At 50.6% G+C, this 57,671-nt stretch carries 47 protein-coding genes and 1 riboswitch (2 of these 48 running past the window's edge); of the genes, 36 read left to right on the top strand and 11 right to left on the bottom strand.

The window, feature by feature from the left end; genetic code table 11:
* The 5 genes from ACFVU8_RS15090 to ACFVU8_RS15070 form a co-directional block, all read left to right on the top strand.
* A protein-coding gene (locus tag ACFVU8_RS15090; protein ID WP_387428193.1) for a helix-turn-helix domain-containing protein crosses the window boundary here: on the top strand, positions 1-954 show its 3' end. It extends 1,407 nt beyond the left edge of the window; the window shows 954 of its 2,361 coding nt (coding positions 1,408-2,361); its start codon lies beyond the left edge, outside the window; it ends in the stop codon at positions 952-954.
* A 27-nt stretch (positions 955-981) separates the two neighbouring features.
* Positions 982-2,730 carry an extracellular solute-binding protein gene (locus tag ACFVU8_RS15085; RefSeq protein WP_387428192.1) on the top strand — a complete coding sequence of 583 codons (1,749 nt, stop codon included), beginning with the start codon at positions 982-984 and terminating at the stop codon, positions 2,728-2,730.
* 205 nt (positions 2,731-2,935) lie between these two features.
* Positions 2,936-3,916 carry an ABC transporter substrate-binding protein gene (locus tag ACFVU8_RS15080; RefSeq protein WP_175374068.1) on the top strand — a complete coding sequence of 327 codons (981 nt, stop codon included), beginning with the start codon at positions 2,936-2,938 and terminating at the stop codon, positions 3,914-3,916.
* A 13-nt stretch (positions 3,917-3,929) separates the two neighbouring features.
* Positions 3,930-4,952, top strand: coding sequence for a FecCD family ABC transporter permease (locus tag ACFVU8_RS15075; RefSeq protein WP_387428190.1), 1,023 nt, complete (start codon positions 3,930-3,932; stop codon positions 4,950-4,952).
* Positions 4,952-5,956, top strand: coding sequence for a FecCD family ABC transporter permease (locus ACFVU8_RS15070; RefSeq protein ID WP_387428188.1), 1,005 nt, complete (start codon positions 4,952-4,954; stop codon positions 5,954-5,956). Before ACFVU8_RS15075 ends, ACFVU8_RS15070 begins: the two co-directional genes overlap by 1 nt.
* Positions 5,957-5,993: 37 nt before the next feature.
* On the opposite strand, the gene pdxR is transcribed toward ACFVU8_RS15070, so the two are convergent.
* A complete protein-coding gene (pdxR, locus tag ACFVU8_RS15065; protein WP_387428187.1) occupies positions 5,994-7,433 on the bottom strand; it encodes a MocR-like pyridoxine biosynthesis transcription factor PdxR in 1,440 nt (479 codons plus the stop codon).
* A 245-nt stretch (positions 7,434-7,678) separates the two neighbouring features.
* Between pdxR and ACFVU8_RS15060 the strand changes: the two genes are divergently transcribed.
* The 4 genes from ACFVU8_RS15060 to ACFVU8_RS15045 all read left to right on the top strand — a co-directional run bounded on the left by ACFVU8_RS15060 (position 7,679) and on the right by ACFVU8_RS15045 (position 11,183).
* Positions 7,679-9,070 (top strand): MATE family efflux transporter, encoded by a 1,392-nt coding sequence (locus ACFVU8_RS15060; protein ID WP_379465528.1) that lies wholly within the window; start codon positions 7,679-7,681, stop codon positions 9,068-9,070.
* A gap of 175 nt (positions 9,071-9,245) precedes the next feature.
* Positions 9,246-9,878 (top strand): LysE family translocator, encoded by a 633-nt coding sequence (locus tag ACFVU8_RS15055; protein ID WP_379465104.1) that lies wholly within the window; start codon positions 9,246-9,248, stop codon positions 9,876-9,878.
* 324 nt (positions 9,879-10,202) lie between these two features.
* A complete protein-coding gene (locus tag ACFVU8_RS15050) occupies positions 10,203-10,802 on the top strand; it encodes a YjgB family protein (RefSeq protein WP_387428185.1) in 600 nt (199 codons plus the stop codon).
* A 129-nt stretch (positions 10,803-10,931) separates the two neighbouring features.
* Positions 10,932-11,183: a DUF3977 family protein gene (locus ACFVU8_RS15045; protein ID WP_387428769.1), complete on the top strand. Its 252-nt coding sequence runs from the start codon at positions 10,932-10,934 to the stop codon at positions 11,181-11,183.
* Between the two features lie 291 nt (positions 11,184-11,474).
* On the opposite strand, the gene thiH is transcribed toward ACFVU8_RS15045, so the two are convergent.
* From thiH to ACFVU8_RS15020, 5 genes are read right to left on the bottom strand one after another with little or no spacing between them, the layout of a single operon-like run.
* A complete protein-coding gene (gene thiH, locus ACFVU8_RS15040; protein WP_387428184.1) occupies positions 11,475-12,578 on the bottom strand; it encodes a 2-iminoacetate synthase ThiH in 1,104 nt (367 codons plus the stop codon).
* An 11-nt stretch (positions 12,579-12,589) separates the two neighbouring features.
* A complete protein-coding gene (locus ACFVU8_RS15035; RefSeq protein ID WP_387428183.1) occupies positions 12,590-13,360 on the bottom strand; it encodes a thiazole synthase in 771 nt (256 codons plus the stop codon).
* A 34-nt stretch (positions 13,361-13,394) separates the two neighbouring features.
* Entirely contained in the window at positions 13,395-14,429 is a 1,035-nt protein-coding gene (locus ACFVU8_RS15030) for a ThiF family adenylyltransferase (protein WP_387428181.1), read from the bottom strand.
* 4 nt (positions 14,430-14,433) lie between these two features.
* Complete coding sequence (gene thiS, locus ACFVU8_RS15025; RefSeq protein ID WP_387428180.1) at positions 14,434-14,637, bottom strand: sulfur carrier protein ThiS; 204 nt, start codon at positions 14,635-14,637, stop codon at positions 14,434-14,436.
* 4 nt (positions 14,638-14,641) lie between these two features.
* Positions 14,642-15,286, bottom strand: a complete 645-nt coding sequence (locus ACFVU8_RS15020; RefSeq protein ID WP_387428178.1) for a thiamine phosphate synthase — start codon at positions 15,284-15,286, stop codon at positions 14,642-14,644.
* A gap of 128 nt (positions 15,287-15,414) precedes the next feature.
* Positions 15,415-15,516: riboswitch (TPP riboswitch) on the bottom strand.
* 574 nt (positions 15,517-16,090) lie between these two features.
* Between ACFVU8_RS15020 and alaS the strand changes: the two genes are divergently transcribed.
* The 11 genes from alaS (at position 16,091) to ACFVU8_RS14965 (ending at position 30,896) form a co-directional block, all read left to right on the top strand.
* Positions 16,091-18,724, top strand: coding sequence for an alanine--tRNA ligase (gene alaS / locus ACFVU8_RS15015; RefSeq protein WP_175374080.1), 2,634 nt, complete (start codon positions 16,091-16,093; stop codon positions 18,722-18,724).
* Between the two features lie 321 nt (positions 18,725-19,045).
* Positions 19,046-19,321, top strand: a complete 276-nt coding sequence (locus tag ACFVU8_RS15010) for an IreB family regulatory phosphoprotein (RefSeq protein ID WP_066373638.1) — start codon at positions 19,046-19,048, stop codon at positions 19,319-19,321.
* Positions 19,318-19,734: a Holliday junction resolvase RuvX gene (gene ruvX, locus ACFVU8_RS15005; protein ID WP_387428177.1), complete on the top strand. Its 417-nt coding sequence runs from the start codon at positions 19,318-19,320 to the stop codon at positions 19,732-19,734. The genes ACFVU8_RS15010 and ruvX overlap by 4 nt, the downstream gene beginning before the upstream one ends.
* A gap of 11 nt (positions 19,735-19,745) precedes the next feature.
* The gene (locus ACFVU8_RS15000; protein ID WP_066373645.1) at positions 19,746-20,054 is read left to right on the top strand and encodes a DUF1292 domain-containing protein; all 309 of its coding nucleotides are present in this window, start codon (positions 19,746-19,748) and stop codon (positions 20,052-20,054) included.
* Positions 20,047-20,355: a DUF1292 domain-containing protein gene (locus ACFVU8_RS14995; protein ID WP_175374081.1), complete on the top strand. Its 309-nt coding sequence runs from the start codon at positions 20,047-20,049 to the stop codon at positions 20,353-20,355. Before ACFVU8_RS15000 ends, ACFVU8_RS14995 begins: the two co-directional genes overlap by 8 nt.
* A gap of 372 nt (positions 20,356-20,727) precedes the next feature.
* Positions 20,728-21,777, top strand: a complete 1,050-nt coding sequence (gene mltG, locus ACFVU8_RS14990; protein ID WP_387428175.1) for an endolytic transglycosylase MltG — start codon at positions 20,728-20,730, stop codon at positions 21,775-21,777.
* Positions 21,778-21,875: 98 nt separating this feature from the next.
* The gene (locus ACFVU8_RS14985) at positions 21,876-22,808 is read left to right on the top strand and encodes a peptidase U32 family protein (protein WP_175374082.1); all 933 of its coding nucleotides are present in this window, start codon (positions 21,876-21,878) and stop codon (positions 22,806-22,808) included.
* A gap of 44 nt (positions 22,809-22,852) precedes the next feature.
* Complete coding sequence (locus ACFVU8_RS14980) at positions 22,853-24,184, top strand: peptidase U32 family protein (protein ID WP_387428174.1); 1,332 nt, start codon at positions 22,853-22,855, stop codon at positions 24,182-24,184.
* 193 nt (positions 24,185-24,377) lie between these two features.
* The gene (locus ACFVU8_RS14975) at positions 24,378-26,639 is read left to right on the top strand and encodes a methyl-accepting chemotaxis protein (protein ID WP_387428172.1); all 2,262 of its coding nucleotides are present in this window, start codon (positions 24,378-24,380) and stop codon (positions 26,637-26,639) included.
* A gap of 236 nt (positions 26,640-26,875) precedes the next feature.
* Positions 26,876-28,930, top strand: a complete 2,055-nt coding sequence (locus ACFVU8_RS14970) for a methyl-accepting chemotaxis protein (protein ID WP_387428171.1) — start codon at positions 26,876-26,878, stop codon at positions 28,928-28,930.
* A 151-nt stretch (positions 28,931-29,081) separates the two neighbouring features.
* Positions 29,082-30,896: a peptidoglycan D,D-transpeptidase FtsI family protein gene (locus tag ACFVU8_RS14965; protein WP_387428170.1), complete on the top strand. Its 1,815-nt coding sequence runs from the start codon at positions 29,082-29,084 to the stop codon at positions 30,894-30,896.
* On the opposite strand, the gene ACFVU8_RS14960 is transcribed toward ACFVU8_RS14965, so the two are convergent.
* Complete coding sequence (locus tag ACFVU8_RS14960) at positions 30,857-32,065, bottom strand: AI-2E family transporter (protein ID WP_379465082.1); 1,209 nt, start codon at positions 32,063-32,065, stop codon at positions 30,857-30,859. The genes ACFVU8_RS14965 and ACFVU8_RS14960 overlap by 40 nt on opposite strands.
* A gap of 248 nt (positions 32,066-32,313) precedes the next feature.
* On the opposite strand from ACFVU8_RS14960, the gene ACFVU8_RS14955 reads away from it, so the two are divergent.
* Positions 32,314-33,708 carry a polysaccharide deacetylase family protein gene (locus ACFVU8_RS14955; RefSeq protein WP_379465080.1) on the top strand — a complete coding sequence of 465 codons (1,395 nt, stop codon included), beginning with the start codon at positions 32,314-32,316 and terminating at the stop codon, positions 33,706-33,708.
* Between the two features lie 177 nt (positions 33,709-33,885).
* Here the strand turns inward: ACFVU8_RS14955 and ilvD are convergent, their stop codons facing one another.
* Both ilvD and ACFVU8_RS14945 read right to left on the bottom strand, forming a co-directional pair.
* A complete protein-coding gene (gene ilvD, locus ACFVU8_RS14950; protein WP_066373669.1) occupies positions 33,886-35,571 on the bottom strand; it encodes a dihydroxy-acid dehydratase in 1,686 nt (561 codons plus the stop codon).
* A 385-nt stretch (positions 35,572-35,956) separates the two neighbouring features.
* On the bottom strand, positions 35,957-36,994 hold the full coding sequence (locus ACFVU8_RS14945) for an acyltransferase family protein (RefSeq protein WP_387428169.1): 1,038 nt from the start codon (positions 36,992-36,994) through the stop codon (positions 35,957-35,959).
* A gap of 207 nt (positions 36,995-37,201) precedes the next feature.
* Here ACFVU8_RS14945 and ACFVU8_RS14940 point away from each other — a divergent pair, with 207 nt between their 5' ends.
* Genes ACFVU8_RS14940 through ACFVU8_RS14930 form a run of 3 tightly spaced genes read left to right on the top strand, consistent with a single transcriptional unit; the run spans position 37,202 to position 39,514 of the window.
* Positions 37,202-37,942, top strand: a complete 741-nt coding sequence (locus ACFVU8_RS14940; protein ID WP_379465077.1) for an alpha/beta hydrolase — start codon at positions 37,202-37,204, stop codon at positions 37,940-37,942.
* A gap of 26 nt (positions 37,943-37,968) precedes the next feature.
* Positions 37,969-38,736, top strand: coding sequence for an HAD family hydrolase (locus ACFVU8_RS14935; protein ID WP_387428168.1), 768 nt, complete (start codon positions 37,969-37,971; stop codon positions 38,734-38,736).
* 31 nt (positions 38,737-38,767) lie between these two features.
* A complete protein-coding gene (locus ACFVU8_RS14930; RefSeq protein WP_387428166.1) occupies positions 38,768-39,514 on the top strand; it encodes an NAD-dependent protein deacylase in 747 nt (248 codons plus the stop codon).
* A 601-nt stretch (positions 39,515-40,115) separates the two neighbouring features.
* Here the strand turns inward: ACFVU8_RS14930 and ACFVU8_RS14925 are convergent.
* Positions 40,116-41,000 (bottom strand): AraC family transcriptional regulator, encoded by an 885-nt coding sequence (locus tag ACFVU8_RS14925; RefSeq protein ID WP_387428164.1) that lies wholly within the window; start codon positions 40,998-41,000, stop codon positions 40,116-40,118.
* Positions 41,001-41,214: 214 nt separating this feature from the next.
* Between ACFVU8_RS14925 and ACFVU8_RS14920 the strand changes: the two genes are divergently transcribed.
* The 4 genes from ACFVU8_RS14920 to ACFVU8_RS14905 all read left to right on the top strand — a co-directional run bounded on the left by ACFVU8_RS14920 (position 41,215) and on the right by ACFVU8_RS14905 (position 46,450).
* Positions 41,215-42,393 (top strand): galactokinase, encoded by a 1,179-nt coding sequence (locus tag ACFVU8_RS14920; protein ID WP_387428163.1) that lies wholly within the window; start codon positions 41,215-41,217, stop codon positions 42,391-42,393.
* Positions 42,394-42,395: 2 nt separating this feature from the next.
* Positions 42,396-43,382 (top strand): UDP-glucose 4-epimerase GalE, encoded by a 987-nt coding sequence (galE, locus tag ACFVU8_RS14915; protein WP_387428161.1) that lies wholly within the window; start codon positions 42,396-42,398, stop codon positions 43,380-43,382.
* Between the two features lie 77 nt (positions 43,383-43,459).
* Positions 43,460-45,040 carry a UDP-glucose--hexose-1-phosphate uridylyltransferase gene (locus tag ACFVU8_RS14910; protein ID WP_387428159.1) on the top strand — a complete coding sequence of 527 codons (1,581 nt, stop codon included), beginning with the start codon at positions 43,460-43,462 and terminating at the stop codon, positions 45,038-45,040.
* A gap of 246 nt (positions 45,041-45,286) precedes the next feature.
* Entirely contained in the window at positions 45,287-46,450 is a 1,164-nt protein-coding gene (locus ACFVU8_RS14905; RefSeq protein ID WP_387428158.1) for an iron-containing alcohol dehydrogenase, read from the top strand.
* Positions 46,451-46,546: 96 nt separating this feature from the next.
* Here ACFVU8_RS14905 and ACFVU8_RS14900 read toward each other — a convergent pair whose 3' ends face one another.
* Positions 46,547-47,152 carry a DJ-1/PfpI family protein gene (locus tag ACFVU8_RS14900; RefSeq protein WP_387428157.1) on the bottom strand — a complete coding sequence of 202 codons (606 nt, stop codon included), beginning with the start codon at positions 47,150-47,152 and terminating at the stop codon, positions 46,547-46,549.
* 483 nt (positions 47,153-47,635) lie between these two features.
* Between ACFVU8_RS14900 and ACFVU8_RS14895 the strand changes: the two genes are divergently transcribed.
* The 8 genes from ACFVU8_RS14895 to pulA form a co-directional block, all read left to right on the top strand.
* Positions 47,636-48,172, top strand: a complete 537-nt coding sequence (locus ACFVU8_RS14895) for an NfeD family membrane protein (RefSeq protein ID WP_387428156.1) — start codon at positions 47,636-47,638, stop codon at positions 48,170-48,172.
* Positions 48,172-49,746 (top strand): flotillin lipid rafts scaffold protein FloT, encoded by a 1,575-nt coding sequence (locus ACFVU8_RS14890; RefSeq protein ID WP_175374100.1) that lies wholly within the window; start codon positions 48,172-48,174, stop codon positions 49,744-49,746. The genes ACFVU8_RS14895 and ACFVU8_RS14890 overlap by 1 nt, the downstream gene beginning before the upstream one ends.
* Positions 49,747-49,880: 134 nt before the next feature.
* Positions 49,881-50,534, top strand: a complete 654-nt coding sequence (locus ACFVU8_RS14885; RefSeq protein WP_379465067.1) for a Yip1 family protein — start codon at positions 49,881-49,883, stop codon at positions 50,532-50,534.
* A gap of 119 nt (positions 50,535-50,653) precedes the next feature.
* Complete coding sequence (glcT, locus tag ACFVU8_RS14880; RefSeq protein WP_175374102.1) at positions 50,654-51,532, top strand: glucose PTS transporter transcription antiterminator GlcT; 879 nt, start codon at positions 50,654-50,656, stop codon at positions 51,530-51,532.
* A gap of 257 nt (positions 51,533-51,789) precedes the next feature.
* A complete protein-coding gene (gene ptsG / locus ACFVU8_RS14875) occupies positions 51,790-53,844 on the top strand; it encodes a glucose-specific PTS transporter subunit IIBC (RefSeq protein WP_379465066.1) in 2,055 nt (684 codons plus the stop codon).
* Between the two features lie 93 nt (positions 53,845-53,937).
* Positions 53,938-54,213 (top strand): HPr family phosphocarrier protein, encoded by a 276-nt coding sequence (locus ACFVU8_RS14870; RefSeq protein ID WP_175374104.1) that lies wholly within the window; start codon positions 53,938-53,940, stop codon positions 54,211-54,213.
* Complete coding sequence (ptsP, locus tag ACFVU8_RS14865; protein WP_387428155.1) at positions 54,206-55,918, top strand: phosphoenolpyruvate--protein phosphotransferase; 1,713 nt, start codon at positions 54,206-54,208, stop codon at positions 55,916-55,918. Before ACFVU8_RS14870 ends, ptsP begins: the two co-directional genes overlap by 8 nt.
* 473 nt (positions 55,919-56,391) lie before the next feature.
* Positions 56,392-57,671 carry the 5' portion of a type I pullulanase gene (gene pulA / locus ACFVU8_RS14860; RefSeq protein WP_387428153.1) on the top strand. Its footprint extends 1,117 nt past the window's final position, so 1,280 of the gene's 2,397 nt are visible here — the first part of the coding sequence; the start codon lies at positions 56,392-56,394; its stop codon lies beyond the right edge, outside the window.

The raw sequence follows: 57,671 nt of genomic DNA, 5'->3' as shown, positions 1-57,671 counted from the left end.
ATGATGGTGTGTTTGGTGAATTGTGAAGAGCCTGAGTCCACTGTGTTCAAAGACGACCTGAAAGCTATTGCTGCGGAAGCGCAGCGCTTTCTGGCCAGCTATCAGATGGTACTGACGCTGTCCATCGGCGGCATTCATTCCTCCCTGTCAGGTATTGCTGAAGCGTACCGGGAGGCAGTAGACGCCATGGCCTACAAAATGGTGCTGGGCAAACAGGAGATCATTGCCTATGACGAAATTCGCAGAGAGACAACGGATCATTCACAGACCGGATATTATTATCCGTTACAGGTGGAGCAACAGATTATCAATCTGATCAAGGTGGGTGACATGGAGCAGGTCACCAAAATCATCGACGAAGTGACAGATCGTAACTTCAATCAGCCGGTTATTTCACTAACGCTTGCAAGGTGTCTGATCTTTAATCTTGCTGGAACTATGGTGAAGGCGATGAACGAACTTGGCGACGGGGACAGTAGCATATTGGGCGATAACCCTTTATGGCTGGATCAAATCATTGCTTGTGACACCATTCTGGAGATGAAGGCGGAGCTCCAGACATTGGTTGCCGAAGTCTGTACGTTTGCCGCAGCCAAGTTGGAGCAGAACGTCTCACATGAACGGGCAGAATCGCTGCGTGATCTGGTTCTGAAGGTTACAGCGCATATAGAGGACCAATATAGTAATTCCAATCTGAGCGTCAATATGATCGGTGAGCATTTTAACATGAAGGGCAGTTATTTATCGAAGTTGTTTAAGAGCCAGACCGGGGAAGGCGTGCTGGATTATATCAACAAATACCGGATCGGGCAGGCTAAGGAGATGCTGAAGACGAGGCAGGCTTCAATTTCCGATATTGCTAAGCAGGCCGGGTACAACGAGGTGGCGACCTTTATTCGTGTATTCAAGAAATATGAGGGGATTACCCCGGGCAAATTCAAGGAAATGAAATGACACATCCGGAAGAAAGGAGGACGTTTCATGAGAGAACAAAGAACGGAGAGCAATGGTGTAGAGAGAGTTGCTAGAGAACAATATACAGGAATTCTGGATGATCAGAACGAATCAACCAAGGATGGCAAGCGGGGGATAGTCGGTCAATCCCGGCACATCCTGTGGCTGCTGCTGTTGCTTGCGGTGTTGGGATCCTCCTGCAAGGCACAGGAAGCAAGGCAGCAGGAGGCCTCATTGCCATCTTTCGCACAAAATAGTATAGAGGCGGATATTCCCCAAGAGGACGGTTATCCGATCCATACGAATAAGACGCTCACGTATTGGGCTGAGCTGAATGGCAACGCCGGCAATATCAAACCTACTTTTCAGGATGTCCCCTTCTTTCAGGAATGGCAGCGCCGGACCGGGGTAAAGCTGGATTTCATTCAGCCTCCGGCCAATCAGGCCAGAGAGGCCATTAATGTGTTACTGGCTTCGGGGGATCTACCGGATATGCTGGAATACGAATGGGCCGGTTTTCCTGGGGGGCCGGAGAAGGCGATCAGCGACGGGTACATTTTGCGCTTGAATGAAGTCATGGACAAGTATGCACCTCATCTGAAGCAATATCTACGTGAGCATCCCGAGATCGATAAGCAGATTAAGACGGATAGCGGCAGCTATTACGTATTCCCCTTCATCCAGGGAGAAGAACAACTGCTTACTTACCAGGGGCCGATTATCCGCAAGGATTGGCTGGATGAGCTGGGGCTTCAGGTGCCTGTCACCATTGACGATTGGCATACCGTCCTGAAGGCCTTTAAGGAGAAGAAGGGGATTGCGGCACCCCTTAGTTTCCTGGGCGTCCCCAGCCCGCTATTCGGTATTGAGAGCGGGGCCTTTGTCGGGGCCTACGGGATTAAGAAAGGCTTTTATCTGGATCAGGGTCAAGTGAAGTACGGGGCAATGGAGCCTGGATACAAGTCCTTTCTGGCTTTGTTCCGAGAGTGGTATGCTGAAGGATTGATCGACAAAAATATGTCCTCCGTCGACACCAAGACGCTCGATGCCAATATGATCTCCGGCCGAAGCGGGGCCAGCATTTGGAATGCTGGTGCAGGCATTGGGATGTGGCAACCTGCTGTGAAGGACAAATGGCCGCAGGCCAAGTTCGTCCCGGCGCCTTATCCGGTGCTTCATGCCGGAGAGAAGCCCAAATTCGGGCAGCGGGCCAATGCCTACATGGGTAGTGGCGGCGTAGCGATTTCCAGCAGTAGCAAGAATGTAGAGGAAGCGGTTCGTATGCTGGATTACGGCTACAGTCCCGCAGGACATCTGCTCTTCAACTTTGGTATTGAAGGAATTAGCTATGAGATGAAGAACGGGTATCCGCTTTATACCGATCTTATCATGCAGAACAAGGATAGGCTGGCACCGGCTCAATCACTTGCCATGTATACGCGGGCCAGTTATTTTGGCCCTTTTGTACAGGATGCCCGTTATCTGGAGCAGTATTACTTCCTGACTGAGCAGAAGGATGCTGTAAGCATCTGGTCAGACACCGATGCCAAGCACACTATGCTGCCGCAAATCTCTAAAACCGAGAAGGAGAGTACTGAGTTCTCCGCAATCATGGCGGATGTTACGACACTGGTGGATGAAATGTCCCTGAAGATTATTTTTGGCATCGAGCCGCTAGAGAACTTCGACGATTACGTAGCCCAGATTAAAGCCCTGAAGATCGACCAGGCGATCGAGATTCAGACTGCGGCGCTGAAGCGCTATGTGAAACGGTGAGAGGGAATCAGTGAACGTCGATATAACAGAGAGATATAAAGATATAAGAGCTCTGCCGAAAAGTGGCAGGGTTTTTTCTTGTTTATTTGAGCCAAACTGGATGAGGTCCTGTTTGAAAAACCGGATGGTGTAAAAGTGGCGGTCTTGTCTTAAACTAATCATTGATAATAATTATCATTTTCATAAGAGGGGAAGAAAAACAGAGATGCGTAAAAGAAAGCTACATATGGGAATTGTTTTTACTATTCTGCTAAGCCTTGCTTTGGCTGGCTGCGGCAATAAAGATCAAGCGTCGGTTTCCGGCTCTAACACAACAAAAGGGGAGGCCGCTCCCACTGAGCAAGCTTCCAAGGCTGTCTCCATTAAGCACGCATGGGGCGAAACGGAGTTTGCACAAACGCCGCAAAAAATCGTTACACTGGATTTTTCCTTTATTGATACGTTGACTGCCCTTGGAGTGACGCCGGTAGGGAATGCAGGCGTAGGCAAGACCAAGGTTCCTGAATACTTGGCGGATAAAGTGACTGGAGTGGCCGATGTGGGAGAGCGCAAGGCTCCCAATCTGGAGGTCATCCAGTCCCTGAAGCCAGATCTGATCATTGCCAGTGTGGACCGTCATGCCATGATTCGGAAGGAACTGGAGGGTATTACGCAGACGGTTGCTTTTGATGATGCGAGTATTGATCAAATCATGAGCAATGTAACCACTATTGGAGAAATGCTGGGCAAGAGTGAAGAAGCCGACAAGGTGAACAATGGACTGAAAGCGAAGATTGCAGAAGTGAAGAGTAGTATGCAAGGATCCCCTTCGGTTCTGGTAGTCGGCTACTTCGACGATCATTTCACGGTGTGGATCAAGGATTCCTTTATCGGAACGCTCTTGACGCAAAGCGGCCTGAACTATGCTTTCAATGGAGAGATTACTAGTACGGAAGGCAAGGGCGAGGGGACGCGTATGGCACTGGAACGTTTGCATGAGCTGAACCCGGATTATATCATGATGTATGGCGACAGCACAGATAAGCTGAAGTCCAACCCGCTATATCAAGATATGAAGGCTGTGAAGGAAGGCCATCTTGTGAATGTTGACCGTGATCTATGGGCGCGTGCCCGCGGACCGATTGCAGCGGATAAGATTTTGACTCAGGTTCAGGATATCCTGAAGGAAAAAAGTGCATCCAAGTAGGGAGAGATCTCTTTTGAGTGATATCGGTTTGAAAAAAGAAGGGGAGGCGCGTAAAGCGCCCCCCTTGTGGTTGGTTTTCAGCATTTTCGGAGTGATTCTGCTTGCTATAGCCGCTGTCACCCTCAGCTACCGGGTAAAGGGATTGACCTGGTCAACGTTGTTCTCCACCACAAACGATGAAGTCTTGACTTACACATTGTGGTCTATTCGCGCGCCCCGGCTTCTCCTGTCCATCATTTTGGGCGCCGGACTTGCGGTTGCGGGCTGTCTGCTGCAGAGTATGACCCGCAATCCGCTGTCTGATCCCGAGATTCTGGGGATTAACCAAGGTGCTTCCTGCTTCGCAGTTATTGCCATCGTCGGATTTGGCGAGCGGGACAGCTCGGCTGTGATTCTGCTGGCTTCTTTATGCGGTGCCGGAGCTATCGGTCTCTTAATTTCCTGGTTATCCCGTTACAGTGGAAATGATGCCTCCCGGCTAATGCTGGCGGGTGTTGCGATAAGTGCATTCATGGGTGCTTTAACAACCGGATTTATTTTGCTCTTTGAGACGCAGCTTATCGAGATTTTGTACTGGATGGCCGGAAAATTGACAGGGACTACATGGAGTGACAACAAACTGGTCTGGGCACTGGATATTCCCGCCCTAATCGTGGCTTTTTTGCTGGCCAGAACGTTGAATTTGCTGGGGCAAGGGGAAGAGCTGGCCACCGGGCTTGGGGTAAATGTGCCCCGTGTCCGGCAACTGATCGGTGTACTGATCGTTGTTCTGACAGGCAGTGCTGTCGCCGTAGCGGGACCAATCGGTTTTATCGGACTCATGGTACCGCATATGGCGAAACGGCTCGGCGGTTTAGATCACAAGGTTATTTTACCGCTGTCCGCGATTATGGGAGCGGTGCTGCTGTCTGCTGCTGATTTTTTGTCGCAATGGCTGACTTATCCTGCTGATCTGCCAGTAGGTATTATTACGGCATTCATGGGGGTACCCTTCTTTTTGTACCTGCTGCGCCGTCAGCGGGAGGGCCATAGATAATGAAACTGAGAAAATGGACCCGTTTTGGGCAGATCGTTGCGTTATTGTTATTGCTGCTGATTATAGCGGCGGTCTTGAGTCTCCGTTTTGGAGCGGTGAATACACCGCTGCGGGAGATTTTGGCCGAACTGGCCGGCGGAGAACCGCTGGTGCTTAAATATCGCCTGCCGCGGCTGATTATCGCAGTCCTGACCGGGATCAATATGGCTGTCTCCGGGGCCATCCTGCAGAGCATCACCCGGAACCCGCTGGCTGCACCCGATATTGTCGGTGTCACCGCCGGCGGCGGTTTTGGTGCAGTGGTTGTGCTACTTGTTTTTCCGACATGGAGCGCGGCGGGACTCCCGATAGCAGCTTTTGCCGGAGCAGTGACAGCTGCTGTGATCGTCTACTTGTTCGCTTACCAGCGCGGCGGAATCCGGCCTACCCGGCTTGCATTAACTGGTGTATCCGTGTCTCTGGGCTTTCATTCGCTGATTACGTTCTTGATTGTCAAATATGCACTGGATTCTTCCCAGGCACTTGTCTGGCTAAAAGGTAGTCTCTATGCCCGCTCATGGCAGCATGTGGAGATGCTCTGGCCCTGGACACTGGGTGGAGTGATTCTCGCACTGCTCAGTCACCGGCAGATCAATACGCTGCAATTAGACGAAGATACGGTAACCGGTCTTGGGCTGCGTATCCAGTTGGTACGCGTGCTGCTGCTGCTTACAGCAGTAGGACTGTCCGCAAGTTCGGTGGCTGTCTCCGGCACGATCGGCTTTGTTGGCCTGGTCATCCCGCCGTTGTCCAAATGGCTTGTCGGTCCTGATAGCCGATTGTACTTGCCTGTATCAGCTCTGCTGGGCGCTTTGCTGGTTACGCTGGCAGATCTGGCCGGCCGCGTGGTTCTGCCTCCCCTGGAAATTCCGGCGGGAATCTTCACTGCCCTGATCGGTGCGCCTTACTTTATCTATCTGCTGCTCATTCGCAGAGCACAGCCAAACAAGAGCCGGTCCCGTTAAGGGCTGGCTCTTGTTTGGTTTGTTTGGTGTCATTTTTCTAGTATTTCTGCAATTCGGCGCGCACAGCGTCCGCTAGGCCAGTTACGCCAGGTACAATGTCCTGATCTGGCGGTCTGCTATAGGCCAGCCGCAGATAACCTGACTCAGCGCCGTATACCCCGCCCGGCACAAACGCTATACCTCTTTGCAGTGCTGCTTCCAGCAGCCTGCTTTCGTTGATCTCGCCCGGCAGCTTGCACCATAGATAGATTCCACCCTCAGGCTTGTTGAAGCTGACTATCCCAGGCAGCTCTCGCTCCAAGGCACTGATGGTTAAATTCCGCTTGTACAGAAGCCTTTGCCGCAAAAGCTCCAGGTGGGACACAAAGGCAGGCGAAGACATAAACTCTGCCGCAATATGCTGAGGGATGATGCTGAAGCCAAGATCCATCTGCCGTCTGGCATCGGCAAGTCGACTGAGGATAGACTTCGGGGCAACAATCCAGCCAATGTGCAGGCCTGGTGCAGCAATTCTGGAGAAGGAGCCTGTATAGAGCATACCGGAGGCTGTATCCTCAGATTTCAGCGGGAAGGCCTGTTCCCCGTTGTATCCGGTCAAGCCCAGCGGATCATCCTCTACAACCGGAAGCCGCAGCTCGCTGGCTGTCTCCAGCAGTAGCTTACGTCTTTCCCTGCTCAGCAGCGTTCCAGTAGGATTCTGGAAATTAGGGTTGATGAACAGCATCTTGATCCGATGCTTCCTGTGCAGTGTGCGCAGACTATCCGGGCAAATGCCCTCATCATCCACTGGCAGCCTGAATAACCGTAGTCCTGCTGACTGGAACATCGACAATGAACGGAAAAAAGAAGGCGACTCGACCCCAATGGCATCACCCGGTGACAGCAGGCATTGGGTAATTAAGTGCAGTGATTGCTGTGAGCCCGAAGTGACCATTATAGAATCCGGAGTCGTCTGGATGCCCCTATAGCGTGCAAGAAATTCTGCCAAGGCCTGACGTAGAGGAAGATACCCTTGCGGAAGATCGGGCCCTTCATGCGGAGAATAACGGTATTCGCTAATAATACGATTGATCTCGTCTGTCGGCACCAATTCTAGCGAAAGCTTTCCACTGGCAAAATCAATCAGCCCGGGATCATGCTCCAGTGCTTCGCGGACGCGGCGGAGCAGGGGGAGATTGGGCAGAAAGTTGCCGCTATCCGCGTAAGCCTGCCAACTCGGCGTAGGGGGCACACTTCTTTGTCTGAACGGGCTGACAAGCGTCCCGCTGCCTGGCCGGGTCTCGATCACACCCTGTGAGCGCAGCTCTGAATAAGCGAGCACTACCGTGCTGCGATTGACCTTGTACTGCTCCGCCAGCTTCCGTTCCGAGGGTAGCTTACTGCCAGGAGGGTACTCTCCTTGTGCTATTTTTTCTCCCAGAAGATCAGCGATTTGAAGATACACCGGTCTGTTGCTTTGCCGATTCGGTTTCCACATATATTTATCACCTGCCATTGCTAATCCTGATTAGGGTAGTTTTTTTCATTCTACACTATTTCGGTGGGGACTACCCAGTCGATCCATATTCCAGCTTTTGAGATAAATATGTTGCCCTGGAGTACAGACTTAACATCGTATTTAGTGTAAACTGAATGTAAAGTGGTTACGGAACAGTTAGTGTTTTTCTGAAAAGGCTCTTCATGTGAAGAGTTTTTTCCAATTTTACAGAAAAGAATGTGATGATGGTTATGCAGCTTCGCGCTCGTCTTCCGAAGAAACGTTTTCTAGAAAAGTACCTCTCAGGGGAGAGCATGGATTACCGGCAAATTATAGCGTTGTTTATTCCGGTTTTGATTGATCAGGCTTTCATTATCGGGCTCAACCTGGTGAATACCGCGATGATCAGCTCGTCGGGAGTAGCGGCGGTCAGTGCGGTCAATATGGTGGATGCGCTGAATATTTTCCTGATCAACGTCTTTGTCGCGGTTGCCACCGGGGGAACGGTAGTAGTTGCACAGTATAAGGGAAGCGGCAATGACCGAATGGTCTCTCAGGCGACAGCAGGCTCTGTCACTTCGGTGTCACTGATCGCGGTTGGCATTGGCCTTCTGCTGATGGGGTTCCACACGCCTATACTTAATCTTCTGTTCGGGTCAGCTTCGGCTGACGTACTGGATAGCGCGCGGGTTTATCTGATCGGCAGCAGCATCTCTTATCTGGGTATCGCTACGGTTCAGGCGGTGTGCGGAGCCTTACGGGGTGTCGGTAGAACCCGGGCGTCCCTGGTACTGTCGTTGATCATGAACTTGCTGTACGTTGTCCTCAACGTAGTTTTTATTAACCTGCTGCATATGGGTGTACTGGGAATGACACTTGCGATTAATATCGCCCGTTATGTGGGAATGGCCTGTGCCTTGTACTATCTGTTCAAAGTAGACACTGCACTACGAGTCCGCGTGCGCGACTTGTTCCATATTCCAATGACTATGCTTCGAAAAATCATGTTCATCGGCCTGCCATTCGCAGCAGAGCAGATGTTCTTCAATGGCGGTAAGCTGTTGACCCAAGTATTCATTGTCAGCCTGGGTACCTACGCCATTGCGACCAATGCTATCGCGGGTTCGCTCGCTATGGTGTTTCAGATTCCGGTCAGCGCGTTGTCACTAACCATTGTGACGGTGGTCGGTCAATGTATTGGACGGGGGAATGTCGCTGATGCCAGAAAGTTCATCAAGGCCTTTCTCTGGATCGGTTCCGGGTCGCTGGCGCTGATTGCCTTAATTCTGATGCCGCTGTTCCACCCGCTGGTATCGATCTTCTCGCCGCCACCGGAGATTATTCATGATCTGTTTGTGGTGTTGCTGGTCAATTCCATCGCACAGGTGCCGCTGTGGGCCATCAGCTTTGTCCTGCCGTCCGCGTTACGGGCTGCGGGGGACTCCAAATTCACTTCCATCACTTCAATGCTGACCATGTGGCTGTTCCGGGTAATTCTTGGCTATATTCTGGGGATCGTGCTCGGCTACGGCATTCTGGGGGTATGGCTGGCGATGAACAGCGAATGGGCCGTCCGCGGGGGTATTTTCCTGTGGCGGTTCCGCGGCAAGAAGTGGTATGCGCATAAGCTGATTTAAGAATCTGCCATAAGCTAAATAAGAGACAGGACAGAGATGGGTATAGCGGGGAGCTGCATAAAATATGTGGCTCTCTTTTTTGTATAGTAAATTGAAGAAAAAGGGATTGATCCTAATGATTTCATCGTGTAAAATAAATAATTACGCATAAATATACAGAGGTGATTTTAAAGAAATGGCACTATTACTTACCTACGTTCTATTAGGATTCTCTATCGCTCTTCCAGTTGGTACGATTACAATTGAAATGACGAAGCAGGGACTCAAGAATGGATTCATGCACGGATGGATTGTCGGACTGGGCGGAATGACCGTGGACATGTTGTTAATCATCGGGCTCTATTTGGGCCTGGCTTCGGTACTATCTCTTCCAATCATACAAGTGATTATGTGGCTGGTTGGTGCGCTGTTCTTATGTTACGTGGGCTATGACAGCATCAAGAATGCGAATCATGATATTTCACTAGCCGGAGAGAAGAACACCAAATCGCTATTTTCATCTTATAAAAATGGATTGCTCGTTGCCGTTTCGCCAGGTAATCTTGTGTTCTGGGTGAGCGTCTTCGGCACCGTGCTCGCGGATTCATTCGACCAATCCAATAAAGGAAGCTTCCTGATCGTCGGTTTGGGGATCATGCTCGGCATTCTGATCCATGACTTGGGCCTAATGACGATTGTAGCGACTACGCGGAGAGCGTTGAACCACACGGCCATCAAATGGGTGACAATTGCAGCGGGCGTAGTCCTGATCGGTTTTGCAGGTTATTTCTTCTATCAGTTTGTGATCAGTGTGAGACAATATTTCTAAGTGAGCGAAGCCCTAAAGGTAAATTCTTTGCAAACTAAAATGAATTTTCTGTAACGAAGATCGCAATAATAGCCGTGATTATGGGCCGGTTACTGTCAGCAAAGAGAGGGAGCGGCTTTTTCCCGGCTTCACCCGTGTCATCATCGGAATTAGAACTAACCTGTTATTGGAATTGGAGTGGAAGGCATCCAGTTCAGGATGTATATTAGTACTCGTGAAGTTACAAAGCAGTAAGGTTTCTTTCATAGGATCGTTACTTACCGCCACATCCTCCGTGCTAAGATGGTCCTAACATAAGCGCTATACACAAGGAGGAAGTTCACGATGACTTTGAAACAACCCATTCTAAAAATAACCCTTGCTGCTGCATTGACGACCGTAGTTGGTGTAGGGGCCGTTATAGCGAATCCAGGCCTTCTGCCTGTAAGCCATGCTGCATCCGCGAAAGCAACCGTACCTGCGGCGAGCTCGGCGTCAGAACAAGCCCTGAAAACCTTGAACAGCTTCTATAAGCCAGCGCTTAAAGGCCAATTCCCTGGCTCTGTCAGCGGACTGGCCGTGGGCAAGAGCACTCGTCAGGATGTTTATAAATTGATCGGCAAGCCTGAGCAAAAGGCTCCAGATGCAGATGCATTTGAAGTCTATCACGCAGAAATGGGCCATCCGGGGTATGCAATTGCCTATAAACTGGACAAGATTCGCGAAATTCGCTACCTGGGCACAAATGTTGAACGCCAGACCAACATCGGCGGCATCACGATGAGTATGCTGAAGAAAAATTGGTTTGCTCCGACCTCTACAACTACCATTAAAAATGGCAAGCTCAAACAAACAAAACTAACCTATGTTCGCGGTGATTATAAACTGGAGTTTATTTTCAACAGCAGCACGGATTTAGATCATATTAATTTGCTGCATTCTTAATGCACAAATAAGCAGGTTTTACCCCGGCTTAAAATACTATTAAAAGCAGAACAGCGCTTCCCTGGGGGCGCTGTTCTGTTGTTTTTTGAGAAGTTGTTTACTATTATTTGGGTGGTGAAGAAAAATGAGGTGAGTCCATTAAAATACATAGAATTTGGGATCGGCAATAAATGGCTGATTCGAACAGAGACCGAATTAAGTGATGGCACTGAAGTGGAGGAAAAAGGAATCGCCGGCCCCATCCGTTTCCAATCGGTGTACCTCAGAATCTGGATAAGGAAAACTGTCCTTATTCTCGATTTGAAGCAAGGGTTCAAAGTGTCAAGGAAACAGAGAAACGCATTTAAAGTGATCTTTGGGATTGTAAGCAAGATAGAATAGACCTATTTACTCTTCATAGGATAATATGAAGTGATCAAGAGCAGATAGGGGTTATTGGAAATTGAAGAAATTAATTGTTTCTATACGTCATCATCAATAAAGATAATGATGCTGTAGAATCTGAAAACTGGCCGAACTCGCCTGCGTACATAAATCGGTTATTTGTGCCTTTTGATATTTTTGAGATTAACTACGCTCAGGATGCGGAGTTAATCTATCAATATGGCAGTAAAAAAGATACTGTTCGTTATAAAGTAGATTTCTCGAAAATCAAGTAGTGTCTGCGCTCTATCACACCAGAATATCCCAATCCTTGAACACCGGCTGCAATCCGTTCTGATACAGCATCTCCCTGATTTCAGACACACTTCGACCGTCGGAGATCTCAAACTGAGGGGTGCCTCCGTCGCTAACGTGTCCGCCTACTGCGGTTGATACACCTGCCGACATTTTGGTTACGCCAAGATGGATGAGCCGTTCGCGCAGATGTGCTGGTTCGCGGGTGGAGAGGGTAATTCCGGCCCGGGGCAGAAAAAGGCGATACGCGAGTATAACCTGCACCAGCGCACTGTCGGTGACATCCGAATCGGGATGATAGTCTCCCAGAAACGGGCGGAACCTCGGGATCGACAGGCTGATTTCGCAGTCGGGATACTTGCTCTGCAAATAATTAGCATGTAGTGCTGTAATAAAAGCCTCTTGCCGCCAATCATGCAGGCCGAGCAGCGCGCCTATCGTGACGGAGCGATAGCCAGCCGCACAGCCTCGTTCAGGAGCATCCAGACGAGCCCTGAAATTACGTTTAGGGCCTTTTATATGTAGTTTTCTGTATGTCTCCTGATGATAGACTTCCTGAAAGAGTGTCAAGCTGTCCACGCCCGCCTCTCCAAGCTCATGGTACTCCTGAACGGACAATGGGTTAACTTCGATGCCAATGGATGAGAAGTGCTTCCGCAGTACCTGAACACATTCCTTCATATAACTGACAGGGGAGTCTTTAGGGGATTCGCCTGTCAGCAGCAGGATATGCCGAATGCCGGTCCCGGCAATCGCGGTTGCTTCTTTTTCGACTTCGTCCATGTCCAACTTCTTACGCGGAAAATCATAAATATAGCTGAAACTGCAATATTCGCAATGATTCACACAGTAATCCGATACATAGATCGGCGTAAAGAGCTGCATGACCTGACCGAATTGACTGCGGGTGACCTGCTGCGCTTTCTGAGCGATAGCCTCCAGATGTCTCCCGGCGGCAGGAGAGAGGAGGGCAAGCAGATCGTCTTCATTCATTTTAGGCTTAGTCAAAATGCGCTGGATATCCAGGTCCGTATATTCCGGGAACCGCTCTCTAAACGGGAAGCGTTCTAATTCTAGCAGTCTATCGTAGAAGCTCATGTTTTACCCTCCTATTGGCTTAGAAATCCGGTCAATGGCGAAGAAGCGGCGGCTTCCTGCTGTACCGGACCCAGCCCTGACAGATAAGCGAGTCGGCCTGCTGTTACCGCATTCCGGAAGGCAGCCGCCATACCTAGCGGATCACGTGCAGTGGCGATGGCCGTATTCAGCAGCACAGCGGCGGCGCCCATTTCCATGGCTTCCGCTGCTTCTGAAGGGCGGCCGATCCCTGCATCCACGATGACAGGCAGATCTACTTCCTCAATCATGATACCGACGAGCTCTTTGGTCCGCAGACCCCGGTTGCTGCCGATGGGCGATCCAAGCGGCATAACTGCCGCCGCCCCGGCATCCCGCAACCGCAGAGCAGCGCCGAGATCGGGGGTCATGTATGGGAGCACGACAAACCCTTCTGCGGCCAATACTTCTGTCGCGCGGATGGTCTCTATATTGTCGGGCAGCAAATAGCGCTGATCCTTAATGACCTCAAGCTTGATCCAGTTGCCCATGTCAGCCGCTTTGGCGAGCCGGGCGATGCGAATGGCTTCTTCTGCACTCCGGGCACCGGAGGTGTTGGGAAGTAGTGTCATACTGCCAGGGATATGCTGCAAAATATTTTCCTCACCCCACTCGGGATTGACTCTTCTTAACGCGACAGTAATGACTTCAGCGCCTGATGCTGCAATCACCTCGGGAATTAGTGTGTTGCGGTTATACTTGCCGGTACCAATGAACAAACGGCTGGTCAGTGCTTTGCCGCCAATCTGAAAGATGTCGTTCATACGTAGAACTCCTCTCTTAAAGCCAAGTTATTTTTTAGCCAAAATATCGATGATAGAGCGTACGGGCCACGGCGGTATCCGACGTGCCGTGAATGAGTACCCGGCCATCCGGGAACAATGCAATCCGGTGCTTTTCCAGTTCCAACGAAAGCATGTATGGATTTCTCCTAACTTCACCGTGTACTGCCAGCAGCTCTTCCCATAGTTCCAGATTCAGGAGAACCGCCCGGGCCGGCCGGATCTGTACGGTATCTCTGCCGCATAATACAGCGGTCTTGGACAGATTGGTCGCAGACAGGAAGGGATAGACCGCTTTCTCGCCGCAGCTCGGACAGTCGGCACGTTTAAGCTGCTCCGTAGCGACCGAGACATGCCGATTCTCCCACAGATCAAAGGAAACCAGCGTGCCGCGCAGAGAATCCTTCTGTCCGGCGAGCCATTTTAACGCCTCGGTCGTTTGGTAAGCGGCAGTCATCTGAACAGCTGGTTGAATAATGCCTACTGTGTCGCAGGTATCACCTTCCGCATGAAGCTCGTCAATCAGGCAGTGGAGGCAGGCGCTCTCTCCGGGGAGGATTGTCATAGAAATACCGCTGCTTCCTGTGCAAGCGCCGTAAATCCAAGGGATGCCTGCTTTGGCCGAGATATCGTTAATAATCATTCTGATTTCAAAATTGTCGGAAGCGTCGAGAATCAAATCGACTCCGACTGTATACTCCCCAATCTCTTCGGCGGCAGCATCGGCTACTATCCCTTCCACGGTCACAGACGAGTTCACGCTTCGTAATCTTTGTGCGGCTGCGATTGCTTTAGGTAGTCTCTGCTCCGCATCGGCTTCACTGTACAAATTCTGGCGCTGCAAATTGCTCCATTCCACATAATCCCGGTCGACGATTCGTATTCGGCCTACCCCGGCACGGACCAGCGTCTCGGCAATGGCAGACCCCAGTGCGCCTGCACCCAGAACAAGCACACTGGAGCGGGCCAATCTGTCCTGACCTTCCGAACCTATGCCATGAAAACGTACCTGACGGCTGTACCGCTCTTGTTCTTCCGCAGTCAAAGCCATTCTCTCAGCCTCCTCCTACAAAATGTACAAACTCTATCTGGTCACCTTCAGAGAGTGAGGTACGGCCATAAGCTTCTCTCGGCACGACTTCACCGTTAATTTCCACAAGAATTCGCCGTCCGCTCCAGGGCGATTCTGCCAAAACATCGGCAATAGTAATGCAATGCTCGCTTAGGCGAGTCGTTTTTCCGTTAAGTTGGACCTGCATATTTTCACCTCCTCTCAAGCCATGCAGTCTGAATGGCTGCGCGGTAAGCTTCTGCTTGTGCCGCTGGATCTGCTGCACTGCTAATTCCTGATAGTATGGCAATTCCTTCTGCACCGTGCCTGATGACTGCTCCGGCATTGCCCGGATGAATTCCTCCGATGGCAATGACCGGAACAGGGCACCTGGCTGCAGTTACTTCGAGGATGTCCAGCCCACGGGGGGGGAAATCAGGCTTACTAGTAGATTCATAGACATGGCCGAAAAGGCAGTAATCTGCTCCTTCACTTGCCGCGTCGACTGCTTCTTCTGGTGAATGGATGGAGCACCCGATGCGCATCTCTGAGACTAACGGCCGCGCCGCAGCTACAGGCAGGCTATGTCCTGCTAGCTGTACATTGCCAGCGCCTGTTGCAAGTGCGACATCCAGCCGGTCGTTGATGACGATGGATTCAAGAGGAATGCCTGCTTGCTGCATTTGATTTACGGCTTCGAGTAGCGCTTTGGCGGTAAGCTGTCTATTCCGCAGGTGGAAATAGTCAACGTAGGGGAGAACGGCTAGAGAAAGTCGCAGCCAATCGGCGAGCGGTATTCCTTCCGGGGAGATCAGATGCAGTTCAGGGCCGCTAACGGCGGGAAGTCGTTTTTTCATAAAAGGAATCTCTCCCGATTGTGTATTGGTGTTAATCTCCATCGAATAGAGCACAAAAAAGCCGCCTTCCTGATCGGAAGACGGCTAAGCATGACAACGGAAAACAAGCCACAAAATAGGCAAGACCGGACTCTTAACGCGCACTTCCCTACGCTGGTATTAACCAGATCAGGTTCAAAGGGTCCGAATGTTACATTCGTCTCAGCCTCGCGGCTCCCCTAGTGTCGGTTCGTATGAGATTGTTAATGTCACTATACACGATTATTCAGGGAGTTACAATTGGGAATTGGCATTGCGCTTGTTTTAAACGGAGGTAACATTGATGGAGATGTATTAACATCCATATTGAGCAAATATTAATTGTGAATAATGTGTAAATTAGAATCTCGGTGACAAGATGCGGAATATGTGCGGGTTAGATTGACAGGAATCGGGGCTGTGGATATACTTGAAATGTTAAAAAGCAAATGTGTAAAACGTTGATGAAATGGAGTACACCGGAAGATGGCTTGCACAGAGAACGGGTTCCTTTACGAAGATTGTCGTAATGGCTGTGAGAACCCTGGAGACAGGCCGGTGGAAAGCTAATTTCGGAGTGCGGGTACAAGTCCGCCGGGGGTTCCCGTTAACAGCCGCGACAAGGCGATCGTCTGCAATTCTCCTGCTACAACGGGATAAGGCGATAACCAGGGTGGTACCGCGATCTAATCGTCCCTGAATTTTCAGGGGCGTTTTTTTGTTTTCCATTTGTTTTTCCGAATAACCGTGATCTCAAAATTAAGCATAAGACGGGGGCTGTATATCATGAAAGCAAGTGAAATCCGTTCCAAATGGCTGCAATTTTTCGAAAGTAAAAGCCACAAAATCGAGCCGAGCGCTTCGCTCGTACCTCACAACGATCCATCGCTGCTATGGATCAATGCCGGGATGGCGCCGCTGAAGGCGTACTTTGACGGCCGTGAGATTCCGGAGAATCCGCGTCTGACGAACTCCCAGAAGTGTATCCGTACCAACGATATCGAGAACGTCGGTAAGACGCGTCGTCACCATACGTTCTTCGAGATGCTGGGTAACTTCTCCATCGGCGACTATTTCAAGGAAGAAGCGATTACCTGGGCTTGGGAATTCCTGACGGGTAAAGAGTGGATCGGCTTTGATCCAAACCGCATCTCCGTAACTGTATATGCCGAGGACGAAGAAGCTTTCAAACTGTGGAATGAAAAAGTAGGCTTACCTGCTGAACGCATCATTAAGCTGGGTGACGAGAACTTCTGGGATATCGGCGAAGGCCCATGCGGTCCTTGCTCGGAAATTTTCTATGACCGCGGCGAAGCTTACGGCAATGACCTGAGTGACCCTGAAATGTATCCAGGCGGGGAAAATGAGCGTTGGCTGGAAGTCTGGAACCTGGTATTCTCCCAGTTCAACCATAATAAAGACGGCAGCTATACACCGCTTCCTAACAAAAATATTGATACAGGTGCAGGTCTGGAACGTTTTGCTTCGATCCTGCAAGATGTAGATTCCAACTTCGACACTGACTTGTTCCAGCCGATTATCCAGAAGACAGCACAACTTGCTGGTGTAACTTATAAGGATAGCTTGGAGCAGGACATTGCACTTAAAGTCATCGCTGACCATGTGCGTACAGTTACTTTCGCTGTGGGCGACGGCGTACTTCCTTCTAATGAAGGTCGTGGCTACATTATTCGTCGTTTGCTCCGCCGCGCAGTCCGTTACGGAAAGACCCTGGGTCTGGATCGTCCATTCCTGCATGAGCTGACTGAAACAGTAGGCGAAATTATGGGCGTGTACTACCCGTCCGTTGTGGAGAACCGCGAATATATTGCGAAGATCATCCGTACAGAAGAGGAACGTTTCCACGAGACGCTATCCGACGGTCTGGCTATCCTGAGCGAAATCAGCAGCAAAGCCAAAGAGAGCGGCGCTGGTGTTATTGCCGGTAAAGACGCGTTCAAGTTGTATGATACTTACGGCTTCCCGTTCGACCTGACAGAAGATTTCGCTGCTGAGCAGGGCTTGACGGTGGACCGCGAGGGCTTTGATGCAGCGATGCAGGAGCAACGTGACCGTGCAAGAGCTGCACGCCAAGATGGCGGCAGCATGAAAATTCAAGGCGGAGCCCTTTCTGAACTGACGGTTAAAAGCGAATTTGTTGGTTATAATGACTCGGTAACTGAATCCAAAATTGTTGCGATCGTTGTCGATAACGAGTTGGCAGACCTCGCTGGCGAAGGCACAGAAGCTCAGGTTATTCTTGACACTACTCCGTTTTATGCGGAAAGTGGCGGTCAGGTAAGCGACACGGGTGTGCTGAGCGGCGGTTCCGTAACCGCGAAAGTCAAGGGATTGTTCAAGGCGCCACATGGTCAGCATGTACACCTGGTAACAGTAGAAGCTGGTGAACTGCGCGTAGGAGATACCGTTCGTGCCGAGGTAAACCGCGCCGAGCGTGAGGACATCGTGAAGAACCATACCGCGACTCACTTGCTGCACAAAGCGCTCAAGGAAGTGCTGGGCGGACATGTTAATCAGGCAGGATCTTTGGTAGAAGGTGGACGTCTGCGCTTTGACTTCTCACACTTCGGTGCTATTACGCCGGAAGAGCTCAGTGAAATTGAGCACCGTGTGAATGAGCAAATCTGGCGCGGTCTGGATGTAGTGATTGAGAACAAGCCGATTGACGAAGCCAAGGCAATGGGAGCTATGGCATTGTTCGGTGAAAAATATGGTAATATCGTCCGCGTGGTTCAGGTTGGCGACTACAGCTTGGAGCTGTGTGGTGGCTGCCACGTTAGCAATACTTCGCAGATTGGAATCTTCAAGCTGCTTAGCGAGAGCGGCATCGGCTCCGGTGTACGCCGGATTGAGGCTGTAACTGGACGCTATGCATACCAGTTCACTGAGAGCCAGCTGGATCTGCTCAAGCAATCCGCTGGACTGCTGAAGTCTTCCCTGAACGATGTGCCGAAGCGGATTGAAGCTCTGCATGGTCAAGTACGCGAGCTGTCGCGTGAGAACGAGTCGCTGCAATCCAAGCTGAGTGCTACGTTTGCAGCGGAGCTGACTGGCAGCGTGAAGACGGTTGGCAGCGGAACGCAACTACTGGCTGTATCTGTGCAAGCAGGCAGCATGGATGCCCTGCGTTCCACAGCCGACGAGCTGAAGAGCAAGCTGCCTGACGCAGTGCTTGTTCTGGGCGCAGCCATGGACGATAAAGTAAACTTTGTCGTAGCCGTACCTCAAGAGCTGGTGAAGCGCGGCTATCATGCCGGTAAGCTGGTGAAAGAAGTGGCTGCAGTATGCGGCGGCGGCGGCGGAGGACGTCCGGATATGGCGCAAGCCGGCGGTAAGGATGCTTCGAAGCTGGGCGAGGCTTTGGCCAAGGCTGAAGAATTGGTAGCAGCGCTGGGATAAGCTAGAGAGCGAACCCGGTCCAAAGGCCCGAAGCCCAAATTGCATTTGCGAAGACAGACAGCGGTACTGAGTCTTTCCTCTCAGTACCGCTGCTTCGTGGCCGGGCCATCTGATTTAGGCGAAAAGTGGTTTTGGCAATAGCTCAAAGACCAAAAATTTCACGTTTTTTGTAGATGAAATGCCAAAAAAAAGCGTTATATCCAGGCAGGATTTTCTTGTTGGGGCATGAATATGTTATGATGAGGGCAGCAAGTAAGCTGTACAGCAGCGAGTTTGCGAAGCCGCCTGCTACAGGTGATTTGCAGAAGGAAGGTGTCACATATGGACTCCATGGACAAAACAGTTAAATTCAATGTGAAGGGCGATGAGAAGGAAGCTTCTCCCGAGGAAATTCTGCTTGCGGTATACAATGCGCTTGTAGAGAAGGAGTATCATCCGATCAATCAGATCGTAGGATATCTTCTTTCCGGAGATCCGGCCTATATTCCCCGTCACAACAATGCTAGAAGTTTGGTCCGGAGAAAAGAACGTGATGAGCTGATTGAGGAACTGGTGCGGTTCTATCTAGCCAATCATCAGGTGGATAACGCCAAATGAAGAAGCTGGGTTTGGATTATGGCGACCGTAGAATCGGCGTCGCCGCGAGTGATATTTTCGGCTGGACGGCACAATCTCTGGAGACCATTGAGCGGCGCGGAGACGGTAAAGAGTTCGAACGCATCCGCGAACTCGTCAAGGAGCATGAGATCGGAGAAATCGTGGTTGGGCTGCCGAAGAACATGAACGGCACCGTAGGTCCCCGTGGTGAAATCTGCATAGAGTTCGCTGACAAGCTTCGGGAACAATTGGAAATGCCCGTACACCTTTGGGATGAGCGTCTGACGACGGTATCCGCCGAGCGGGTGCTGATTGAAGGGGACGTCAGCCGAAAGAAGCGCAAAGGGATTGTGGACAAAATGGCCGCAGCCCTGATTTTGCAAAATTTTTTGGATGCTAACAGTAAAAGGTGAGGGGTGCGCATATGACAAACGAACATATTGGCCAAGAAGAAGAACCGGAAATTATCTATATTCCCGATGAGGAAGGTAATGAAGAGGAATTCGAGGTCATCATGAAGTTTGAGGTTGACGGTTCGGATGCCAAGTACATGATGGTAGTTCCGCTGGATTCCGAAGACGAAGAGTCCGACGAAGTGTACGCCTTCCGTTATGAGGAAGACGGCGATGATCTGCAACTGTTCATGATCGAGAATGACGAGGAGTGGGCGATCGTCGAAGAGACGTTCAATACCCTGGTCGACGAGCTGGACGGGGGAGCAGAGAATGACTGAGTTGTCCGCTGATCAAGCGGTATGGACTTCCCGTCTTAAAGATGCGTACGGAGAGACTGTAGAACTGGAAGATGAGCAAGGCAAATCTTCCGTTTACGATATTATTGCGGAGTTTGAAGTCGGTGGCCGCGGTTACGCGGTGCTGGAGGGTTCCGGCAAGAACGGAGAATATGATATTCTTCGGATTGTAGTCTCGCCTGACGGGCTTCCTGAATTGGAAAGCATCGTCGACGATGAAGAATGGGAAGATATTTCAGAGCTGTACGATGAGCTAACTTTTCCAGATGAGGATTTGGAATAGGACGAGATCAGCGTACGTTACATTTACAGTTGGCATGAAGGAGGGCGGAGTATTCCGCGCTCTTTTTGCATGGAAAGCCTTAATTTAAATGGCTCTATTTAAAAATCAGAGGTGGATTATACGCTGGCGTTAGAGGTGAGGGCCAGAGGGATTCTGGAGAAACGGTAGTGTTCGCCTTTAAAGCCCGATTTCAACCTATAATTCCTTGTATAATCCAGAAATCAGGCTTTAATAGTGATCGGAAGAACCCTCTAGACCCGTAGCGCCTCCATGCAGCGTCAACCACTGATTTTGGTATAGAGCCATAAAATTATAGGTTGAATTTGGGACGATACAATTTTATACTTTATAGTCGGAAAGTGAGGAGATCCATTGAAATCCGCAGTCCGCACTGTGCTACTGATCCTAATTCTCCTGATTGCAGCAGGAGCTGGAGGAGCGTGGTACATTTGGAACGGGATGCAGCCGGTAGCTCCTGCCGGGCAACCCGTAACGTTCACAATTGAGAAAGGCACGGGCAGTGCTGGAATTGCTGACCTGCTTGAGAAGAATGGGATTATCCGTAACAGTCTTTTTTTTAAAGGATATCTGAAATGGACCAAGGAAGGCTCGAAATTCAAGGCTGGCACCTATGTGGCAAAACCAGGCGATACCTATGATGAGCTCATTGCACGGCTGAATGCCGGCGATGTTGTCAAAGAAGAGACCCTGATGTTCACCATTCCCGAAGGATACACGGCAGAGCAGGTGGCTGACAAGCTGGCTACTGCCTCTAAGCTGGATTCGGGTGTCTTTGTAGATCTTATGAATTCCGGCAAGGCGCTGAAAGAGGCTGACGTTCTTGGAATTCCGCAAGAGCCGGAGCTGCGTCATCGTCTGGAGGGGTATCTTTTCCCGGAGACTTATGAGCTGCCAAAGGACAGCAAGCCGCAGGAAATCCTGGAAGCGATGCTGGAACAGCTGGTGAAGAAGCTTGATACCATTCCGAATTGGCACGAAAAACTCAAGGCAAGAGGCCTCAGTCTGCATGAGCTGCTGACCGTCGCTTCACTGGTGGAGCGTGAGGTTGTAGTCGATACAGAACGTCCATTGGTGGCGGGAGTGATCTATAACCGGCTGAAAAAGGGACAGAAGCTGGAGATTGATGCCACGGTTCAATATCTGCTAGATCAACCAAAAGAAAGGCTGCTCTACAAGGATCTTGAGATTGAGAGTCCTTATAATACGTACAAGAATGCAGGACTTCCGCCGGGACCGATCTGCAACCCTGGTCTGCCGTCGATTCAGGCGGCGCTGGAGCCGCAAGCTTCCGATTATTATTTCTATGTCACGAAGAAGGATGGCAGTAAGGGTCATCTTTTTGCCAAGACATATAAGGAACATTTAGCCAATATTCAAAAAAGTAAACAAACTTCGCAGTAACGCATTACAATGGAGAGTGGTGCAGACTGTGGGCCTGGTCAAGGCGCCGCAGGGACATCACCGGCTTGTAAGCTGTGACAGACGTAGGAGGATTATCAATGAACAAAAAACCGGAGCTGCTGGCGACGGCAGCATCGCTTAAAGAAGCGGCAGCCTTGCTGGATGCAGGTGCAGATGCGCTGTTGATCGGGGATGACCGCTTTGGCATGAGGCTGGCTGGGCACTTCACGCTAGAGGACACCAAGGCAGTTATAGAGATGGCTCATGCGCGGGGCTGCAAAGTCGTTGCGGGGCTGGGCGGTCTGATGCCCAATAGTCTGCTTGATGAACTGCCAGCCTATGTAAAGGCTATAGGCGAGCTGGGCGTTGACGCTGTTGAATTTGGTGACCCGGCCGTGCTGGCTGCCGTGAAGCAGGAGGCGCCTGGTCTCAAGCTGCACTGGAACGCGGAGATGACTTCCACCAACTACGCTACGTCTAACTATTGGGGACGCAAAGGCGCATCCCGCGTTGTGCTGGCCCGTGAGCTGAACATGGACGAGATTACGGAGATGGTGCCGCTGCTGGAAATAGAGGCCCAGGTTCAGGTGCATGGAATGACCAACATTTACCATTCCAAGCGGAAGCTTGTAGCTAGCTATATGGCCCACCAAGGACGCCCAACGGATGGCGGAAGCATGGGCAAGGAGCGCGGTCTGTTCCTGGTCGAAGCGGAGCGTCCGGGTGAGATCTTCCCGATCTACGAAGATGATAACGGCACTCATATTATGAGTTCGGATGATATTTGCATTATGGAAGACCTGCATATCATGATGGAAGCGGGCGTGCAAAGCTTTAAGATTGAAGGGCTGCTGAAGCCGACAGTCTATAATGCTGCCGTAGTTCGAGCTTACCGCACAGCTATTGATGCGTATGCGGCTGATCCTGAAGGCTATGCCTTCCAGGATGAATGGCTGGATGAGGTTCGTAAGCTGCAGGACCCTGAGCGCGAACTGTCTTTCGGATTCTTTTATAAAGAGCAAGTGTATTAATCGTATAGACCCCGCAGAATGGGGAAATGGAGGGGAGAACAGGAATGAGTACCATGACCAAACCGCAGCATAAGGGCAAACGTTACCGTCTGGACAAACCGGAGCTCCTGGCTCCGGCGGGCAATTTGGAAAAATTGAAATTCGCCGTGCATTATGGTGCAGATGCCGTCTATATTGGCGGACAAAAATACGGCCTGCGTTCCAATGCTGATAATTTCAGCTTTGAGGAAATGCGCGAAGGTGTAGAATTCGCCAAGAAATATGGCGCGAAGGTCTTTGTGGCAACGAACATCTATGCTCACAATGAAGATGTCGCAGGGATTGAAGAATACCTGCGTAATTTATATGAAGCCGGCATTGCCGCGATCATTGTAGCCGATCCGGCTATTGTGGATACGGCACGCCGCCTGGTTCCGGGCCTGGAGGTGCATCTCAGCACCCAACAGTCTACTCTGAACTGGCAAGCCGTATCCTTCTGGAAGGAAGAAGGACTACCTCGTGTCGTTCTGGGCCGGGAGACAAGCCTGGAGGAAATCGCCGAGATTAAAAAACATGTGGATATTGAGATCGAGAGCTTTATTCATGGTGCGATGTGTTCCTCCTACTCTGGTCGTTGTGTGTTGTCCAACCACTTTACGGACCGGGATTCTAACCGGGGGGGCTGCTGCCAGTCCTGCCGCTGGAAATACGATCTGTTCGAGGATGCGCGTCCGGATGGAACTTGGGTGTCTGAAGAAGAGCAGGCAGAAGCTATGCAGTCACCTGAACGCCTGTTGCCAGGAGTGACCCAGCTTCCTCTGCATGAGCCACAGGACAATCCGTTCACCATGGGGTCCAAAGACCTGTGTATGCTGGAAAGCATTCCCGAGCTGATCGAGGTCGGCATTGACAGCTTCAAGATTGAGGGCCGGATGAAATCCATTCACTATGTGGCTACAGTAGTTAATGCGTACCGCAAAGCCATTGATGCTTATATGGCTGATCCTGAAGGCTATGTGCTGAAGCCGGAATGGCTGGAAGAGCTGAATAAAGCGGCGAACCGTCCGCTCAATACAGGCTTTTTCTACGATACACCGGACCATGAGGATCATATCTATGAGCCTGAAGAAAAAGCGGCTCCGTATGATTTTGCCGGACTGGTGCTGGAATATGATGCCGAGACAGGTACTGCCCTGATTCAGCAGCGGAATCACTTCAAGCCGGGACAGCAAGTGGAGTTCTTTGGACCGGATGATACCTTCTTCAAGCAGACGGTAGGAGAGATCTGGGACGAGCAAGGCAATCCGCTGGATGCTGCCCGTCATCCGCTGCAGAAGGTGCGTATGAAAGTGGATGCACCGGTGGCCTATTTTGACATGATGCGCAAAAGAAAATAAGAATTGATGTAAAAAACGGGACCAACCTCGCTTGAGAGAGGATGGTCCCGTTTTTTTCTACTCCCAAATAGGCTAAAAGTTACATACTCATGGAAAAGATTATTCAAAAAGCCTAAGGAAAAAAGGACTGTTTGCCGATATATAAGTCAGACAACGCTTACATATATCTCTAATCAAACTGGTGGGTGATCTAATGGGAACTCCGGAACAGGAGAGTAAGAGTGATGAGCAGAAAGAGAGAAGGATGAGAGTGGGAAAGAATGAGAAGTCGGTGAAAGAAAACACAGAGAAAAAGAACCAGCGTAAGGCCGGTGCATCCAGTATCGGCAAGCTCAAAGACGGCGTTAAATCAGGCGTAAGCATGAAAAGCGTGCTGCGGGGCTCGGTGAGTCAAATGAAAAAAGTGAATCCGTTGAAATCAGTCGGAGTCAAGCTGTTCCTGATATTTTTATCGTCCATCGTCGTAGTCGTACTGCTTCTGGGTTTGTTGTCGTATTCAAAAGCCAAAAGTACGATTAAGAGTAATGTCGCAGAGGCTAACCGTCAAACGGTTATTCAGAACTCGGAGAAGATGGATATTATTCTCAAACAATATGAAACTTTGGCGCTTCAGCTGTTTTTTGATCCGCAGATTCAGAATGATCTGACGTCACTGGACAAAGCGGATAACTATTACGATAAATTTGTGGCTTCAAGTGCAATCGGCAAGAAGCTATCGAGCCAAACGACCTCCGACTCCAACGTAGTCAGTATCTCACTGATTCCGGAGGAAGCGGCTTCCGATGTTATCACTACTGGTAGTTCGGGCCTGGTGCTTGAAGGTATCAGGGACACGGATTGGTTCAAACAGGCGGTTGAACGGACCAAGGAGTATAAATCGCATTATTCCGATACCGATGGCGCGCAGAATTACTGGTTCTCTACTGCAGTTGAGGGCAAAGGCGGAACGAATATCGCTATGGTGCGCTCACTCCGAAATCTCGGCGAGAATTCAGGATATGTGATGCTGCTGGAACTGAAGAATAAAATGCTGGAAGATGCCTTCAAGAGTGTCAAACTGGGCGATGGCGCCCGCATACAGTTGGTAGATCCTAACGGTATTGTTATCGCTTCTAATACACCTGCAGAGGATGGGTTAGAATCCAAGTTTGCATTCATCAAAGATAGCAAGACAAAGAATAAGAGTCAGGAAAATAAAGATGAAGATGGCAAGCAGGTTCTGGCTGTCTTCAATCCGATGACCAAAGCAGACTGGAAGCTGTCTGGCATTATTCCTACTGGTGAATTGGTCAAAGAGGCTTATCCAATCCTTCTGACAACCTTCTTCGCTGCCGGGGGCGCAGCCGTGCTTGCCATTCTGCTTGGCTACTGGATGGTCCGCATGATTGCCCGTCCGCTATCCCGTCTCAAGGATCTGATGGTAGAAGGGGCAAAAGGGGATCTGAGCGTTCGTACTGAGTATGCATCCCAAGATGAAATCGGCCAACTGTCCGCATCCTTTAATACAATGATGGGACGGATTACAGAGCTTGTAGCGCAGACGACGGAAACGGCGCGCGAGGTGCTGGAAACTGCCGGAGAGCTGGGCGATGCATCACGTAAAACAGCTGTGTCTGCTAAAGAAATTGCTGCGGCCACGGAAGAGATTGCTGGTGGTGCAGGCAGTCTGGCTCTGGAGGCAGAGCGCGGCAATGAATTGACTGAACTGATTGCTACGCAAATGCAGACCGTCGTGTACGCCAATTCTGAGATGGATGAAGCTGCACGTAGTGTCGGTGAGGCCAGCAGCAGAGGTGCAAATCAGTTGGAGGAGCTGCTGGGTCAGACAAGCCGTACCGGAGAGATGACAGGAGCGCTGGTTGCGCGTGTCAACAATCTGAAAGAAACGGTATTCTCTGTGATCAAGGTGCTTGATGTCATGAAGAATATTACTCAGCAGACGAACATTCTGTCCCTGAATGCTACAATTGAAGCCGCTCGGGCAGGCGAAGCTGGTCGGGGTTTCATGGTCGTAGCTGGCGAGGTTCGTCAACTCGCAGACCAGTCCAAGCAGTCGATTGCGCTGGTGGCCGGGATTACTGACAAAATCATGACCGAGATGAATGAGACGGTCGCGGTATTGTCTGAAGTTGCGCCGCTCTTTGAGGCACAAATGGGTTCGGTGAAGAACACCAGTGATATCTTCGTCTCTGTAAAAGATCAGATGGATGAATTTATTACAAGCTTGGAGTCTGTAACCTCCTCCATCAACAGCTTGAATCATTCGCAAGGGGTCTTGTCTGAAGCGATGGGCAACGTAAGTGCCGTTGCTCAGCAATCATCTGCTACTTCGGAAGAAGTGGCCTCGCTAAGTAGCGAGCAGCAGAATGTCAGCGATCAACTGGTATCGTTGTCCGGGAAACTGGAAAGTGTATCGGGACAATTGAAGGAAAAGCTCTCTCTGTTCAAAATATAAATAACCTAACTGAGAAGCCAGATTACCTACGAATACCTGTCACAGCCGCCTCTTCTCCGAGAAGAGGCGGCTGTTTTATATTTTCAGGGAGCGAACGTAAGCCAATGAAGAGTTACATTTCTGGTTGGCCGCGTACAACTATATCACAGCAGGTTCAGTGTTTTTGGTTTAAAATAGTAGTTTGTAATAATTTAAGTAACCTAATAACTGTAGATGATGGCAGGTGATCTGTACTGATGAAGTCAACAACCAAACAACGCAGCCTTCTTTCCCGGCTGCATCCCGCTGAATCTCTGGGACTGCGGCTTTTTCTCGTTTTTTTCATAGCTACTATGATAATAGTGCTCTCGCTCGGCTATACCTCCTATTCCGTTGCTGAGCAGACCATTGAAGACAATGCATTGTCTTCCAACCAGCAGACGGTCATTCAAACTGCGGAGAAGCTGGATGTTACCATGCTCCGTTACGAGGATAATTTGGGCCAAATCTCTTACAACAAAGAGATACAGCGCGCTATGAAAGAGGCCAGCCAGTCTGCTTCCGGGCTGTCAGTAGATGTTATTGCTGCAGAGCTAAGTAACTGGCTGTCGAGCGCCAAGGGCGTGCAGGCGGTGTATCTCATTCCTGCGAAGGAATCATTGCCGATTGTGGCTGCCGGGGTCAAGGATGAACCCTTTATGGAGAGCGCACGCTCGGCATCCTGGTTCAGCCAGTTGTCGGACAAGCCAGAAGGGCTATGGTTGACCAAAGAGATGAAGGGAGCGAAAGCTCCAGAGGTTTTTCATTATGCGAAAGCGATTGCAGGAGATTCCCAAGATTCGGGCTATGTTGCGATCAGTGATATAAAGGTTAGTGAGGTCGAAAAGCTGCTAGGCGAGGTGAATCTGGGGACAGGCTCTTACATTCAGCTGCTGACTGAAAAGGATGAGCTGATCGCATCCTCTGTGCAGAACGAGACGGACACTTATCTAAGTCTGGGGGGCACTTTATTTACAGGGCTCAAGCAAGCTTCTTCAGGCGCTCTGCCGACCAAGAATGAGGAGGGAAAGTCAATTCTGGCGGTATATGGAACGATGCAGAGTTCCGGATGGAAGCTGCTGGGTGTCGTGCCTGCCGAGAATTTAACCCAAGATGCGGTACGTATTCTGAAGACGACCTATATCGCGGTTGGCGCTGCCGCAGTCATGGCTATTCTGATTGGGCTGTGGATGGTGCGAATGGTCGCAAGGCCGTTGACCCGGCTCAAGGACTTAATGTTCCAGGGAGCTGAGGGGAACCTTAGTGTACGGACATCGTTCAAATCACGGGATGAAATCGGCCAATTGTCGCTCTCCTTCAATACTATGATGGAGCGAATTACGGAACTCGTCGACCGCACCAATGAGACCGCTCAGGAGGTGCTGGAGATGTCGGATGTCTTAAGCAGTGCTTCCCGCAAGACGGCATCTGCTGCTAAAGATATTGCTGCTGCTATGGAAGAGGTTGCTGGGGGAGCGGGCAGTCTGGCTCTTGAGGCGGACAATGGCAATGCCTTGTCCGGGCAGATCTCGGAGCAGATGAACAAGGTAACAGCGGCTACGCATGAGATGAACGGCAGGGCACACAGTGTTGAACAGTTCAGTACCGAAGGTGTTGCGATGCTCAAGGAACTCAAGAGCCGGACACAGATTACGGAGGAAAGAACCCGGACGCTGGTGAACAAAGTGAATAACCTCCAGACAACGGCTTCGTCCGTGATTCAGGTTCTGGATGTCATGCAGCGTATTGCGCAGCAGACGAATATTTTATCCCTGAATGCCAGCATTGAAGCTGCACGGGCTGGAGATGCAGGCCAGGGGTTCATGGTCGTAGCCAGTGAAATTCGTCAGCTTGATGATCAATCGAGAAGCTCGATTGCAGTGGTGGGAGAAATCACTGATAGAATCATGCTTGAGATGAATGAAACGGTCACGGTTCTTGACGAGGTGGCTCCAATGTTCGGAGAGCAAAGCGCTTCGGTACAAAGTACCAGCGATCTCTTCGTGTCTGTACAAGGGCAGATGAATGAATTCATCACCTTCCTGGATGCAGTTACGGGTTCAATTGACGGGCTCGGGGAATCGCAGCGAGTGCTTTCTGTGACAATGGATAGCGTCAGTATTATTGCTGAAGAATCGTCAGCAGCCTCAGAAGAGGTGGCTTCGCTCAGTGGCGAGCAGCAGAGTGTCAGCGACCATCTGGTGGAGCTCTCTGCAAGTTTGCAGAAGGCTTCCGCCAAATTAAAGACCAGCCTAGCAAGGTTCAGAGTATAGTTTCTGTTTAACCCAAAATGTGAATTTCACAAGAGCAGGCTCCAGAAGTTAGGGCTTGCTCTTGTGCTTGTTTATCACGTGGGGAAAGATTCTAATGACGAAAGGTGGGACATAATAGGGATAAGGAATCCTGTCAGGAGGGAAGGCAACATTGCGTACCAACAATCACCATCGTCGTCTGTTCAGCTCGCTGTTGATCTTATCCGCTGCCGTGGGAATATTGATCCTGCGGTTGGCTTGGGTACAATTCGTGATCAAGGATCGGCCTGTCCCTGGTACCCCATATACCTTGGCCAAGATGGCAGAAATCCAGAGTGAGCGTGAAACAGTGCTGGACAGTGGGCGTGGGCGTCTCTATGACCGGCACGGAATTCCTCTCGCCGGGGAAACGATCTGGACAGCCGCTCTTTTCCCGCAAGAAGAATTGGCGGCTAGTGTGAAGGCGCAGGTGGAGCGAAGTGAAGATGGCCCTATGCACCGGCTGGCGGCCATTTTGGGAGTCAGCTATCAGCAGCTGCTGAACAGAGTCGCAGTCCTGAAGGAACCTCTGCTATGGCCATCCCCTAAAGGAAAAGCACCTCTGGCGCTGTCCCCTGCCCAAGCCAATGAATTGAAAGAGCTTGATATCGATGGAGTGATGGTACTGCCGTTCGCGCGGAGGTATGACGGTCAGTTGTCAGGACAACAGTGGCTAGGCTACCTGTCTGAAGCAGTCCCGCAGGGGGGTGGCGAGTTAGCAAGTTCTTCAGGCCTCAGGATTCCAAGGACCGGAACGGATGGACTGGAGAAAACCCTGGAGCCGTTGCTCCGGGGTGTAGGTCATACCGAGGCGTATGTGCAAGTGGATGCTAGGGGAAACCGTCTTCCGGGCAGTCCGCTCAAAGTCCGTTCGCCGGGCAATCCCTACTACCCGTTGTCTTTGTACACAACGATAGACAAAAAACTTCAGGATGACATTGAGAAGCTGGCGACTCAGAGTGGCATGAAGGAAGGCGCGATTGTTGTATTGGACTCACGGAATGGGGATATTGAAGCTATGGTTTCTCTACCCTTATATAACCCGCAGGATATTTCGCCTCAGGGTGGAGAGTGGAATAATCGGGCGCTGCAAGCCGCTGTCCCCGGCTCCATCTTCAAGATTGTCACCGCCGCAGCGGCTCTGGAGGCCGGAGTTACAACGCCGCAGGAAGTCTTTACTTGCTCCGGCCAATATGAGAAGTACGGATTATCCTGCCTAAAAGGAAAAGGACACGGCCCCCTTACGCTGGCGCAAGGGTTCGCCGTGTCCTGCAATACTGTATTCGCCGCGCTCGCCGAACGTCTGAGCGGCGCGCAGATCCAGTCCGCCGCGTGGGCGCTGGGACTGGGAAGGGACATTGGCTGGCAGTCCGAGAATACGCTGGGACTGCCACTTCTGAGGCCGCTGGCGGGGGAGCAGCACGGGACGATTTTCACGTCCCTGTTGCCTGATGACAGCGGCGCAAGAGTGCAGACTGCCATCGGGCAGCGCGATGTGCAGGTCACCCCGCTTCAGGCCGCTAATCTGGTAGTGACCCTGCTACATGGCGGGGAGGTCACCGCTCCCCGCATCCTGCAGAAGGTCACTTTTGCGAATGGCCAGAAGCTGGAGGATTTGCCGGGACATCTGTCACCGTCCGGGACCGGAAGAATCTCAGCATCCACGACTCGGCTGCTGTTGTCATGGATGAGACAGGTGGTGACTGAGGGCACCGGACGGAGTCTGATGACCGCCCGCTGGCCGTTGGCTGGTAAATCAGGAACAGCCCAGACGCAGGTCAAGGGTGTTCCCCGCAATAATCAGTGGTTTATTGGCTATGGGCCTATAGACCAGCCGCGATATGCCGTAGCTGTGTCTGTTCAGAACGTGACTCCTGGAAGTGCCCATACAGCTACGAAGTTGTTCGGTCAAGTATTTGATTTGCTCTCGTCAACTTCAGGAGCTTGATCTGCCTGGCGTTCTGTTTCAGGATCGCTGTGGTCTGTCTTGGAGGACTCGGCTTCTGACCCGGATGCCGCGAAAGGAGAGACAATAAATTCTTCCTGCGGCAGGTAGATCCAACGCTGGAGGTAGCCCTGCTGGATCAATTCCTTGATCAGAATCAGCAGTATTGGGGACAGGATTAAGCCTGCTACGCCAAACGCTGACATGGATAAGATAACGAATGAGAGCATCAGGAAAGCGGAAGATACACCGATGGAGTTACCAGTGATTTTCGGCTCCATAATTTGCCGTTGGATTAACACCACAGCGAGAAGGACAATCAGACCGATCGCCATGGAGGTGTTCCCGATAATGAAGAGATACACGATCCAAGGAATCAAGATGGTCGATACGCCTAGCAGCGGGAGAACGTCGAACACGGCACAGACTAAGGCCATCGTCAGCTCATTACCGGTACCTAGGATGAACAATCCAACCAGAACGATGACGAAGGTGATGCTGATGAGAATGAGTTGGGCTTTGACATAGGCGCCGATCGCCTTAAATACATTCCCTTGCAGAAAAGCATAGGCGGTCTTAAGGGTTTTTGGCATCTTCTCATGGGCGATTTTCTTCCAGTCCTTGATTTCCATGCTGAGGAAAAAGGCCAGAATGATGGCGATTCCGAAATTTCCCATAAAAGAAGAGAACGAGCCCAGTAGTCCGATCATATACTTAAAGAAGATAACGAGCCATGAAGAGAGGATGTCGGTGGCATCCTTGAAATACCCGTTGATTTTATGGGTCAGATCCGGCGGCAGCGTGTCGACTTTATGTTGAAGATAGCCGGTAAGCTCCACGAAATGCTCTTGCACAATACTTGTATACCTTGGCAGGTTGTCCTGAAAAAGCATTGCCTGAGTCGTAATTAGCAGGCCAGCACCGAACAGCGTTCCTAGCAGCAGAACGAGGAAGAACAGAACGGAGACTGCTGAGGCGAACGGTTTGCCGAGACCTCGGCGATTCAGAAACCGTGCCAGCGGCTCAATAATGATAAACACGAAGAAAGACAGGAACACAGGGGCGGCTAAATGATACAGCTTGCTGAAGGAAAACATAACCAGATACACCGTAAGCACGATTAATCCAATGTCAAAGAACGTGCGCCAATATTTTTTGTACAAGGGGAGCATAAGATTTGAACGACTCCTTTTCCGATGAAATGTCAGGTCTTTACAACTTGAGTCCATTGTACACGATTTTACTTAAAAAGCGTCTATTTCTTTGATAGCTGTGTTAAAATAGGGGGTAACGTTTTTTTGTGCCGATGATAGATATCCGCAAAAAGGCGGTGAAAGCTATACACACTTGGCCGTATCGCTGTATCTGCTTGCAGACCTAAGGCGAGCCAAAGTCAACTCTGGAAAAGCGGGGAATAGACATGCAGACTTTGCTGCTCTGGTTGTTTTACATCTCATCTTTTTATGCCTTTATACCCGGTATTATCAGCCGTATTTTCGGTTACCGCGTGTTCCGTAAAGGAACCGGAAGCCATGAATTTGCGCTGACCTTTGATGACGGTCCGGACCCTCGTTTTACGCCGAAAGTGCTTGAACTTCTAAGGCGTTATGACGCTAAGGCTACCTTTTTCGTGGTGGGCTCCCATGCGGAGCGTTATCCTGACCTGATCCGCAGTATTCATGCGGAGGGCCATCTCATCGGTATTCATAACTATGTGCACAAGACCAATTGGCTGATGCGTCCGGCAACGGTACGTAAACAGATCCAGCGCACAGACGAAATTATTTACAGCATTACCGGTGAACACAGCACTTACTATCGTCCGCCTTGGGGAATTGTGAATTTGTTCGATTTCTCGAAGCGTCGCCGTGTGCAGATTGTGTTGTGGTCAGCGATGTTCGGCGATTGGCGTGAGAAGCAAGGGGCCGAGAAGCTCACAGAGAAAATGCTCTCCCGCCTTAATCCCGGCGAAGTGATGCTTCTGCATGACAGCGGTGCGACACTGGGTGCCGATCCTGATGCTCCAGGACTGATGCTGATTGCTCTGGAGAGAACCTTAGAGGAAGCTCAAAGACGCGGGCTGTGTAGTATCCGTATTGACCAGATGATCAAGACGGCTGAGAAATCGTCCATTCAGCAAATTTCCTTCGGAAAACGCCTGATTGTGGGACTATGGCTGGGCTGGGAGCAATTATTTCAATTCCTGTTTAAGTTAAGAACTCTTTCACCGGCCGAGCCTTTCCTGCATTATCGTCTGCGTAAGTATCAGGGGCAGCCGATCACTATGGAGGACGGAACCACGTTAAGCAAGGGTGATAAGGTAATTGAGCTACATGTCGATAACCGGGAGCTGTTCGAGCTTGGCATGCATTCCCGTTCCTCTGCCCAGCTTGCGATCCGCATGATTCGCCGGATGGAGAAGGATATGCCGGTACTCGCCGAGGAAATTGCCCATGACGAGGCGCTTATGGAAGCTAAGGCATTGTACGGGGTCAGCATGATCAATCGGGGACCGGAGAAATTCGGTTTCACAGTACTGGATATGCCCAACGGCTGGTTCGCCCGTTCCAGCAAGCTTTACCTGAGTCTGTTGTTAAGTGTGATACATCCGGCTGGTGGAGCAAGACTGAAGGAGCGTACCGAGGTGCTTGTGCCGAAGCTCATCCTGATGCCGGTGTCTGAATTGTTGAAACGGCATGATCAGAAGATGCAGCCACGTAGCGCGAACCGCAAACGGGAGCAGATAGAAGAAGAGAGAAGCCGCAGCAATGCTGCGGATGAAGTGGAACTGCCAGGTGCAACGGTTGTTCATTAATGTACAGGAATTATAGGTAGTATTATGGAAAAAGGGAATGCCTCAGGCCAGCATATGTTGGCTGAAGGTGTTCCCTTTTTATCTTTAGTTGCACAAAAAAAAGTCCCTCAGAGCAGAATAACTGCTGCGAGGGACCGCTTCAATGAGAATTACGTTCTGGCATGGCCAGGGACGTAATTAGATTTTTAATACGCCGCCATTACTAGCGTTGGTTACCAATTTGGAGTAACGGGCGAGATAACCAGTCTTCACCTTCGGCTCGAAGCCTTTCCAGCCTGCACGGCGTGTCGCAAGGGTTTCTTCGTCCACCAGCAGCTCGATCTTACGATTGATCAGATCCAGCTCGATGATATCGCCGTCTTCAACGAAAGCAATCGGTCCGCCTTCAGCCGCTTCTGGAGAAATGTGCCCGATGCTGATTCCGCGGGATGCGCCGGAGAAACGACCGTCTGTGATCAGGCCGACTTTAGCGCCGAGACCCATACCCACGATTTGGGAGGTAGGAGCCAGCATTTCTGGCATACCAGGACCACCTTTTGGACCTTCATAACGGATAACCACCACGTGGCCTTCCTTAACCTTACCGTTCGCGATGCCTTCCAGCGCAGTTTCCTGAGAATCGAAGCAAATCGCTGGACCTTTATGGTAGCCGCCTACGGAAGCATCAACCGCACCAACCTTGATAATGGAACCTTCCGGAGCCAGGTTGCCGTACAGTACGGACAATCCGCCCACTTCGGAATAAGGATTATCAAGTGTATGAATAACGGAAGTGTCCTTAATTTCATGTCCTCTTACATTCTCGGCCAGTGTCTTGCCGGTAACGGTAATGCAGTCACCGAACAATGCGCCTGGTTTCTTCAGCAATTCGTTCAGTACGGCGCTGACCCCGCCCGCACGGTCTACGTCCTCGATGAAGATATCGGAGGCAGGAGCCAGCTTGGACAGGTAAGGAACACGGTTTGCGACTTCGTTGATGCGCTCCAGCGGGTAGTCAACACCTGCTTCTTGAGCCAGTGCAAGAGTGTGCAGTACTGTGTTGGTGGAACCACCCATAGCCATATCCAGTGCAAATGCGTTATCGAGTGATTCGATCGTTACGATATCGCGTGGTTTCAGATCAAGTTCGATCAGTTCCATCAGTTGTTTCGCCGATTTACGTACAAAGTCTTTGCGTTCTTCAGCTACAGCCAGAATTGTACCGTTACCTGGCAGGGCAAGACCCATAGCTTCAGCCAGACAGTTCATCGAGTTAGCGGTGAACATACCGGAACATGATCCGCATGTAGGACAGCCGTATTGTTCCAATTCAAGCAGTTCAGCGTCGTTGATCTTACCGACTTGGTGCGCGCCTACGCCTTCGAATACAGAAGTAAGGGAGAGCTTCTTGCCTTTGCTGTCCACACCGGCCTTCATTGGGCCGCCGCTGACGAAGATCGTTGGAATGTTGACACGCAAGGCGCCCATCATCATTCCTGGTGTGATCTTGTCACAGTTCGGGATGCAGACCATACCATCGAACCAGTGAGCAGATACTACAGTCTCCAGGGAGTCTGCGATGATCTCGCGGCTTGGCAGAGAGTAACGCATGCCGATATGTCCCATGGCAATCCCGTCATCTACACCGATCGTGTTGAACTCGAACGGTACGCCGCCGGCTTCACGGATAGCTTCTTTGACGATTTTACCGAATTCCTGCAAGTGTACATGGCCCGGAACAATATCAATATAGGAATTGCAGACCGCGATAAACGGTTTGCCGAAATCTTCTTCCTTTACGCCGGCTGCACGCAGAAGACTGCGGTGCGGGGCACGGTCGAAACCTTTGGTGATCATGTCTGAACGCTTTTTCTTGACTGCCATTATGAATTTCCCCCCTAGTAAATTGCAAAATCTGATATAGTGGCGCATTAACGCATTGCACTCATAAGAGGCAAGGAAATGCGGTTTATAGAATTAACGGGGTCCAGCTTCTTAAAGAGAAGAGGGGAAGCCGTTTCTATAACTGCTTGCAATGAGCCAATGATGACTGTGAATGACGGCTGTCCGAAGCCGAACATGTCATTGTTAATAGTGAGTCTATCACAAACGGGTAGTTTTTTCTACCGATCTTCTATCAAGGATATCTGCTCTCCAAGACAAAAAGACCGCTCCTTCCAATGATATGGATAATCACCAATACCGATGTCGACAGAAGGAACGATCACATATTCTATTTTGGATATTGAGCTAACTTGCCTGAACGTTTTTATAACGACCGCCGCAAGGCTGCGCGCTGCAGATCAACCATCCAGGCAGTGGAAGGCTCCACCAGCGGGTGCAGGAGGCGTTTGACTGCGGGCTGGGCTAGTAGAATAGTTAGTAATATAGCTGTGCCAATCAGCACTGTAATTCCAGTCGCACCGCTGACCAGATTATATATACCGGATGCCGCTGCCAGGCGGATAATAAATCCGTGAAGCAAGAAGACATATAGCGTTCGGCGTCCCCAGTCAGTCATACGGCTCATTCGGTAAGGGACCCATCCGAGAAAGGTGAGGGAAGCAGCAAATTGCCAACCGTACAGCCCCAAACGGTACAGTCCGGCATACCACTCATGGTGGCCAAGCTGCATGTAGGTCATTGATCCATACAGCCAGCCATGTGGAAGAATATTTCCCCACAATCCGAGCGGGATCAGCAGCAGGATGGAGCAGACGCAGGCAGAGGTTTTGGCCCATTTGTGATACAGACGAAGGAAGGCGGGGAACGAGAAGTGATAGCCGATCACGAAAAAGGGCAGATATACAAAGGTGCGGCTAATGCTGAACCAGACACCGTCAAGCTGGAGGTACCCCACAAGCACACCCGCGATAATAGCAAAAGCTAACTGAGCGCCGAACTTCCATCCCCTCATTCCAATCAACAGCAGGCGCCAGAAGGCATGACTCGCAAGAAACCATAGAAGCAGATAAGGTGCGAAGAAGGAATGCTGAATACCGTTCACATGGAAATAGGTACTGTCCAGCAGGGAATATAGACTTTGAAAAATAATGTACTGTAATCCGATTTGCAATAGTAGACGGCGTCCGGCAGTCCCGTATAGATTTTTTCTGGCGAAATATCCGGTCACAAGTACGAAAAGCGGCATATGGAAACTGAAAATCCACAGATATAGTTGATGCATGGCACTCACCCCGCCTACCAGCGGTTCAATGGCATTCCCGATAAAGACAGTGACAATAAGCATAAAGCGCAGATTCAGAAAAAAGGTCTCCCCGCGTTCGTCCAGAGCGTCGTCTCCCATCTTGCTGTCCCTCCAAGCGTCTCCATTACTTTAATTTTAAAATACCGTATTTTATTTCTTTGAATTGTGATTAATATCACTAGCGTAAGCGTTGTCATCAAAGTGAATGTGGCGATGTGTTGAAGGTTGTTTGGAAGCACCGATTCAACTATAATTTTCATATTAAGAGGAAGCAGTATATGCAGAACCAGCCGGGAGTGGACATATGTGAAGGGTAAAATAACGAAACGCCGCGTGTTCGTCATCCTATTAATCATTCTCGTCGCTGCGGGGCTGCTTCTATGGAGATACTTGACGCCCTATGCACCTGAGCAGAGCGCTGAAACGGCCCTCATCTCAGGCGGGGGCATTTCGGTGGAGCAGAACGATAACTGGATATCCTTTGAGCCGGGTCTGGCTACAGGTGCAGGGGTAATTCTATATCCTGGCGGGCTGGTGGAAGCAGAAGCCTACTCCCCGCTGGCGAAGGCCATCGCCATGGCCGGGCATCCCGTGTATATCGCCAAGATGCCACTTAATCTTGCGGTGACGAAGGGAGATGCGGCGGAAGAGATTATCCGTGTGCATCCCAAGCTTACGTTTGTACTGGGCGGGCACTCTTTGGGAGGCGTTATGGCTTCCCGTTATGCTGCAGAACATCCTGGTCAACTTAAAGGTGTGTTCTTTCTGGCGTCCTATCCTGATGAGAAAGGCAGTCTGAAAGACACAACACTGTCGGTTCTGTCGATCCTGGGCACGGAGGATGGGGTAATCAATAAAGCCAGCTACCGCAAAGGACGCTCTTACTTGCCGGACAATACTATTTATTACTCCGTGGATGGCGGCAATCATGCCCAGTTCGGCAGCTATGGCAAGCAAAAGGGAGATGGTGAAGCCACAATCTCCGAGGAAGAGCAGCAGAGCCGCACGGTACGGGCACTGCTCGACTGGTTGAGTAATCTGGGCTAACCGATAGACTGGGGGACAATGACAACATGCCTTTATTACATGTGAATCATACGACTATTCCTTGCCAGGGCATTCTCTTTGACAAAGACGGCACATTGCTGGATATCCTGGCTACATGGGGACTTTGGGCGGAACTGGTTCTGCGCGGAATGGAAACGCAGCTTGCAATTAGGGGCAAGACGCTGGAAGGCGGAATATCTGGACTGCTCGGCACCATCCATGATGATAGCGGGAAGGTCATTGGTTATGATCCCTCCGGACCGTTCTCTATGGCAACGGCGGGAGAAACGGAGGGGCTGCTGGCGTGGCAGCTGTATGCCTCCGGCCTTTCGTGGAACGAAGCCTTAGCAAAGGTGAAGCATATCACCAAGGATGCGATGAATGAGCTGCGCAAGAGACAGGCGGCGTATCCGCTATCGGGACTGCTGCCCTTCCTTAAGCAGTGTGCGGATGCCTCGCTGAAGCTGGGGGTAGTCACTTCAGATGGAGTCAAGACGACAGCAGAGCAGCTGGAATGGCTTGGGATCGCAGCTTTTTTTCAGACGGTAGTGACGAGAGACCATGTGGTAAACGGCAAACCGGACCCCGAAATGGCGGAGAAGGCTTGCCTCGAGCTTGGCCTGAATCCCGGGGAGACCGTAATGATCGGGGACAGTAATGCGGATATGCAGACCGCTAAAGGCGCAGGTGTGTCGCTGGCCATCGGTATTGCGGGTCAAGACGGCGGAAGCGCACATCTGCTGGATGCTGATATCGTGATATCGGGCTTCCATGAACTTTCGATTTCTTCCTAAGTACAGTATAGAAAGGATGGACTGAATGCCCATGGATCAATTACAAACCTTGACTTCCTGGATCAAAGATAGTGAATCTATAGTTTTCTTCGGCGGGGCGGGTACTTCCACAGAAAGCGGAATTCCCGATTTTCGTTCTGCGGCAGGGTTGTATCAGACCGAGCATCAGTCGCCTTATCCCCCTGAGGAGATGCTCAGCCGTACGTTTTTCATGTCCTCACCGGACATTTTTTTTGATTTCTACCGCAGTAAAATGATTCATCCGCAGGCTCAGCCGAACGGAGCGCATCTTCTGCTGGCGGAGCTGGAGCAGCAAGGCAAGCTCAAAGCCGTCATTACGCAAAATATTGACGGTCTGCATCAGAAAGCGGGCAGTCGCCGGGTACTGGAGTTGCACGGTTCGATTCACCGGAACTACTGCATGGATTGCGCCCGTGATTACGAGCTGGAGCAGATTGTAGCGAGCAAAGACATCGTGCCCCGCTGCCCGGATTGCGGAGGCATTGTTAGGCCGGATGTGGTGCTCTATGAAGAGGAGCTGGACTATACGGTACTGACTGAGAGTGTGGAGGCCATCCGGGGGGCCGATTTGCTGCTGATCGGCGGCACCTCGTTGACCGTGCATCCGGCGGCTAGCCTGATTACTTATTTTCGCGGAAGAAATACAGTACTATTGAATGGTGAACCAACACCATATGATCGCCGTGCGAATCTTATCATCACAGATCGTATCGGTCAGGTACTTGGCAAGGTGGGGGAGTTACTGCGGGAGTCTTGATTGTTGTTTTTTCACAATACTTAAGAGTACAAGGGCTCTCTAAGGTTCAATTAGGGCAGTAAATAGTGAGTACGCTCGCAATTTAAGAGGGGTTTGAATAACGGGAAAACATAACGTTAATGCTTCCCTTTTCCGTATTTATTGATGATTAACGGGATTTTTTCCAGTTATATTAAAAAAGAAGAGGATTGCATCAAAATATCAGGAGTTATTCCCGTTATTCCCATCCCTTATCGAGTGAAGCTGATCTTTTTGGTGCATCTGCCACCTTCAGTAAGCTACAAGATGACCGTTATTGAGATGTCGGGGTCATTTTCCAAATATGTTATGTTTATTGGTGTGTTCTCATAGTAGTGTGTTGTTCGATGCGATCTATATAGACTGAGGAAAGTCGCTCTCCGCTCCCGAATGAATGCGGATTTACGCCGAGGGAGCATGAGGGGTGCGAAACACCCTCCCAAAGGTGGCACTGAAGATCAAACTGAATCTTAATCTTAGCGACTTATGGCAGGCAATAACAGCCCGTTTCCTTGTACAGAAACGGGCTGTTATTGTGCCTAATGTTAGCGCTGGGAGGAGCGCTTTGTTCAAGTGAAAATGATTAGCGCGAGGATTTGTCTCCCCGCCTCGCTGTGGCGATGCGGTAAGCCGTCGGGGACTGGCCGCAAAAGCGCTTGAACTGGCGCGAGAAATACAGCGCATCCGTCAGGCCAACCGAAGACGCTACTTGTTCTACAGACAGCTCCGGGCGTTCCCGCAGCAGCTGCCTGGATTTATCAATACGCAGTTTCAACAGATAGGTCACCGGGGATAAGCCCGTCTCCTGCTTGAACACGCGGGACAGGTAGGCCCGGTTATAACCCAGGCTGTCGCACATTTGTTCAATAGAGACAGGATGGGCATACTGGGAGGACATATAGTGAATCATCTGCTTCACGGTCCGCTGCACCTGTGAGCCCGTACCGGGCAGACGCGAGTGAGTGGATAAACGCTCTGCTGCTTCTCCTATAATGAGATACAAATAGCCTAGTGAGGTGAGATGCGCACTCTCCCGGTTAGCATTGAAGGCGCCCATCATCCCCGCTAGCGCATCGGGAATCACCCTGCCCTCGGCAGCGGCCAACACCGGCGTGTCTGGACTGAACCCGGCCTGCTGCACCAGCCAGTCGGCCTCCGCCCCGGTAAAAGCCGCCCAGCGGTAGCGCCAAGGCTGATTCGGGTCGGAGATATAGCTAACCAACTGGGCAGGATGGATCAGGAAGCAGTCCCCTTCGCCCAGTTCGTACTTGTGTTGTTCCGTATGAAAGCTGCCCGACCCTGATTCAATGAAGTGGAGCAGATAATAATCGTAGATCTTGGGACCGGCCTGATGCAGCGGCAGTGTCTGGCTCTCGCCAGCGAACAGTACATGCAGTGTTTGGCTGTCGTAAGAGACGGGATTAGAGCCAACGGAATAGGTATATGAATGGGAACTGGATGAATCCATAAGGCAGGACAACCCCTTTTATCGGCTGCTCGGAAAAATGTTGGTCAGCAGGCTGTGTTTTTAGTATTGATTATATCCGGAAAAGTCACATATATCCATACATTACACACATGATTGCATTATCAGACCAAGTCTGATTTTATTATAATATAAGCAGAAAGAAAGCATTACCAAATCCCGCGATCGCAAATAGTGAAAGGATGGAGTGGCATTTATGAGCATACAACAACTTAGCCAGAAGTTTATCGAAAAATATGGGGAGAGCAGCAAGGAAGCAAGCGTGTTTTACGCGCCGGGCCGTGTCAACCTCATTGGTGAGCACCTGGATTACAACGGTGGATATGTGCTTCCGGCAGCACTTGAATTCGGTACCACGCTGATCGTGCGTCCGCGCAGTGACAGCAAGGTCACTTTTGCATCGACTAACTTCCCTTACGAAGCATCTATAGATTTCAGTGATATTGGCAAGGCCAAGACCGGTGAGTGGGTGGATTACCCGATCGGCGTAATGGTTGAACTGCAGAAGAAGAACCAGCCGCTGACGCAAGGCTACGACCTGCTGTTCCATGGGGATATCCCTAACGGAGCAGGCTTGTCTTCCTCCGCATCGCTTGAGGTGGTAACCGCCTATGCATTCCTGACGCTCGAAGGCGGCGATACCGACACTGTTGAGATTGCCCTGCTCTCCCAGCGTGCCGAGAACCAATATGTTGGCGTGAACTCCGGAATCATGGACCAGTTCGCCGTTGCTAACGGCAAGCGCGATCATGCCATTTTGCTCATGTGCGATACGCTTGAATACAACCTGGTGCCTTTCGTGACCGGTTCCTATAAACTGATCATCGGTAATACGAATAAGCGCAGAGGCTTGGTGGATTCCAAGTACAATGAGCGTCGTCAACAATGTGATGAAGCCCTGTCTATTCTGCAAAAAGAAGTTCCATCCCTGTCCTATCTGGCCCAGCTCACACGTGAGCAGTTCGAGGCTCACCAGGACAAGATTGCTGACGAGACGGTAAGACGCCGCGCTCGCCATGTGGTGGAAGAGAACCAGCGCGTGCTTGATTCGGTAGAGGTGCTGAAGAACAACGACCTGAAGCAGTTCGGTCAATACATGAATGATTCCCATGCTTCCCTTCGCGATCTGTACGAAGTAAGTTGTACGGAGCTGGATATCATGGTGGAAGAAGCACAGCGCATTCCAGGTACGCTTGGCGCGCGCATGACGGGTGCAGGTTTTGGTGGTTGTACGGTATCCCTGGTGCATGAAGATGATGTGGAACGCTTTATTAGTGAAGTAGGCGCGGCTTACAAGGAAAGATCCGGTCTGACTGGCGAGTTCTATGTATGCGGCATCGGCAATGGCGTAGAAGAACTGAAGGGGGAGAAGTAAACATGGCGATTCTGGTAACGGGCGGAGCCGGATATATCGGTTCCCACACAGTAGCTGAGCTTCTGGAACGCGGCGAAGAAGTTGTAGTCATCGACAATTTGCTGACAGGACATCGCGAGGCATTGCTGGGCGGAAAATTGTACGAAGGCGATCTGCGCGACAAGGAACTATTGGCCAAGCTGTTCTCCGAGAACAACATTGAGGCGGTCATTCACTTTGCGGCCAGTTCCCTGGTGGGCGAAAGCATGAAGGACCCGGTTAAATATTATGACAACAACGTCTATGGCACCCAATGTCTGCTGGAAGCTATGCAGAAGGCAGGCGTGGATAAAATCGTCTTTTCCTCCACGGCCGCAACCTACGGCGAACCGGAAAAGGTGCCGATTGAAGAGACTGACCGCACCGAGCCTGCGAATGTCTACGGTGAGACCAAGCTGACCATGGAGCGCATGATGTCCTGGTTCGATAAAGTGCTCGGCATCAAATATGTGGCTTTGCGTTACTTCAACGCCGCAGGTGCACATGCCAGCGGCAAGATCGGGGAAGACCACCGTCCAGAGAGCCATCTGATTCCGCTGGTACTGCAAACTGCGTTGAAGCAGCGTGAGAGCATTGCCGTATTCGGTGACGACTATCCGACGGAAGACGGGACTTGTGTACGCGACTACATTCATGTCAGCGATCTGGCTGACGCCCATGTTCGTGCAGTGAGCTATCTGCGCAGCGGAAACGACAGCAACGTATTCAACCTTGGCAACGGGCTGGGCTTCTCCGTGAAGCAAGTCATTGAAACAGCCAAGAAAGTGACCGGCTTAGAAATTCCTGTAGTCATTCAGGAACGCCGTGCTGGCGATCCGGCTGTACTTGTAGCTTCATCCGCGAAGGCTCGCTCTGTACTGGGCTGGAATCCGCAGCATGCGGATCTGGACAACATCATCCAAAGCGCATGGAACTGGCATTCGGCTAATCCGCAAGGGTACGGGGAATAAGGGACGACTCCCATTCCCATGAACCGCAGCCTGTTTAAGACTGCGTTCACACACACCCTTTATGAAGGAGAATTGAAATGGACAACGAGAAGATAACGGCTGCTTCCGGGCAAGAGGCCCTGCATGCTATAGAGCAGTTGGTTCTGTTTGCTCTGCGGCAAGACCTCATCAAGCCTGCGGATATTGATTATAGTCGCAACCTGCTGCTGGACCAGTTTGGGTTCACTGAGCCCTTTGCTGGAGAAGTGGATCAGGCGGTGCTGGAAGGCCCGCAAGGTCCGCTGGACCAATTGATTGATTACGGCTTCGAAATCGGTCTGTTCCCTGAGAACAGCGATACTTACCGGGATCTGTTGGATGCCAAGATTATGGGCCAGCTAATGGCCCGTCCTTCGGAAGTGAACGAGGAGTTCAATCGTTTGAGACAGGAACAGGGCGTTGAGGCTGCGACGGATCGTTTCTATAAGCTGAGCATTGATTCCAATTATATCCGTATGGACCGCATCTCCAAGAACGTCTACTGGCTGCAGGAGTCCCCTTATGGGGACATCGAGATGACGATCAACCTGTCCAAGCCTGAGAAGAGTCCAAAGGAAATCGCGATGGCCCGGCTGCTTCCGCCGCCGGTCTATCCGAAATGCCTGCTCTGCCGTGAGAATGTCGGTTATGCCGGCCGGGTCAACCACCCGCCACGCCAAAATCTGCGCGTTATTCCGTTGGAACTGAATAAGGAGAAATGGCTGTTCCAGTATTCTCCTTATGTTTATTACAATGAGCACTGTATTGTGTTCCATCATGACCATGTGCCGATGAAATTGACGAAGGATACGCTGAAGCGCCTGCTTGGCTTCGTGGAATCTTTCCCGCACTACTTTATCGGTTCCAATGCCGATCTGCCGATCGTCGGCGGTTCGATCCTGACGCATGACCACTTCCAGGGAGGACGTCATACGTTCCCGATTCAGAAGGCACCGAAGGAAGATACTTTCAGCCATCCGGATTATCCGGGCGTCAGCATCAGCATTGTGAAGTGGCCGATGTCTGTACTGCGCATGAACAGCCTGGACCCGGCCGTGCTGCTGGAATGCGGCAATACCATTTATGAGGCTTGGAAAGCTTACAGTGACCCTGAAGCCGAAGTTTTCGCTTTCAGCGAAGTGGATGGCGAGCAGCAGCCTCATAATACGGTCACACCGATTGTGCGTCGCGGTGAAGACGGAAGCTTCGAGATGGATCTGGTGCTGCGCAACAACCGGACCAGCGAGCAGTATCCTGAGGGGATCTTCCACCCGCACCGGGAGATGCACCATATCAAGAAAGAGAACATTGGCTTGATCGAAGTCATGGGTCTGGCGATTCTGCCTGGCCGCCTGAAGGAAGAGCTGGATGCTATCGCTGGCATTCTTGCCGGGGATACGGCTTCTCGTGAGGCGTTAAAAGGTAATGCTGATCATCCGCTGGCGCTGCATGCAGCCTGGGTGGAAGAACTGGCCGAGCGTTTCGGCACTTCCCTGGAACGGGAAGCTGCTGTGAAGACGGTACAGAACGAAGTCGGTATCAAATTCACACAGATTCTTGAGCATGCCGGTGTCTACAAGCGCACTCCGGAAGGGCAAGCGGCTTTCCGCCGGTTTGTCGGCAGCTTTGGAGCACAGTAATCTATTCTACAATCTTGCGGGCAGGGATGCTTGGAGTCGTGAACTCCTCAGCATCCCTGTTTTTTATTACTCTTTTTATGTATTTCACAAGGATCATCTCCTCACAGCAAGGGGAATTCCTACTGTAGAGACGATGCTACTGTTTGTATATCTGGTTATTTTTCGTCACCGATTTGAAAGGAGACAGACAGAAGTCTATAATAGTGGGTGCATTACCAATTCAAGAAATTACGGAGGCCTGTACACATGCGGAATTTTGAATTCTACAACCCGACGAAGCTGATCTTTGGCCGGGATACCTTGGAAGCATTGCGTAATGAAGTTCCCAAGTACGGAAAGAACGTACTATTGATGTATGGAGGCGGCAGCATTAAGCGCAGTGGCCTTTACGATAAAGTTATTGCTCATCTCAAGGAACTGGATGTGCAGATTACTGAACTTAGCGGCGTTGAGCCGAATCCTCGTCTTTCCACAGTACATAAAGGGGTGGAGCTCTGTCATCAACACAACATTGACCTCATCCTGGCCGTAGGTGGGGGAAGTGTAATCGACTGTGCGAAGGCCGTTGCAGTAGGTGCCAAGTATAACGGCGATATGTGGGACTTCTTGGAACGCAAGGCGGTACCACAAGCTGCTCTGCCGCTGGGTACGGTTCTGACAATCGCTGCCACTGGTTCGGAAATGAACGGCGGTTCTGTTATTACGAACGAAGTTACGCAAGAGAAATTGGCTTGGGGCAGCATTCATGCTTATCCGGCGTTCTCCATTCTTGATCCCGTGCATACTTTTACCCTGCCTCGTGATCAGACTGTTTATGGCATGGTGGACATCATGTCCCACGTACTGGAACATTATTTCCACACAGACGGTAATACGCTCGCACAGGACGGATTCTGTGAGGGTCTGCTCCGTACTGTGATTGAAACCGGACCTAAGCTGGTGGAAGACCTTGAGAACTATGAGCTGCGTGAGACCATCCTCTACTGTGGCACTTTGGCGCTGAACGGAATGGTTAGCATGGGATTTGCCGGCGACTGGGCCACACACAATATTGAGCATGCGGTCTCCGCAGTATACGACATTCCACATGGCGGCGGACTAGCGATCTTGTTCCCGCAATGGATGAAATATAACCTGTCCAGCAATCCGGCCCGTTTCCGCAAGCTGGCGGTTAATGCTTTTGGCGTGAACCCTGAAGGCAAGACTGACGAAGAGATTGGAATTGAGGGCATTGAAGCGCTGCGCCGGTTCTGGGATTCCATCGGGGCACCGAAGACATTGGCCGATTACGAAATCGACGACAGCCAAATTGGCGTCATGGCAGATAAGGCGATGCGCTTTGGGCCTTTCGGCAACTTCCGTAAACTGAATCATGAAGATGTTGTAGAGATTTATACAATGGCGCTTTAAAGACACGCGCTATAGTATGAAATTAGCAGCCTGGGCTTGTTAAGAGCCTGGGCTGCTTTTTAATGCTAGGGACGTTCATTTTAACAAAAAATTAAACTAGAACTGAATATCGTACTCCATGTGTTTAGCTGTGTTTTGAGCCACATCTGTGCCGAGCAGTCGCTGAACGACGTGAAAGGCCATATGAATACCAGCAGATATACCTGCTGAAGTGACGATCTTTCCAGCGTCCACAAACTTCGTATTCTGTTCGACCCTAACCGATGGATAAGTCTCTTTCATTCGTTCGATGCTAGCCCAGTGGGTGGTGGCGGCTTTGTCCTCCAAAATGCCGGCTTCCGCCAACAAGAAAGACCCTGTACAGACCGAAGTCATGAGCTCTACCTCCGGGAACTTTTCCTGAATCCAGGCAATCACGTTCCGGTTATGCACTTCCCTACGAGTACCCATCCCTCCAGGAATAACGAGAATGTCGTATGAGGGCGCACTTGAAAAGCTGTAATCGGTGGTGACCTTTAACCCATTGCGGGCAGTGATCATTCCCCCCTGCTCAGAGACAGTCGTAACAGAGAAGGGTGCGAAGGCTTCGGGTGTGAAACGCTGGGTAACGGTGACGGCGAACACTTCAAAGGGTCCGGCGAAATCAAGCACCTCAACATCATCAAACAGGAAAATTCCTACTGTACGTACTTTCACGTTCATCACCCCTTCATGAATTTTTGCTATATAAGATGAACTTAAGATCCTAACACAAGGCTCGGTCGTCACTACGATGGAATGTTTGGACTTCCGGTCGCTGTTGTGCCCAGATTTCTTCTTTATAAACCGCCTCTAGCGGTTGAAATCTGGGCACAGCCTATGCTTCCGATGCCAGCTTTCCTAAGGAAAGCTCTCAGGCGATCGCTTTGCTCCTACAGTTCCAAACTTCCCCCTTCGTTCCTTCTCGCTTGTTGTTATTTTCTTTTGTTCATTTTATATAATTTAAAATATAGGTTTGAGCATATTGTATTATAATAATAATTGTGCGCCTATCGCTCTTAAGGGTTATGTTTGCAAGTGGAACAGGCATTACAAGCGTATTCAAAGGGATTCCTAGAAAAAAATCCAAAGTTTGTGAAACCAAGGGCGAACTTTTCACGTTTAATATAGTATGACAGTCCGGAACAAAGACGGGAGGAGAAAACTATGCAAACGCTGTATTTGGGCTGCTTGGCGCTAGGCGTCATTTTTGCCATAGTCAGCGTGTTGGTGGGAGATCTGATCGGAAGTGCACTGGATGGAATTTTCGATATTGTGTCCTTTGATTTTCTTAATCCCACCGTCCTGGCAGGGGCAGTGACCGTATTCGGCGGCGCTGGTATTCTGCTAACCCGCTACAGCACACTTGATAACGGGCCGATTGTTGCTTTATCCCTGCTGACTGCCGCATTCATGGGAGTGCTCCTGTTCCTGGGGTTCGTGAAACCGATGGATAAGAGCCAGACCTCAAATGGATTCTCTATGCAGGACCTGCCTGGAATGATCGGGGAGATTACGATCCCCATCCCGGCGGAGGGCTATGGAGAGATCATGGTGAAATTCGGAGCTGGCAACAGTTTGCATACGGTGTCCAGCTTTGACCATCGGCCCTTATTGGCCGGAACCAAGGTTGTTGTGATCGATGTCAACGATGGTGTAGCGCTGGTGTCAGAATTTGAAGAGAGAAGAGGAGTGGATATTTAATGTTTGAAATACCTGACTATTTGTTAATTCCTGCTGTGGTGGTTGGTGTTCTGCTGGTGCTTGGTATAGCGTTCTGGGCTCGCTACAAAACGGTTGGACCGGATGAAGCGATGATCGTTACGGGTTCATTTCTTGGCAATAATCATATTTCCGATGACGGCTCCGGCCGGAAAATCAAAATTGTCCGCGGAGGCGGCGCCTTTATTCTTCCCATCTTTCAGAAGGCTGAATTCATGTCCTTGCTGTCTCATAAGCTGGATGTAACGACACCGGAAGTGTATACAGAACAAGGTGTGCCGGTTATTGCCGACGGTGTGGCCATCATCAAGGTTGGAAGTTCTACTGAAGACGTGGCGACTGCCGCAGAGCAGTTCATGGGTAAGCCGATTGAATCCCTGAAGAGCGAAGCTCAGGAAGTACTGGAAGGTCACCTGCGGGCCATACTCGGTACCATGACCGTTGAAGAAGTATACCGTAACCGTGACCGGTTCGCGCAGGAGGTACAGGGTGTAGCGGCACGGGATCTTAAGAAAATGGGTCTGCAAATTGTCTCCTTTACTATTAAGGACGTTCGCGACAAGCACGGTTATTTGGATGCACTCGGGAAGCCGCGGATTGCTGCCGTGAAGCGGGACGCGGAGATTGCTGAAGCGGAAGCCGTGCGGGATGCGCGTATCCAGAAGGCCAACGCCGAGGAACAAGGGCAGAAGGCGGAACTGCTGCGTGATACAAATATCGCTGAAGCTTCCAAGGAGAACCAGTTGAAGGTGGCAGCCTTCAAACGCGATCAGGACACGGCGAAGGCGGAAGCTGACCAGGCGTACCATATTCAAGAGGCGCGCGCCAAGCAGACCGTGGTGGAAGAGCAGATGAAGGTTGAGCTCGTTCGTAAGATGCGGGAGATTGACCTGCAAGAGAAAGAGATTCAGGTTCGCGAGAAGCAGTACGATGCGGAAGTGAAGAAGAAGGCCGAGGCAGATCGCTACGCGGTAGAGCAGGCGGCAGAAGCCGATAAGGCGAAAAGAATGCGTGAGGCTGATGCGGTGCAATACAGCATCGAGACGCAGGCGAAGGCGACTTCGGAGCAGAAGCGGCTTGAGGGCCAAGCGATTGCGGATGCGGAGCTGGCCAAAGGTAAGGCGGAGTCCGAAGTTATCCGCCTGCGCGGTCTGGCGGAAGCAGAAGCCAAGGAGAAGCTGGCGGAAGCGTTCCAGAAGTTCGGCGAAGCTGCCGTGCTGGATATCATCGTCAAGATGCTGCCGGAACTGGCGGGCAAAATTGCCGAGCCGCTGGCATCTATCGACAAGCTTACAGTGGTCGATACCGGCAACGGCGAGGGCGCAGCCCGGGTCAGCAATTATGTGACCCAGCTCATGTCCACTGCGCCTGAAATGCTGAAGAGCGTCTCCGGTATTGATGTGGAAGAACTGATCAAAGGACTGACTCGCAAAGCTGCTCCGGCATCGGTGGGCCAATCACAATCTACTCCTGTGTCTGCCGTGGCTCCGGTAGCTTCGGTTCAAGCGCCTGTCACTAATTTCAAAGCAGCCGTAGAGGAAAAACCTGGGGAATAGAGAATATCTAATATAGTTGCAGTGAAATATGTCCGGCAATTTGCCGGACATATTTTGTTGTTCAGACGGTATCATCCCCGTGTTTACATACATAGCAACATAGCAACATAAAGATACCCAAAGGAGCTAACTGAATGAACACTGAGCTTGATATTAATAACACCTCTCCAGCCAAAGCCAGTCTGACACCATGGCTGGCCGTCTGGACTGCACCGCGCCGGACGATCCGGGGATTTCTGGATTCCGGGAACCCGCGCCGGAATATGATCTGGCTGTCTATGGCCGCAGGATTTCTAAGTGCGCTGGGGCGTGCATCTTCCAAGAACTTCGGAGACGAAATGTCACTGCCTACGATCTTCCTGATGTCCATCCCAGTGGGCATCGTCGTCGGGCTGTTTACGCTTTACGTAGGCAGCTTCCTGCTGAAAATAATTGGAGGTTGGCTGGGAGGGAGAGGCAGCCGGGCAGAGCTGCAAACGGCGCTGGCACGAGGTATGTTTATGCCGGCAGTCCTGCTCGGCCTGCTGTGGATTCCTGAGGTGCTATTCCTTGGCAAAGAGATGTTCACCTCAGAGATGCCGACACTGGAGAGCAACATAGCCGCACTGGTGGTTTATTTTACTTGCGTAGTCCTGGAGCTAGTATTTGGAGTCTGGGGTTTGGTAATCACCATGAAGGCTATTGGAGAAGCACACCGCTTCTCTGCCTGGAAAGCATTGCTTACTTGTGTAATGCCTTTCCTGATCCTGCTTGTGTTGTTTTTCCTAGTAATGCTAATGGTTCAGTAGGCCCTTCTTTTCCCTAAGCCTTGCTGTGGGGTTGGCTGCACATGTATAATCTACTAGTGCCCTTTAACGAAATGGCTGCTTCCAGCAGTGGGGATTCATAACTAAAAGAGGTGTCTTTATTGAGCAGTATCACCGTAGCCAAGGTATTGAATAACAATGTTATCATTGCCGAGCATCCCCAATATGCCGAAGTAGTCGTGATTGGTAAGGGGATTGGCTTTAACCGCAAAGTACGCGATCATATTAATCTGTCCTCCGTAGAGAAGATGTTCATTCTCCGCAGCCGTGAGGAGCAGGAACAATATAAACAGCTCGTCCCCCAAGTTGATGAGAGGCTGATTGAGGTAGTCCAGGAGATTGTACTTCATATCATGCATAGCAGCCGTCAGCCGCTGAATGAGCATATTCATATTGCCCTTACTGACCATATCTCATTTGCCATACGTCGCCATGAACAGGACATTGCCATTCATAATCCGTTTCTGTATGAGACCAAGGAGATTTATCCCGAGGAATACAGCATGGCTGAATATGCGGTTGACCGGATTAACGAGGCCATGGGCGTTACGCTCCCGGCAGATGAAGTGGGTTTCGTTGCATTGCATATTGTCAGTGCGATCAGCAACAGACATATCTCGGAGGTTAAGGAGCATTCCCAGCTCATCGGGGACCTTGTGAATCTGGTTGAGAACATTCTTGAGTATCATATTCCGCGTGAATCGCTGGATTACTCCCGGCTGGTGACACATCTGCGGTTTGTGCTGGAGAGATTGCGCCGGGGAGAAGCGGTGCTGGAAACGTCGTCACTAGATGGACTTATGAAGCGTGAGTATCCTGAGATGTATTCGTTATCCTGGAAGTTGACCAAGGTGATTGAGCAGCGTATGCGCATCCCTGTGTACCCCGCAGAGGTTAGCTACCTGACGATACATTTGCAGCGTCTGGCGCAGAAAAAAGAAGATGAGGCAGATATGCGGCAGAGCACTGACGGCCAATGACTTTTTTTGCAAAAGTGACTTGCAAGTTCAAATAAACGGTGCTAAACTGGGTTCAGTTAAGAAACAAAACAGAATATCCAACGTGTAACTGATACGATCAGGCATGAGTGATTTACAGTATTTTGGTTGTTTAATCCCCTGTTGGGGTAATCTAACTTTAGAGTTAGATTACAACCTGTATGCTGTATTGCTCATGCCTTTTTTGACTTTGTTGGCTTCTGTTGAATGAACATAAAGAAACTAAGGAAGTGACCACAATGTTCAAAAAGCTATTTGGCGTCCTGCAAAGAGTCGGCAAAGCGCTGATGCTTCCAGTGGCGATCTTGCCTGCGGCTGGCCTGCTTCTTGGGATCGGCAATATGCTGGTAAACCCTGATTTTCTTCAATACGTGCCTGCGCTGGAGAATAGCGTAGTTCAAGCTATTGCTAACGTATTGATGAACTCGGGGCAAGTAGTCTTTAACAATCTGTCGCTGCTATTCGCAGTCGGTGTAGCCATAGGTCTGGCTGGCGGTGAAGGTGTGGCGGGGCTTGCTGCAATCATTGGTTATCTCGTAATGAACATTACGATGGGTACGGTAGTAGGCGTTAATGATTACGTACTCAGCCAGGGCAACTTTGCTTATGCTAATGTGCTAGGGATTCCAACACTGCAGACCGGGGTCTTTGGCGGTATTCTCGTCGGGATTCTAGCGGCTTCAATGTACACAAGGTTTTTCAAAATCGAACTGCCATCCTACCTTGGATTTTTTGCAGGTAAACGATTCGTTCCAATCATGACTGCGGTTACGTCTCTGATCCTTGGCCTTGTCTTGACGTTGGTATGGCCACCGATTCAGCATGGTCTGAACTATGTATCGCAGAGTATGATCGATACAAACAAGACACTTGCCGCCTTTATTTTCGGTTTGATCGAGCGCTCGCTCATTCCGTTCGGCTTGCACCATATCTTCTATTCGCCGTTCTGGTATGAGTTCGGCAGCTATGTTGATAAAGCCGGCGATCTGATTCGCGGAGATCAGCGCATTTTCATGCAACAGCTTCGCGATGGTGTGCCGTTCACAGCAGGTACGTTTACTACAGGTAAATATCCGTTTATGATGTTCGGACTTCCCGCTGCAGCGCTGGCGATCTACCATGAGGCAAGACCGGAGAACAAGAAAGTTGTCGGCAGCTTGATGATTTCCGCCGCGCTGACCTCGTTCCTGACGGGGATTACCGAGCCGCTGGAATTCTCATTCCTGTTCGTAGCTCCGCTATTGTTCGCGGTACACGCCGTATTTGCAGGACTCTCCTTTATGACAATGCATCTTCTGAATGTGAAGATTGGGATGACGTTCTCCGGCGGTTTTATCGACTTTGTGCTCTTCGGGATTATCCCGAACCGTACACACTGGTGGTTGGTGATTCCGGTAGGACTGGTTCTCGCGGTGATTTACTACTTCGGATTCCGGTTCGTTATTCGCAAGTTTAACCTCAAGACACCAGGTCGTGAGGACAAGAGTGAAGACACCGAGGTGAATACGGCCAGCGTGTCAACCAGCGGAGATGATCTGCCGCGTAATATTTTGGCCGCCCTGGGCGGTAAAGAGAACATCACCCATCTGGATGCCTGCATCACCCGCTTGCGGGTCGAGGTTAAGGATAAAGGCGGGGTCGATAAGAACCGGCTGAAGAAGCTGGGCGCCTCTGGTGTGCTGGAGGTCGGTAACAACGTGCAAGCGATTTTTGGCACCCGTTCCGATACAATCAAGTCACAGATTCAAGATGTCATTAGCGGTAGAACACCGTCTCCGGCCACAGCTGACCCGCAGCCAGTTCTTGAGAAGCAAGCTGGTGAAGAGGGCGATGCAATTATTCCTGAGGATATTGTGTCACCAGTAAACGGGGAACTGCTGGATATTACGCAGGTGCCAGATGCCGTGTTCTCGCAAAAAATGACGGGTGATGGCTTCGCCTTCCTATCGGTTGACGGTAAAATCGCTTCACCGGTATACGGCAAAGTATTTAACGTATTCCCAAGCAAGCATGCCATCGGCATCATGTCTGATGGGGGCAAAGAAGTTCTTGTTCATATCGGTGTGAACACCGTTAAGCTAAAAGGGCAGGGCTTCACTATTCTTGTAGAAGAAGGGGATCTTGTAGCGGCTGGACAGCCGATTATGGAAGTGGACCTGGAGTATGTGAAGGCTCATGCGCCTTCCGTTATTTCACCGGTTATATTCTCTAATCTGCCTGAAGGTTCCTCCGTTACGCTCAAGAAACCAGGTAAGGTATCCATTGGCGATAAGGATATTATCACCATACAGTAATGTGCAATGGCCTGGCACTTCCTTTATAATTTAAAGGGAGTGCAAGGTCTTTCACCATAAATTAACTTATACCTAGAAAGCGAGTTGGATATTATGCAAACAACATTCAGAATTATCGACGAAGATGGAATTCACGCTCGTCCGGCAACAGCGCTGGTGAATACAGCTACAAAATTCAAAGGTACTGAAGCTTTTGCGGAAGCTAAAGGCAAGAAAGTAACCCTGAAATCTATTCTGGGTGTATTGTCCCTTGGTCTTGAAGCGGGCGACACCTTGACCCTGATTACTGAAGGCAGTGAAGAAGCAGAAGCTTTGAACGCACTTCAAGAAATCATGGTTAAAGAAGGGCTGGGAGAAGTTCATGAGTAAGATTTCAGGAATCGCGGCTTCAGCAGGGATTGCAGTAGCCCGTGCGTTTATCCTGGAACACCCGGATTATTCCATTGCGAAGACAGTCATCAGCGACACCGAAGCGGAAGTTGCCAAGCTGAATGACGCACTGGAGAAGTCCAAAGCCGAGCTGACGGCCATCAAGGAACGCACTTTGGCTGAACTGGGCGAGAAGAAAGCGGAGATTTTCGAATCACATCTGCTGATTCTTGAAGACCCAGAGCTGATAAGCCCTGTAATTGATAAAATTCGTGAGGAACTGGTCAATGCAGATTATGCGTTGAACGTAGTTGCCGCACAATTTATTGAGATGTTCGAGAACATGAAGAGTGCGTACCTGCAGGAACGCGCTGCTGACATGCGAGATGTAACCAAACGTGTGCTGAACCATTTGCTGGGCATTCACTATATCAGCCCAGCTGAGATCAGTGAAGAGACTATTGTTATTGCTGAAGATTTGACGCCATCGGATACGGCGCAACTAAATCGCCAGTATGTTAAGGGCTTCACGACTAACATTGGTGGACGTACTTCCCACTCGGCGATTATGGCGCGCTCGTTGGAGATTCCGGCTGTTGTCGGAACGAAGAATGTTCTCTCCCAGGTGAAGGCTGGCGATCTTGTGATCGTGGACGGACTTAACGGGGATGTCATTATTAACCCAACTGATGACGTAGTTGCTGAATATAAGAAGAAACAGGAAGCTTACAATCTGCAAATTGCAGAATGGAAAAAGCTTCGTGATGAGCCGACCGTTTCAGCGGACGGCAAGCATGTGGAACTGGCTGCGAACATCGGAACTCCGAACGATGTGAACGGAGTTATCGACAATGGCGGGGAAGCCGTAGGTCTTTACCGTACAGAATTCCTCTACATGGGCCGTGACAAGCTGCCTTCCGAAGAGGTTCAGTACAATGCGTACCGCACGGTGCTGGAGAACATGAAAGGCAAACCGGTTGTTGTGCGTACGCTGGACATCGGCGGTGACAAGGAACTGCCGTATCTGGATCTGCCGAAGGAAATGAATCCATTCCTCGGCTACCGTGCGATCCGACTTTGTCTGGATCGTCAGGATATTTTCCGCACACAGCTTCGCGCACTCTTGAGAGCAAGCGTGCACGGTGATCTGCGGATCATGTTCCCAATGATTGCTACGCTCGGTGAATTCCGTGCAGCCCGCGATCTGCTGCTTGAAGAGAAGAGCAATCTGATTGCGGAAGGCAAGGAAGTCTCCGAGAACATCCAGCTCGGCATTATGGTGGAAATTCCATCCACTGCAGTGCTGGCTGACCAATTCGCCAAGGAAGTGGACTTTTTCAGTATTGGAACGAACGATTTGATCCAATACACAATGGCCGCTGACCGGATGAACGAGCAGGTTTCCTACTTGTATCAACCGTACAATCCGGCTATCCTGCGTCTGGTTAAAATCGTAATCGATGCTGCTCACGCCGAAGGCAAATGGACCGGCATGTGCGGCGAGATGGCTGGTGACAGCACAGCGATTCCGCTGCTGCTGGGTCTCGGTCTTGATGAATTCAGTATGAGTGCTACTTCCATCCTGCCGGCGCGCAGCCAGATTTCAAAGCTGTCCGCTGCTGATATGAAGGAATTGGCTGCTAAAGCGTTGCAACTAGGCACTGCTGAAGAAGTGGCTGCGCTGGTGCAAAGTATCAACAAGTAAGATTTCGCCAAGGTTTTCCCGTTTTACTCACTTTTCCGAACTCTTTTGCCGGCCCTTCGGGGCCGGTTTTTTTTATGGGTCTGGGTACTCCGCCAATATTTTATACAGGTGAATTAATTTCATAAATCCAATTCGGATTGAAATCCGAATTATGAAATTTGATTCTGTTATCTGGCGGACTTTATACTTTCTATACAGCGTTTGTGTTTTTTGGACAACTTAAATGCACAGTGGTGTCCGCCGATAGTATAGTAGTAGGTAGGAAGTATAGTGATACACCCAGACATGTGAACTTACGGTTACATATTATAGAAATATGTAGGGGCCAACGAGTCATGAGTAGAAGCAAATTCCTGATTACTTATAGATGTCTTGCAGAGCAGTGCAAGTATTAATATGGCGTCTAATGGAAATATATGGACTTAAAAGCTCCTTGTTTCAAGACAGGGAGTGACTCAGGATGGTGATTACAAATGAACAGCAATTATATAAATGCAGAATCTGCGGTGGAACTTTACGAGGACAAGGATCTGGGTCTAACGTATACACCTGGGAGCAGTATATTTAAAGTTTGGGCACCTGCGGCCTTTGCCGTGTCCCTGGTGTTGTATGAGACCGGTGGAAATAATCTTCCGGAAACTGGAAGCGGCATCAAGGACAACGGTAAGATCGTTCAGATGCAGCGCCAGGTTACCGGCGTATGGCAAGCCACGGTTCACGATGATGTCAAAGGGAAGTACTACATGTACCGGGCTGTTTTCTCCGATGGAACCATCCGGGAAGCCGTAGATCCTTATGCAGTGGCCGTATCGGCTAACGGTACGCGGACAGCGATAGTAGACCTGAGAGATACCGATCCATTGCATTGGAACAGCGATATCTCGCCAAGATTGGCTCATCCGGCAGACGCTGTTATTTATGAGCTGCATGTGCGTGATTTCTCCTCACACAGTAGCTCGGGCATGCAGTACAAGGGACTTTTCAAAGCCTTCACAGAAACCGGACTAACGGATGCGAACGGAAATACCCTTGGTATTGACCATCTGGTCGAGCTGGGCATCACTCATGTGCATTTGCTGCCAGTGTTCGATTATCAGACAGTTGACGAGCTGAAGCAGGATGGCCCAATTGCGGCAGCGCCGCATTTTACCGACTATAACTGGGGTTATGACCCGCAGAATTATAATGTCCCGGAAGGTTCCTATAGCACTAATCCTTCTGATCCGGCTGCCCGTATCCTTGAACTTAAGGAACTGGTGCAGGCGCTGCATAGTCACGGGATCGCTGTGATCATGGATGTTGTCTACAATCATACTTTTTCGGTGGAAAAAGGACCCTTTGATGCATTAACACCGGATTATTTCTACCGTCGTGATGTGTATGGCCAGCTATCGAACGGCTCAGGTGTAGGAAATGAAGTTGCTACGGAGCGTCCGATGGTGCGCAAATATATTAAAGATTCCCTGGCCTACTGGGCAACGGAATATCATATTGACGGCTTCCGGTTCGATCTTATGGGACTGATGGATCGTGTAACGATGCGGGAGATTGCCGAGGAGCTGCGGCTGGAGATTAATCCCGACCTGCTGCTGTACGGCGAACCATGGACAGGCGGAGATTCCCCGCTGCCGGACAAAACGCTGAAGGGTGCGCAGCGAGGCAAAGGTTACGCTGTGTTCAATGACAACTTTCGTTCGGCCATTAAAGGGGATAGCGACGGTTGGGGCAAGGGCTTTGCCACCGGGGAATATGG

The organism is Paenibacillus sp. NPDC058177 (assembly GCF_042883835.1).
GTDB classification, from domain to species: Bacteria; Bacillota; Bacilli; order Paenibacillales; family Paenibacillaceae; genus Paenibacillus_AQ; species Paenibacillus_AQ agri.
The sequence above is the reverse complement of the archived record's forward strand: the minus strand, read 5'-3'. Positions and strand labels throughout refer to the sequence as shown.

Coding starts and splice junctions, on each gene's coding strand:
- ACFVU8_RS14900 (WP_387428157.1), bottom strand. CDS start 47,152: ATGAACGTGAAAGTACGTACAGTAGGAATTTTCCTGTTTGATGATGTT.
- ACFVU8_RS14995 (WP_175374081.1), top strand. CDS start 20,047: ATGACTGAGTTGTCCGCTGATCAAGCGGTATGGACTTCCCGTCTTAAA.
- ACFVU8_RS14945 (WP_387428169.1), bottom strand. CDS start 36,994: ATGGGAGACGACGCTCTGGACGAACGCGGGGAGACCTTTTTTCTGAAT.
- ACFVU8_RS14885 (WP_379465067.1), top strand. CDS start 49,881: ATGAACACTGAGCTTGATATTAATAACACCTCTCCAGCCAAAGCCAGT.
- ptsP (WP_387428155.1), top strand. CDS start 54,206: ATGAGTAAGATTTCAGGAATCGCGGCTTCAGCAGGGATTGCAGTAGCC.
- ACFVU8_RS15020 (WP_387428178.1), bottom strand. CDS start 15,286: ATGAAAAAACGACTTCCCGCCGTTAGCGGCCCTGAACTGCATCTGATC.
- ACFVU8_RS15085 (WP_387428192.1), top strand. CDS start 982: ATGAGAGAACAAAGAACGGAGAGCAATGGTGTAGAGAGAGTTGCTAGA.
- ACFVU8_RS14920 (WP_387428163.1), top strand. CDS start 41,215: ATGAGCATACAACAACTTAGCCAGAAGTTTATCGAAAAATATGGGGAG.
- ACFVU8_RS15030 (WP_387428181.1), bottom strand. CDS start 14,429: ATGGCTTTGACTGCGGAAGAACAAGAGCGGTACAGCCGTCAGGTACGT.
- ACFVU8_RS14905 (WP_387428158.1), top strand. CDS start 45,287: ATGCGGAATTTTGAATTCTACAACCCGACGAAGCTGATCTTTGGCCGG.
- ACFVU8_RS14975 (WP_387428172.1), top strand. CDS start 24,378: ATGGGAACTCCGGAACAGGAGAGTAAGAGTGATGAGCAGAAAGAGAGA.
- ACFVU8_RS14980 (WP_387428174.1), top strand. CDS start 22,853: ATGAGTACCATGACCAAACCGCAGCATAAGGGCAAACGTTACCGTCTG.
- ACFVU8_RS14985 (WP_175374082.1), top strand. CDS start 21,876: ATGAACAAAAAACCGGAGCTGCTGGCGACGGCAGCATCGCTTAAAGAA.
- ACFVU8_RS14955 (WP_379465080.1), top strand. CDS start 32,314: ATGCAGACTTTGCTGCTCTGGTTGTTTTACATCTCATCTTTTTATGCC.
- ACFVU8_RS14895 (WP_387428156.1), top strand. CDS start 47,636: ATGCAAACGCTGTATTTGGGCTGCTTGGCGCTAGGCGTCATTTTTGCC.
- alaS (WP_175374080.1), top strand. CDS start 16,091: ATGAAAGCAAGTGAAATCCGTTCCAAATGGCTGCAATTTTTCGAAAGT.
- ACFVU8_RS15080 (WP_175374068.1), top strand. CDS start 2,936: ATGCGTAAAAGAAAGCTACATATGGGAATTGTTTTTACTATTCTGCTA.
- ilvD (WP_066373669.1), bottom strand. CDS start 35,571: ATGGCAGTCAAGAAAAAGCGTTCAGACATGATCACCAAAGGTTTCGAC.
- ruvX (WP_387428177.1), top strand. CDS start 19,318: ATGAAGAAGCTGGGTTTGGATTATGGCGACCGTAGAATCGGCGTCGCC.
- ACFVU8_RS14930 (WP_387428166.1), top strand. CDS start 38,768: ATGGATCAATTACAAACCTTGACTTCCTGGATCAAAGATAGTGAATCT.
- ACFVU8_RS14870 (WP_175374104.1), top strand. CDS start 53,938: ATGCAAACAACATTCAGAATTATCGACGAAGATGGAATTCACGCTCGT.
- ACFVU8_RS15060 (WP_379465528.1), top strand. CDS start 7,679: ATGGTTATGCAGCTTCGCGCTCGTCTTCCGAAGAAACGTTTTCTAGAA.
- ACFVU8_RS15000 (WP_066373645.1), top strand. CDS start 19,746: ATGACAAACGAACATATTGGCCAAGAAGAAGAACCGGAAATTATCTAT.
- ACFVU8_RS14890 (WP_175374100.1), top strand. CDS start 48,172: ATGTTTGAAATACCTGACTATTTGTTAATTCCTGCTGTGGTGGTTGGT.
- ACFVU8_RS14925 (WP_387428164.1), bottom strand. CDS start 41,000: ATGGATTCATCCAGTTCCCATTCATATACCTATTCCGTTGGCTCTAAT.
- ACFVU8_RS14970 (WP_387428171.1), top strand. CDS start 26,876: ATGAAGTCAACAACCAAACAACGCAGCCTTCTTTCCCGGCTGCATCCC.
- ACFVU8_RS14910 (WP_387428159.1), top strand. CDS start 43,460: ATGGACAACGAGAAGATAACGGCTGCTTCCGGGCAAGAGGCCCTGCAT.
- ACFVU8_RS15070 (WP_387428188.1), top strand. CDS start 4,952: ATGAAACTGAGAAAATGGACCCGTTTTGGGCAGATCGTTGCGTTATTG.
- ACFVU8_RS15035 (WP_387428183.1), bottom strand. CDS start 13,360: ATGAACGACATCTTTCAGATTGGCGGCAAAGCACTGACCAGCCGTTTG.
- pdxR (WP_387428187.1), bottom strand. CDS start 7,433: ATGTGGAAACCGAATCGGCAAAGCAACAGACCGGTGTATCTTCAAATC.
- ACFVU8_RS15010 (WP_066373638.1), top strand. CDS start 19,046: ATGGACTCCATGGACAAAACAGTTAAATTCAATGTGAAGGGCGATGAG.
- ptsG (WP_379465066.1), top strand. CDS start 51,790: ATGTTCAAAAAGCTATTTGGCGTCCTGCAAAGAGTCGGCAAAGCGCTG.
- thiH (WP_387428184.1), bottom strand. CDS start 12,578: ATGAGCTTCTACGATAGACTGCTAGAATTAGAACGCTTCCCGTTTAGA.
- ACFVU8_RS14960 (WP_379465082.1), bottom strand. CDS start 32,065: ATGCTCCCCTTGTACAAAAAATATTGGCGCACGTTCTTTGACATTGGA.
- ACFVU8_RS14935 (WP_387428168.1), top strand. CDS start 37,969: ATGCCTTTATTACATGTGAATCATACGACTATTCCTTGCCAGGGCATT.
- ACFVU8_RS15055 (WP_379465104.1), top strand. CDS start 9,246: ATGGCACTATTACTTACCTACGTTCTATTAGGATTCTCTATCGCTCTT.
- thiS (WP_387428180.1), bottom strand. CDS start 14,637: ATGCAGGTCCAACTTAACGGAAAAACGACTCGCCTAAGCGAGCATTGC.
- ACFVU8_RS15050 (WP_387428185.1), top strand. CDS start 10,203: ATGACTTTGAAACAACCCATTCTAAAAATAACCCTTGCTGCTGCATTG.
- galE (WP_387428161.1), top strand. CDS start 42,396: ATGGCGATTCTGGTAACGGGCGGAGCCGGATATATCGGTTCCCACACA.